Source organism: Brevibacterium otitidis (assembly GCF_042429315.1).
GTDB lineage: Bacteria > Actinomycetota > Actinomycetes > Actinomycetales > Brevibacteriaceae > Brevibacterium > Brevibacterium otitidis.
The window spans coordinates 1-47,814 of the sequence record NZ_JBHMAU010000129.1 but is presented as its reverse complement, the minus strand read 5'-3'; the positions used below and the strand labels follow the sequence as shown (position 1 = coordinate 47,814).

Sequence of the window (47,814 nt, the reverse complement as noted above, 5' to 3'; positions counted from 1 at the left end):
GGCGGATCGCTCGCGGATTCCGCAACCTCGAGAACTACCGACTCCGCATGCTGCTCATCGCTGGCGGCCTGGACGCATCAACCCACACTCAACTCTGAAGAGCCATATAAGGCGACAGGCAGAAGATCTGCGGATGTCGACTGCGAATCAGTGGGGAACCGCTCCCTATCACTACAGGGCCACTGATTATCAATCCATTGCAGACGAAATTGTGAACTCAATCGAAATGAAGAAGGGTGGTTTTCTGTGACTGATCAGAGAATCCCAGTCATGGTCGTATATGGAACTCGGCCGGAAGCCATCAAAGTTGCTCCGGTCATCCGGGCGCTGGAAGCCTCTGAGAAGCTGCGTCCGATCTCCGTCGTCACTGCACAGCACCGTGAAATGCTCGACCAGGTGAACAGCGTCTTCGGCATCACCCCTGATGTTGATCTGAACCTCATGCGTGCCGGCCAGACGCTGAATGAGATCGCTGCTGGTGTTATTGCGAAGATGGATGCCGTCTATGCTGAGCATCGACCTGCCGCTGTCCTGGTGCAGGGTGATACCACAACGGTGATGGGCGCGGCCGTTGCAGCATTCAACCGCGAGATACCTGTGGTTCACCTGGAGGCGGGTCTGCGCAGCGGTAACATCATGTCTCCGTTCCCAGAGGAGGCGAATAGGAAGCTTGTATCGCAGATCGCTCGACTGCACCTTGCGCCTACCGAAAAGTCGAAGAACAACCTGCTGGCTGAGGGAATCGCTTCCGACAGCATCGTCATGACGGGCAACACCGTGATCGATGCGCTGCAGTGGGCAGTCCAACAGCCAGCTGAGTTCTCTGAGGCAGCGGTGACCGAGCTCTACAACTCGTCCCGCCGTGTTGTGCTCCTGACCGCTCACCGCAGAGAGAACCTCGGAGAGGGAGTCAACAACATCGGAGCGGCTGTCAGCGCAATCGCCCGTAAGCACCCAGGCGTGTCCATTGTGTGGCCAGCGCATCGGAATCCGGCAGTTCGCGGCGCCATCGAACCTCATATCCGAGGCCTCGACAACGTTCTCATGATCGAGCCCGTGGGTTACGGCGAGTTCTCGCACCTGATCGCCCGCTCGCATGTCGTCTTGACCGATTCGGGTGGTCTTCAGGAAGAAGCCCCGACCCTGGGCAAACCGGTTCTCGTGATGCGCGAGAATACGGAACGTCCCGAAGCCGTCGAGGCGGGCACGGCGCGGCTCATCGGCACACAGCCTGACCGGATTGAATCCGAGGTCGACCGCCTGCTCGAAGATCCCGATGCCTACCGCGAGATGTCGGAGGCGATCAATCCCTTCGGAGACGGTCACGCGGCTGAGTACAGCGTCTCAGCAATCGCAGCACTCTTGTCGCCTCGCAAAGCTCTGGGCGATCCGTCCGCGCCTGCTGGAGCTTCTGCTGATTCGCGTAAGGGGGAGTAACATGTGCGATGAGGGTAGGGGCTCAGCGGCAACTGAAGCTGTTGTGACTGAACACGGTGCTGTCGTCCACAGCAGCAGCGAACCGGTTAAGTCGTCGTGCGATGTCACCTTAGTAATTCCAAGCTATCTGGGCGCGGAGTGGATCAGGCCTTGCCTGGAATCGGTGAAAGCGCAGATTCTCGATCGCGGTCGCTTCGAAGTGCTCGTCGTCGTCAACGGTCCAGTGGATTCCGTTCCGGAGCTCGTGGCCGAGACCTTCGATGAGCCCGGGGGCGTGAACTACCGCATCATCTTTCAGGAAAAGGCCACGCTTTCGGGAGCGAGAAATACCGGCATCCGAGAAGCGCGGGGACGTGGTGTCACCTTTCTCGACGTAGACGATTGGATCTCACCGAACTTTCTTGAGGCTCTCGTTGCTGCGGCAGAGCCGGGCGTAGTGCCGTTGGCAACGGTAGAAGACGTGGAGGAGAACACAGGTCGTCACCTCGGTTCGGCCATCGCAGACAGTATTCGTGAGGCGCCCCGCGGCATCAACGATCCGGTAGACCTTCATCGGCCTCTCGGCTTTGCAGTGTGCAAGCTGTTGCCGATCGATGTTGCGCGCAGACTGGAGTTCGATGAAGATCTTCGCAGCGGTGAAGATGTGGCTTATTACCCGGTGCTCTTCCACGACTTCGACCTAAAGCTCTCGACAGACCCCGCCCACGCCGGTGCCACGTACTTCCGTATGATGCGAGAGGGGTCGATGTCCCGCCAAGCGATGTCGTTCGATTTCGCTGTCGACCAGCGGCTCAAAGTTATACGGCACCTGGACCGGACATTACAGGGCAGTAACAAGCCAATGGCCGCGGTTGTGCGCACGATGCTCCATTCGCAAGCACTCTTCACGAAGCGATACCTGGCTCAGAACCCTGAGGAGATCCAGCGCGTCATCGATGCGGTAGAAGCGGCCGACCTCAGCTACTACCCATGGCACTTGCTCAATACTGGCTCAGACCGGCTCGCCGTCTGCTTCAACTTCGTACCTTATGCGGATGCGAGCTCAGTCGTAGCTCTCAAACGGATCATCGAATCTGGTGCTCGCTGGAACGTGATCTCCAACGACATGTCTTCCGTTCGCAGTGCCGACCATGATCTCTACCAGCGGGCCCGCATCTTCTTCGGCCACCATGAAACTGTTGACGCGCCGAATGTTTTCACGTCGTGGGCGGCTATCGAAGAATTCTGTGAGAAGGGCTGGGCGGCCTTTCTGAAGCTGGAGGAAGAAAACGGTCCGCAGAAGCGGCTGTACAGTCGTTCGATGTGGCCGGCATCGCATTTCCTGGCCGCTCTCATCAAGCTGCGGAGGCCGGATTGCGAATGGGAGGCCGAGTTTTCCGATCCGATCGCGTTCGATGTTGCGGGTGTGCTGCGGCCAGGTGCCGTCACAGACGGTGCCGCCAGCGCCGAGCTGAAGAGGGCTCTCAGGGAGCGGGGGTTCCCAGCCGAACCGGTGACGCTGTTCAAGTTTGCTGAAGATGTCGTCTTTTCCCTGGCCGATTCAGTGATGTTCACCAATGTCCATCAGATGAACTACATGCTCGACTACGGTGTCGAGCCCCGCCACCGTGAGGCCGTCGAAGACAAGGCGGTCGTAGCAGCGCACCCGCGCACGCCGCGCTGGTTGCTGAGTGCGGAATCTGCTGCGGCTGAGCCTCGGACTCGAAAGGCCGGCATGCCAGTGACGATCGGGTACTTCGGTTCTTTCTATGCGAACCGCGGAGCGGGCACAGTGCTGAAACAGTTTGCCGCGTTGCCAAAGACGGCGAAGAATTGTCTGCGATTCTCCTTCTACACCGATCAGAAGGACGACCTTCTGCGGGCGATCCGCGAGCTGAGGCTTGAGGACTGGGTAGAGGTGCACGGGACAGTCCCGTATCTGCAGTATCTCGGGCAGATTGCTCGCCACGATGTTCTGCTTGTCATCGATGCCGACTCGCGCTCTCATGGTCTCTTGCTCAATCCGTTCCTGCCGTCAAAGTATGCTGAGTACGCATCTGCCGGAAAACTGATCTGGGGTGTTGTCGAGCGGGGTAGCATCCTGTCTGGAAGCCGGCTCGACTTCGCCTCCGATCTGCACGACGACTCGTCTGTCCGGGCCGTTCTCACCAGACTCGCTGAGGTTTCCCTATGAACACGCGTAAGTGCTACCAGCTCTCGCTGCTCGGCTCCACAGGCGGAGCCCTCATAGCTGGGTTCCTGCTTGCCGCTGGCATAGCCGCGGGCAGCACTCTCTTGTCGGCATTCGGTGTTGGTATCGGCGGTCTGGCATTCGCAGCCGGCCAAATCGCCAATCACCAGCGAGTGCGAATGTCCAATGACCTGCACCGGAAGCTGACGAACGCCCATCAGGCGATGCGCGGAGCAGTGTCAGCGGATCTGGAGCGGATGAAGAGCGTTGTTGAGAGCCTCCACCTGGCTCTCGAAGGCGTGGCGGCGGAGAATCGGTCCCAATCTAGTACTGCCCGTGCGGACGCGATCGCTATTCGGCAGCGGATCAACAGGCGATGCGACGAGGTTTCTCAGGTGGTTACAGAGCTCAGAGACGCGGCTACAGCCCAGTTTGTGGATTTTAATGCGTCATTCGTTCTACTTGAGGCGTCCCTCCAGCAGCTTGGTGCAGGTCTCGGAGAGCAGTCTGAAAACTTCACCCAGCTCCATCGGAGAACCGAGAGGGCAAGAAGGAAAGAGTTCCGGGCTGCCGAAGATCTTCTTAACCGGGCAATGACGGCTCTGCAGGCATTAGAGCATGGAGAACAGTCTCGCGCCAACGAGATCGAAGAACTTCTCAAGGCAGAATCTGCACGGCTCCAGACGGCCGTGGATCGGTTGGCCGCTGGCGGCGAATCACAGTCCCACGCGATGTCTGCTGTCCTCCGGGAGTCGATTGATTCTGCAGCCCGGACTATCCGTAAGGACATCGCAGCAGCGCGAGAATCAGGCGATGAGACTGCTGCTTCGACCCGAGAAGCGCTCCATAACCTGCTATCGACTTGCGAATCGGATAGAGCCGTTCTGTCCGAGGTGCAAACCGCTGCTGCAGGGGCTCGTGAAGCTGCCGTTAACGTGCACAGTGCGGTGTGGGAGTCTCATGAAGCGGCAACGGCCGGATACTCCAATATCCGAAGCGAACTGCTCGAAACCTCACGGATTGTGAAAGCCGCTCATCAGAGAGTGACCGATCAGTTGGCTGAGCTGGTTTCCAAGACCGCAAGTGCCTGCCGTGCTGCAGACATTGCGCGCAGCGAGGCCGATGCAATTCGGTCAGAAGTCCATACGGTCTCGACAGCTCTGAGATCACTCCAACAGAGTGTTGGAGATGCGTCAGGACGCCTGGAACAGCTGGGAGAGATCGAAGGCGAGCACTTCTCCGCTCTCCAGAGCATGAGTACGCAGCTGCGGGTTGCCCTCGAGGCCATCCCCCAGGAGACGCGCGATTACCAGCAGCTGACGCGAACCGTCGGTATCGATACCGTGGCAACGCCCGTGACCGGTGGATGGTCGGCGACCCCCGGGCTTCTCGTCGCGCTCTGCGGCGAGATTCTCGATTCTGGACGCGCTGGCAGGATTCTGGACTTGGGCAGCGGGCTGACCTCGCTGTGGGCAGCGCTGTCTTTGAAGAAGCGCGGCAGCGGCAGCTGCATTTCGGTCGACCACATCTCTCATTTCGCCGATCAGACAGCAGCACTCGCTGCCGAAGCCGGTGCAAGTGATTATGTCGACATCCACTGCGCAGAGTTGAAACCGTGGTCTGCGACCGCTGTTCCTGACTGTCTCGACTCCAGCCAGCTGCCCACCGACTACTACGATCTGTCCGGGATCTCTCTAGGCACGCTTGACGTTGTCGTTGTCGACGGGCCACCCGGGGCCTCCGGGGTGCTTTCGCGCTATCCGGCTCTCCCTGCTGTCGCAGACCACCTCGCTGAAGGCGCGCTGATTCTGGTGGACGACACTATACGCGCAGAAGAACGGCTCATGATCCAGGCATGGAAGGAAGCGCTCCGCGGCGTTGGCACTCTGACCGAGACGGTACACGGAGCGAAGTTCACTGGTCTGCGATTCACGCGCAGGTAACGGCTGTGATCGTTTAGTGGTCATACCGTTGGGAATTGGGAAACAACTGATGCACGTAGGCTCGCGGGCATGCGGTGTCGCTCCCGGTTACCGAAGATGATAGATGATTCTCTCCAAGGAGATCTGTTGACGAAAACACAACCTCAACCGCCCAGCGGTGTTAAGGACGACAGCCGTCGACCCCGGCGCAGGCGGGGCAGCCCTGCTCGCAAGATCCTTTTCGGGTTCCTGGTTCTCGCTCTCGTGCTTGTCGCCGGTGTTGGCGGATATGCGTGGTACCTTGGCCGGACCTTTGACAAGAACTCGAACACGATCCCTGACGAGCATGTTTTCGGTGACAAGACACCGCCGCCGGTCGACGGCGGTGCGATGAACGTCCTCGTGCTCGGCGCAGACGAGCCCATGGACCAGGTGGACTTCTCGAACTCGCGCGGACTCCGCTCTGACACCATCATGGTTGCCCACGTCCCGGAGGATCGTTCGAGCATCCAGTTCATGTCGATCCCGCGTGACTCCTGGGTCGATATCGAAGGTCACGGCAAGGCGAAGATCAACGCGGCCTTGTCGTATGGAGGCTTGCCGCTCGCCGTCAGCACTATTGAGGACTTCATCGGGGCGCCGATCAACCACGTGGCGATGATCGACTTCGAGGGCTTCCAGCTACTCACCGACTCGGTAGGCGGTGTCGATGTCGAATCCTCGCAGGCGTTCTCGAGCGGCGGTCACAGCTTCAAGGCTGGGACGAACCACCTCGACGGTGAAGCAGCGCTGGCTTTCGTTCGCGCACGAAAGCAGTTCGCCGACGGAGACCTACAGCGTGCCCGCAACCAGCAGGAGTTCATGTCCTCTCTCTTCGGCAAGATCGTCGACGCCGATACCTTGTCCAACCCGAACAAGGTGACCGGCATGGTCCGGGACTTCTCGCCGTACATGTACCTGGACTCGGGACTGCATTCCTCAGCGATCTCCCGGTATGCGCTGGCGATGCGCGATATCCGCAGCGACGACATCGACTTCTTCACCGCTCCGATCGCAGGCGTCGGCCGATCATCCGATGGCCAGTCATACGTGAAGGTCGACGAAGATGAACTCGAGAGCGTCCGCAAGGCCTTCAAGGACGACACCGTGAAGGACTACGCGGCGAACGCCGACCAGCAGCACCTGTGACAACCTCACCCAGATCCCGATTCTTCAGAACCGGAGCGGCATCGGCGCTTGCCGTCACCTTCCTCGTCTCGGGTTGCACCAACGGGAAGGAACGCGGTGGCACAGACGAGGCATCGGGCCTGGAAGATGCCGGCGACGCAGTCGTGCCCTTTGTGCAGGATCTCGGCTCTGATGCGCCCAGCCCCGATCCAGTGGACGTGGACGTCAGCGCGAATCCCTCCAGTACTGCGCTGTCAGCTGACAACATCGGCATCTCCTTCGAGGCCACGGACCTGACCGATCCGCGCTGGGACCCTGACGCCGGGAACCTCGACGAAGTGCTGGCCGAACTCGGCAGCCCTGGCCTGCGGTTCGGGGGCAACCAGCTCGACCGGGGCATGTTCTGGACTTCGTCGGGGGAGCTGCCGCCGGCTGGCAAGGTTGCAGTGACCCCGGACGATCTCAGCCGCGTTGCCCGTACGGTTGAGAAGGTCAATGCCAGTGTGACTCTCGGCATCCCACTGGGAGACTACGACCCGGAGCGCGGGGCCGACATGGTCGCTCATGCGAAGCAGGCCTTCGGATCCCACCTGCTGGCGGTGTCGATCGGCAATGAACCCAACGGGTTCACCGCCGACCACCGCGAGGGGCTCAAGATCCGCGACACCGCAGAATGGGATGAGGACGCCTACCTCACTCAGGTCGAGGCCTACCGCTCAGCGATCGAACAGCGCGTCGGCAACGACGTCAGCCTCGTCGGCCCCGGCGTGGCCGAAGGTTCATGGATGACCGCGTTCCTCGATGCCGGATTCGACGAGACCGTCGCCTTGAGCCAGCACTGGTATGCCACCTACGAATGCACCTCGGACGTAGTCCCCGGGCGCGGGCCCGAATGGGAGAACCTCGTCAACCCGCTCGCACACGACAGCGCCGAACGCCTCCTGTCGATCGGGCTCGACAAGGCCACGGCCGCCGACATCCCCCTATGGGTCGAGGAGACCGGGCCGACCAGCTGCCCGGGCACCAACGACACCTCCCGCACCCACGCCTCGGCGCTGTGGACCGTCGACTACGTGCTGCATGCTGCTGAGATGGGCGTCGAGCGGATGAACATGCACTCGATGCTCGGCGCCTGCCGCGGCGGAGCACCGATGTCGGTCGTCTGCTCCGCCGAGGGCACCGCCGAGGACGGCGACGGTGAGGTGCTGACCCAGCCGAACTTCCAGGGCCTACGGCTCGCCCAGATCGGCGTGGGCGGGACCTTCCATGATGTCGCCGTCTCCGGCAGCGAAGCCTCCGGCCGCGACGCGTACGCCTACGCCGTGCGCACTGAGGGCTCCTACATCGTCACCATCGTCAACAGCGCCGACGCCGCCCAGTACGGCAACCGCGAGGTGACCGTGACCGTCCCAGAGGGCTTCACCGCCGAACGCGCCGCGCAGATCCACGCGCCGTCGAATGCCGCGCAGAGCGAGACCGGCTACCGGGAACTCGCCGAGTTCGCCGACTCCGGCAGCGGCGTGAAGTCCGCTGAAGACGGGCGGCTCGTCATCGACCTCGCGCCGAGTACGGCGACGACGATCGAGTTCGTTCACGCTTGAAGGGTTGAGCGTGACGCAGAGATCGCGGCACCGACCTCGGGCAGGGCAGCTGTCCGCTGTCTCAGCTGCCGGCGGACCGGCCGGTGACGCACAGTGCAGCGAGCGCACTGCTGCCCGGCAGGATCGGCAGATCTGCGATCACGGTGCCGGCAGGGGCGCCGGCCGGGATGCGGGGCACCGGCCGGGTGCCGATGCAGTCACGAGAGGGGTCACGCAGCAGCCCGGTGCCCAGCGCCTTGAGATACGCCTCCTTGCGAGTCCAGAGCCGGGTTGCTGCGCGTGCGAATGCGGAGCCGCGCAGTCTGCTCAGTTCGGCCTGCTCGGCAGGAGTGAAGGCGCTGCCGAGCTCGACTGCGGTCGATGGCGCCACCAGCAGCTCTGCGTCCACGCCGATCTCGCAGTGCCTCCCGCGCATCACCGCAATGACGATCCACTCACCGGAGTGGGCAAGTGAGAACGTCGCTGACCCGGTGAAAGGCCCGCCGAGCACCGGTTTGCCGGCAGTGGTGCGCGTGAAGCTCAGCTCGCCTGGTGAGGCGTTCAGGTGCGCTGCGATGGTCCACCGGAGCAGCACATGGGCTGCCTCCCAGCGGCGGGTGAGGGAGGCCGTCGCCAATCGTGCTGCGCGGGCGCGCTCATCCCGCGACAGCACGAAAGCCTGGGCTGCCGCCCAGTCGCCGATCGCCTGCGACGAGGCGAGGGCCAGTTCCGGCGCGGCTAACGACGATGCGTCCGGCCATGAAGCACCCGACGCTGACGCAGCTGTCTCTGATTCGTCAGGCGCTGATATGTCCGGCTCCGATGCGGCTGGCCGCAGTCGCCAGACCGGCACGGCCGTCCCCGGCAGGCACCCTGGCTGCCAGCGGAGCGAATCGAGCATCACCGGATCAGCGCCCCTTCGGCCGCTGGGTGCGCAGCAGCAGCCACAGCAGCACCGGGATGCCGATGAACGAGGTGATGACACCCACTGGCAGTGCTGAGGAGAACAGACGCACGGCAGCGAAGTCGGCGGTGAGCATCATGACCGCGCCCACCAGCGCCCCGCCGGCCACCGGCGGACCTTCGGTGCGCGTCGCCGCGAGCGCGATCTGTGGGGCGGCGAAGGCGACGAAGGGCACAGGCCCGGCGACCGCCGTGACGACCGCGGCTAAGCCGATCGCTGCGATGAGCAGCATGAGCTGACCGCGCGGCACATGAATGCCCAGCCCGCCGGCGATCCGCACGTCATAGCGCAGCAGCGCGAGTGTGCGGCCGAGCAGCACGAGCAGCACGAGGATGATCGCGATTATGAGCGCGACCGAGGCGAAGATCTCGGTGCGCACCTGATTCAGGCTACCGGTCAGCCACGTGAGGCTGGAGGCCAGTCCGGGCAGGTCGGCGTGCAGCAGCACCCATGAGGTTGCCGCTCCGAAACCGGCGTTGACCCCCAGGCCGACGAGCACCGCCCGGTGTGGTGCCAGGCCGCGCCGCCACGCCAGCGCGAGGACGAGGCTGCCGGCGATGAGTCCGCCAGCGAGCGCGGCCAAGGGGACCGGCAGGCCGGCGATCCAGGATTGGACGCTCAGCAGCGCACTCGAACTGGCCAAAGCGAGGACAGCAGCGGTGCTGGCGCCGGCAGTGACGCCGATGATGTCGGGGCTGGCGAGCGGATTGCGCAGCAGCGACTGGGTGATCGCCCCAGCAGCCCCGAGCCCCACCCCGACGATGATCGCCCCGATGACCCGCGGCGCCCGCAGCTGCGTGACGACGAAACTGCCGGCACCGGCGTCGAGGCCGAGGACGGCGCGCACCACCTCGGGAATCGGCACATCGACGTCCCCGGTCGACAGCGACAGCAGCGCGAACACGATGCCGACGCAGCCGAACACACAGGCGACGAGGACACGCCGGGTGAGCCCGCCTCGGGCGCGGATGCCCTCGCGGCTGCCCGGGGTCATCGGGTCACCGCCCGGGCGATGACGACGAAGACCGGCGCGCCGATGAGCGCGATCGCCACCCCAACCGGCAGCTCGCCGTGGGCGACGGCCACCCGGCCCAGCACGTCGGCGGTCAGCAGGAGGATCGCCCCGACCGGCGCGGTCAGCAGCACCGCGGCGATCGGCGCATCGGGCACCAGACGCCGGGCGGCATGGGGGCTCAGCAGCCCGATGAATGCCAGCGGCCCGGTGATCGCCGTTGCCGCGGCAGCCAGCACGACGATCGCGCTGATGCCGATGGTCCGGTCGGCCGCGACATTGCGGCCGAGCCCGGCTGCCAGCTCATCGCCGAGCGCCAGGCCCGGCCAGGCCGGCAGATTCACAAGAGTCAGCACGATCCCTGCGGCCAGCAGCGGGGCAACCGCCGGCAGCAGATCGAGCTGCCGGTTGACCAGCGCGCCGGTCGACCAGCCCTGGAAGGAGCGCATGATCTCCTCATGGGTCAGCACGATCGCCGTCGATGCCGCCCCGAGCAGTGCACTCGTGATCGCCCCGGTCAGCACGATCGTCGTGATCGGGCCGAAGGCGCGGATCCGTCCGGCGATGAGCAGGACGAGCGCCCCACTGAGCACGGCACCGACGAGGGCGCACCACACGTACTGCAGCGGCGCGTCGAGGCCGAAGAACGCCATCCCGGCGATGACCGCGAACCCCGCTCCCGAGGTGACGCCGAGCAGCCCGGGGTCGGCGAGGGGATTGCGGGTGTGCACCTGGGCGAGCGCGCCTGCGAGACCGAGTGCGGCGCCGGCGATGAGTCCGACGATGGTGCGCGGGATCCTCAGCCCCCACACGACGGCGGCGGCGTCAGGTCCGGCAGCGGCGGGTTCGCGCAGCACTGTGAGGACCTGGTTGAGCGGCAGCGGCTGCGAGCCGAAGGCCACACTGGCTGCCGCGGCGAGCAGGACGCACACGGCGGCCGTGGCCGTGATGAGCGTCAGGCGAAGACGCCGGCGGCGGAGAGCCGCCGGGGCAGAGGCGGCGGCTGGGGCGGCGGTGCCGGTTCCCGAGGTGCCGGCTGGGATGCAGGACGGAGCCGTCATGGCCGCCTCGTTCCGGCAGACACCGCGCCGTCACCGGTGGGGAGCCGGTCGAGCCAGGCAGCTGCGGTGTGCTGCCAGCTGACATCGCGCAGCAGCCCATGATGACCGCCGTGCAGACTTGCCCGCGTCACGCCGGCGCGTGTGCGCGCTGCCCAGTAGTCCATCGCCGCCGGCGGGACCAGCGGGTCATCGTCTGCGCTGAGCAGCAGCAGCGGCACATCGAGCACGGCTGCGGCCGGGGCTGCGGGAGCTTCGGCGGCGATGAGGTCGGCGCGCAGCGCAGCTTCGGTGAGAGCGAGGAGCTCGTCGCATGCGAGGAGCGCGGCGGGCAGGCCGCCGAGCTCACGCACCCAGGTGAGCAGCGCCTCGGCGGTGGAGGTGTGCGGGTCCGGATGCAGGCGGTGACCCGGCGCGGGAACCTGCGCGGCACACCCGGAGAGGATGAGCCCGGCCACCGGGAATCCTTCCGTTGTCAGCTGGTGCGCCGTGTCGAAGGCGACGTGCGCGCCGAAACTGTGCCCAAGCAGCACCACACCGGCACTGCCGCTCAGCTGCGCCCGGATGGCGGCGGCGGCCTCACCGGAGCGCTCAGAGCAGGTGAACGTGTGCGGTTCGCGCTGGCGGGATTCGCGTCCCGGATACTGCACGGCCCACACCGCGGAGAACAGCTGCCCGCCCTCCGGCCCGGGCAGCCGGGCCGTGAGGGACCGGCAGAACGAAGCGCCCGCACCGGCCGGTGGGAAGCACATGAGTGCCGGGGCGGCGGCAGGCCCGGTGCCGGGCAGCGAGATGAGCACGCGTGTCATCGGTTCGTCCATGGTGCCGGCTCAGCCGTCGGCCGGTTCTGTGTGGTGGTCGTGGTTGACAGTGCCGCGGCGCCAGTAGCCGTCGACGTCCCAGTGGTCGCGGGAGAAGCCGGCTTCCTTGACGAAGCGCCGCGCCGCGCGGATCGACAGGGCCTCACCGGCCACCCACACGAATCCCTCACGGTCGGGATAGTCGTGGGCGATGATCGCTTCGCTCAGCAGCTCGGTGCTGCCGGCAGGAGCTCCGTTGCGGTGGCACCAGACGGTGGTGAGGTCAGCGCGCGTCGGCAGGGCGATATGCGACTGCGGGCCGTCGACTTCGATGTAGGCGCACACCGGCACCCCGTCGCGTAGCCCCTCCACCCAGCGGGCCAGCGCCGGCAGAGCGGTCTCATCCGCGGCGAGGACATACCACGGGTAGACGTCCTTGATGAGGAACGCCCCGCGCGGTCCGAGCGCACCGAGCCGGTCACCGGGGGCGGCGCTGGCAGCCCAGCGGCCGGCGACACCGTGATCGTGGAGGACGAAATCGACGTCGAGCAGACCCGCCTCGGCGTCGAACCAGCGGACCGTGTAGTCACGGTACGTCAGTCCGCGCGGTGACCAGCGTCCCTCGGTCAGGGTCGGCAGCACCGGTGAACCGTCCTCGGCGGTGTCGAAGAACAGCTTGAAGTGGTCCTCCGGTGCCACTGCCGGGAAGCCGGCGAACCCGTCATCGGCGGTGAAGCGGATCCGTGCGAGCGTGGCGGAGAGCTCGGCGCGGGCGACGACGGTGAGGGTGCGCGGCCGCAGGTCGAAGGAGTAGCCGGCGGTCAGCTCGTCCTCCTCGGCAGGTTCCGGGTTGGTGGTGCACCAGCCGCGCGGTTCGCGCGGCACAAGACCGGTGGTCAGCTGGGGGTTCTCCGGGTGCGATTCGGTGGTCATGCGTGTTCTTTCTCTCGATTCGAATGGACGTGTCCGCGCACCGCAGACCGGGTCAGCAGTGCGCATGTGAGGACAGCGGCGATGACACCGCCGATGCTGATCGCAGCCCCGGCGCCGAGGACGCGGGCTGCCAGCGACAGCAGGGGACCGCCGAGGGTATCGCCGACGGTGGCCTGCGCCTGCCACAGACCGGTGATGCGCCCGCGCAGCCGGTCGGGGGTGCGGGAGCTGATGATCGTGAAGCGCAGGATCTCCCCGATGACATCGCCGGCGCCGACGACGGCGAGGAAGGCGAACGCCGGCCACAGCGATGTGCTCTGACCGAACGCCGCGACTCCGAGCGCCGAGGCGGTGAAGACGACAACGACGATGACCGACAGGCGGGACCGCCGGGCGATCCACCCGCTGCTCAGCCCTGCCAGCAGCGCACCGCAGGCTGGGGCGCTGTAGAGCAGACCGACCTCAGCGCTGCCGCCGCCGAGTGCGGTGGCGACGAATTCGGGAATGAGGACGAACGGCGAGGCGAACAGGATCTGGATGAAACCGATGAGCAGCACCGTGCCGACGACGCGGTCACGGCGGGAGAATGCCCACGCCTCAGCGGTGTGAGTGCGCAGCTGCCGCAGTTGCCCGCGCAGCCAGCCGATCATCGGTGCGGTGCTGCCTGCCGGTGAGGCGTCCGGCTGCTGAGCGTCCGTCAGCGGCGACGCGGCCGGTACCGCTGCGCCGGAGCCGGCTGGTGTGGGCGGGGCGGGCTCGTCTGCTGGTTCGGGCGACAGTGCGGGGATCCGGCAGATCGTCAGCCACGACACGATCCCGAGGCCGACGACGATCCACAGCACGAGCGCCGGATCGAAGCGGGCGATGAGCACACCGGCCAGTGCCGGAGCCGCTGCCGCCCCGAGGTCGATGCTCAGTGCCATGATCGCTCCGGTGGCCGGCAGCTCCTCAGCCCGCACCACCGCAGGAATCGCCGCCCCGAAGGCAGCCGCCCCGGCCGAGCCGATCGCCGCATCGAAAGCGGTGATGACGTAGATGGCTGCAAGGGAGGCCTCCGGCAGCATCGCGTTGAGCGCCAGGGCTGCGAATCCGAAGACCGCCAGCCCACGGGTGACGAGGATGACGATGCGCCTGTCCACCCGGTCGGCGATCGACCCGCCGATGAACGACCCGGCCACCGAGCAGACTCCGAGCACAGAGTTGACCAAGGCGATGTGCAGTGATGAACCGGTCAGCGCATAGATCTGCACATTGACGGTGACGACCAGCATGGACAGGCCGAACACCGTGAGCATTCGGCCGATGAACAGCGCCCGGAAGATCCGATTGCTGCGCAGCAGAGTGACGTCGATCCCCCAGCGGAGGAAGAAGCTCATCATGCCTGCGGGGTGCGCGGAGTGATGTCAGGCCAGTGCTCATCAGTCCAGACGAGCGCGTCATGGCGGTCGGTGGGACCGTAGACGGGAGTCCAGCCGTCGGGCACCGCCGCGAACGTCGGCCACAGACTGTGCTGGCCGGCCGCGTTGGTGAGGACGAGGAAGGTGCCGGAGTCGTCATCGAAGGGATTCATAAGCTCCTCTTTCAGTGGTTCTGTCAGGGGTCACGGTGCTGCGTGGTGCGGGTGCGGACACCGGGATTCTCACGTGTCGGGGTCGTTCAGCAGCGTCATGAGCTGCTCAGCATTCGACGGAGTGGTGAACGATTCGTGGTCGATGTCCATCCGCAGCGTCCGCAACCGGGTGCCGGCTGCCGCGGCCAGCTGCTGCCAGGCCTGTTCGACAGCAGACAGGCGGTCAGGCGTGCTGTCGAGAGCCGCCGACACCAGGGTGGTGTCGGCACGCGGCACGAGCGCCGGCAGCTCGCAGAGCAGCCGGCTGTTGACCGTCCAGCAGTCGAGCATGGCGTCGAATTCAGCGGCGGTGAAGTGGGAGAACACCCCGGCTGAGGTCGCGAGATGGGCAAGGACGTCCTCACGGTCGTACGGCGGCTGCAGCCAGGCCGGAGCCTCCGTGCCGGATGCTCGGAGCACGAATGCCAAAGCCTCCTGCTCAGGATCGGCAGTTGCACGGTCAGGCGCGTCGACGGCCTGGCCGCTGGGTGGATTGGGATCGGCAGCCGCACGGTCAGGTTCGTCACCGGCCTGGCCGCTGGGCGGGCCGGGGTCGAGCAGCACTGCCGAGCTGACCGTGATCCCGTGCGCGGAAAGAGCCGCCTCGAGATGGCCGGTGAGGTGAGCGCCGAACGACCAGCCGATCAGCCGGACCCCGCGCAGCGGCGCAGTCCCACCGGCGGCGAGGAGTTCGGCGATGATGGCATCGACGAGCATCTCCACCAGCCCCTGCGGATCCGTCGGACGCCCTGCTGGCCAACCGGCCAGGCCAGGTGACTGCACCGCCCACGCCCGCTGACCTGCCGGCAGATGGGCGGCCAGAGTGCTGAACGACCAGCCGAGGCCGAGCGCCCCGTGGATGAACAGCACCGGCTCCGCCACGTCACCGGCAGCATCGTGACCGGTGGCAGCATCACCGCCCAACGCCAGCATCACCGCATGTGCATCGGCCGCGGTGCCGAGCCGCTGCGCCAGCCCGCGCGGGGTCGGCGCGGCGATGACAGCGGCGACCGACACGCGCCTGTCGAGACGAGCAGACAGCAGCGTGGCGGCCCGCATGGCAGTCAGCGAATGCCCGCCGAGGGCGAACAGGTCATGTTCGGCACCACATTCGCCGATGCCGAGTGCGGTGGCGAAGACCTCGCAGATCTGCTCTTCGAGTTCGGTGCGCGGCGGTGTGTACTCCGGCTGAGCGAAATCCGGTTGTGGCAGAGCGGCGACGTCGAGCTTCGAGTTCACCGTCAGCGGCAGCTGCGGCAGCGTCATCACCGCAGCCGGCACCAGATGCTCCGGCAGCCGGGCCCGCAGTTCGCGGCGCAGCCGCTCCCCGAGCTCCGCACCGCTCGGATCCTCGGCATCGGCCGGACCCTCTGCATCCGGCCGGTCTTCGGCGCTCGCCAGACCTTCTGCATCCGCCAGGCCCTCGGCACCGTGGCCGGCTCCGGTGGGCACGACATAGGCGACAAGTGCGTGGGAGCCTGCCGGGGTGCGCACCGGAAGCACCGCGCAGGTGCGCACGAGCGCAGACCGCGCGAGGGCGGCCTGCACCTCTCCCGGTTCGACCCGGTGACCGCGGATCTTGACCTGACCATCGCCTCGGCCGTGGAATCGCAGTTGCCCGTCAGCACCGCGGCTGACAATGTCGCCGGTGCGGTACATGCGCTGACCGGGCGCCCCGAACGGGCAGGCGGTGAACCGTTCGGCGGTGAGCGCCGGCTGCCGGTGGTAGCCCTCAGCCAGACCGACCCCGGTGACCCACAGCTCCCCGGGCACATCATCGGGCACCGGTTCGAGGGAGGAGTCGAGGACGAAGACATCGGTCGCCGCGATCGGAGAGCCGACGGTCGGTTCGGCGGCATCATCGGTGCCGCCGCCGAGCGTGTTGATCGTGTACTCAGTGGGACCGTAGAGGTTGTAGCCGAGCACCCCGGGGGTGTCCCGCAGCCGCGCCCACAGCCCGCTCGTCACCGCCTCCCCGCCGAGAAGCACGAGGCGCGGGCGATGGTCGGCCAGCAGGCCCGCCTCGACGAGCGCCTCACCCAGCGACGGCGTCACGTTGATGACATCGACCTGCGCGGTGTTGAGCATGCTCACCATCTGCTGCGGATCATGCCGGGTCTCGTCATCACAGATGAGGACCGTGTGCCCGTCGATGAGCCACAGCAGCTCCTCCCAGGACATATCGAAGGCGAAGCTCACCGCGTGGGCGACCGTGAACGGGTGCTGCCGGTCAGCGCCGGCAGGCGCGAAGATCTTCGCGCGGTGATTGTGCAGCATGTTGACAAGACCGGCATGGTCGATCCGCACCCCCTTCGGCTCACCTGTCGAACCGCTTGTGTGGATGACATAGGCGAGATCGGAGTGCTGATATCCCGGATGCAGCTGCCGGGCGGACGACGCCTGCGCTGAGGACGAACAGCCGTCAGGGAGGACGACCGGCAGCGCCGGCACATCCGTCGGGGCAGCAGCACCGCCTGCGAGCACAGCCGTCACACCGCTGCGGGCGAAGATGCTGCTGCGGTGGGCAGGCGGGTGCGCCTGGTCGACTGGAACATAGGCGGCTCCAGCGGCGAGCACCGCGAAGATCCCGACGACCGCGCTGATGCCGCGGGGCACATCGACGCCGACGAGATCACCCGGCTGGACTCCGGCCTGCCGGAGCTCACCGGCAGTCGCGGCGATGCTCGACCACAGCTGCTCATAGCTCAGCGTCTCCTCCCCGCAGATGAGGGCGGTGCGGGCTCCGTGCGCCCTGGCGGTGTGCTCGAGCAGCTCGCACAGCGAGGCGCCTCCAGCCTGGACAGCGCCGCCCCCAGCCTGAGCACCGTCACTGCCCCCGCAGCGGGTGCGGGCCAGCCAACGTTGATGCGCGGCCTCAGGCCACAGCCGCAGCATGCCCACCTGTCCCTGCGGGTCAGCGGTCAGCTGCTCCAACAGCCGACGGGCGGCCTCGAGGATCGTGCTCGCCTGCTGATCGCTGACGGTGTCCTCCCGGTAGGACAGGATCAGCTGGGTCGACTCACCGGGATGGACGATGAAGGTGAGCGGATAGTGCGTCGCATCCCCGCCTTCGAGCTCCGTCAGACCGGTGGCAGTCGAGAGCTCGGTGAGCCCGTCGTCATCCTGCGGGGTGTTGCGCATGACGTAGAGCGTGTCGAACAGCGGGCCGAGCGCTGCCGCCCGCTGGATCGCACTCAGACCCACATGGTGGGCATCGAGCACCGCCGTCTGCGCACGGTGGGAGGCGGCCATGAGTTCGGCGACGGTCTCATGCGGGTGGACGGTGACCCGCTGCGGAACGGTGTTGAGAAACAACCCGACCATCGCCTCGGCTCCGGCAAGCTCAGCGGGCCGCCCCGAGACCGTCGTACCGAACACCACGTCGTCACGGCCGGTGAGCCCGCGCAGCACCAAACCCCACACGGTCGAGAACACCGTCGACACCGACACCGCGCAGCTGCGGGCGAAAGCCTCGATGCCGGCAGTCAGTTCGGCACCGAGATCGCATTCGACGACGGCAGGCAGCACGGTCTGACCGGTCTGCGCCTCGGCGACGAACGTGCCGGCATCGAGACCGTCGAGCGCATCCGCCCAGCGGCGCAGACCCGCCGCCTCATCCTGGGCTGCCAGCCAGGCGAGGTAGCTGCCGAAGGACGGCGGTTCCGGCAGCGTGTCATCGCTGCCGCCGGCGGCCAGATGGGCGAGCAGCTCGGTCACGATGAGCGCATCCGACCAGCCGTCGAACAGAATGTGGTGATTGGTCACGACCAGCGCCGACCGCGCCTGGCCGTTGAGTGCTGGCAGCCGCACATCGACGAATCGGATGAGCGGTGGACGGTCCATGACGAAACGGGTTTCGCGCTCCCGGCGCTGGATTCGCTCCAACCCGGCCTCCGCCTCGGCGGCGGGCAGGGCGGTGAGGTCTTCAACGGTGAGCGGAACCGGCACCTCGGGGGCGATGAACTGGACCGGCCGCTCGCCGACCGCGGTGGTGAACCCGGCACGCAGCACCTCATGCCGACGCAGCAGCGCGGCACAGGCCGCGGACGTCTGAGCGGGGCTGGGGGCCGGGCAGAAGAGGTAGGTCGACTGCATCGAGTAGACGTCGAGAGCGGAGTCGTCGCCGAGGGCATGGAACAGCAGTCCCTCCTGCAGCGGGGCCAGCGGCCATACGCGCACATCAGGCGTCACGGTGGAAGTCATCGGTTCCTTTCACAGTCAGAGCTGTCGGGGCGGGGTACTCGGGTTCGGGGCACCCAGGTTCGGGGCCCAGGTCGTCGGGTCAGGGAGTATCGGGTCATGGGATCTCGATCTTGGCGAGCAGCGCCGCGAGCGCATCGTGTCCAGCCGCGTCAAGGGCGGCGTCCGGGACGGCTGGGCTGGCTTCGCGGGACGGTTCCGGGGTCTCCAGCGGCGCGGCGGCCGAAGCCATCGCCCGGGGCGTCGGGTGGGTGAACACCTGGGCAGCGGTGAGCTTCCACCCCGCGGCCCGGAGCGCGGTGATGACGGCCATCGCGGTGAGCGAATCCCCGCCGAGGGAGAAGAAGTCGTCCTCAGGCTCGGGCCGGCGCCCGAGCGCATCGGTCAGTGCCTCGGTAACGGCGGCGAAGGCATCGGCGGAGGTCTGTGAACCCGCCGGTCCCGAGGCGGTGGCTGGGTCTGGTCCCGAGGCTGGCCCCGTTCCCGAAGCGGTGGCCGTGAGTGCCCTCGCGGTGGGGGCGAGGACGGCACGGACGGCGGCGATGAGCTCGCCGCTCGGCGCCTCGGCGGGTGCTGTGTGCAGGAACTGCAGCGCAGCACTGACGCCGGCGAGCAGGGACTCAGCTGTCTGCGCGTCGATGAGCTCACTCGGATAGTCCAGCCGCAGCACACCGGCCCGGTCAGCCTGGTCGCGCGGGTCGTCGGTGTCGAACTCGACGGTGAGTGCAAGCGGATAGTGGGTGTCGTCAGAGCCGTCGACGGCACCGAGCTGCACTCCGGGTGCCACCTGTGTGCGGTGCGGGGTGGGATAGTTCTCGACCACGATGAGCGTGTCGAACAGGGTGGGCGCCGACCGCCGGCGGGCCAGTTCCGTCAGCGGAGCCTCCGGAGTGGTCAGCGCCAAGCGCGTCGCAGCCGTCAGGCCGGTCAGCGTCGAGCCGAGGTTCTGCCCACCGAAGCACGCTCCGACCGGCACCGTCTGCAGCAGCATGCCGATGGTCTCAGCGTCAGTGTGGGACCGCCCGGAGACGACCATGCCGGTGATGACCTCATCTGCATCGGCCACAGCGGCCAGCAGCGCTGTCCATGCTGCCGTCACCGCTTCGGCCTGCGAAAGCTGAAGGCGTCGCGCCGCCGAGGCGATGCAGGCCGGAAGCGGTGCGCTGAGCGTGGCATGTGCTGAATCGACGGCGGAGATGAGAGCACCTGCACGGCGCGGCAGCGCTGCGTCCCACCGCTGCAGCTCGTGGTGGTTCTGCCCACGTGCCTGCCTGATGAGGATGTGGCGGGTCAGCGGATGTGCGCTCAGAGCGCTGCGGCCAGTGCCTCTGTTGCGGTCAGTGGATGAGCTGCGACTAGTGGGCCGGTGGTGCTGGGGCCCGCCTGCGCGTTCGCGCCCGTGAGGTGCGGACTCCAGCTCGGCGCGGTAGCAGGTGAAGAGTGCATCGACGAGGAGCGGCACTGACCACCCGTCGAGGACAAGGTGGTGGTCGAGCAGGGCAAGCCGGTGCGGGGTGCCGGCACTGCCGTGGACGAAGGCCCACCGGGTGAGCGGATCGGAGGTGACGTCGAACGGCTCGGCGAGCCACGCCTCGGCGGCGGCATGGGAGGTGAAGACACGGAAGTCCGGAGTCGCCTGGGCGAGGGAGGCGAGGACGTGCCGGTTGCCCAGCTGGGTCAGGCGCATCCGCAGCGCCGGTTCGCCGGCTGCCACCGCGGTGGCGGCGCGCTGAAGGGCGGCGATGTCGATCGGGCCGGTGAGCTCGAGATCGGTGCGGGCCAGATAGCGGCCGTGCTCATCGCCCAGACTCTCCAAGGCAATGCCGGTCTGCGCGGCAGTCAGCGGCCACAGGCCGTCGACGCCTTCAGCTTGCAGGCGTGCCAGCTGGGGCGCGGTGGCGCCGACGAGGTCGAGCACCGGGTTGCCGAAGCCGAGGTCTGGGTCGCCGTCGCAGGTCGGGTCGCCCACGGTGCGGCCTGGGTCAGGGCCGTGGCCTGCGCAGATGCCGGGGTTCGCGCTGTCCTCGAGGGCGGCGGCGACTGCTGCGATCCGTGCGTCGACGGCGGCATCATCGAGCGCAGGGTCCGCGCACTGCCAGCGCAGCACCAGCTGCTCACCGTCCAGCCCGGCGTTGAGCTCCCACGGATGGGAGGCCGGCAGCGACCGGCCCGAACCGAGGGCGTCCTCGCAGTCGGCGGCACCGTCGGCGATAGTCCAGTCCGCGCTGGCCTCGCCGGCAGGGGAGGTGTCTGCACTGCCTTCCCTGCCGAGGAAGTTGACGAGCAGATCAGCACGGATGTCCTCGGCCGCACCGGTGAGTGCGAGGGCATCGGCGAATGCTGTGAGGGTGGCGCAGCGGGAGGCGCAGCTGCGCAGATGCGCGGCCGGGTTCAGCTGAGCAGCCGGCGGCAGCGGCACCGGCCAGGTCTGGGTGAACCAGCCGACGACCGAGGCGAAGTCGATGTGATCGCGTGGATCCCCGGTGGAGGCCAGTGGGCGGCCATGGCCTTCGAACTCGACGACCAGCCCGGTGTCGGCAGTGCGCGCGACGGCGGCGGCAAGCTGCACATCGACGGGGGTGCCTGCTGCAGCCAGGTGCAGCAGCGCTGCGGTAGCTGCCCGGCTCAGCCGGACGGTGCGCTGCCGGGCTGCCCCGACCGCACTCAGCTGTTGGGGCGCGTTTGCTTCCGGTGCAGGTGCGCCGTCGGCGGCCTGCATCCGGTCGAACAGGGCGCGAACCCCGTGGGCCTGAGGGCGCAGTTGGTCGGCGGCGGCATCAAGTGCGAGCGCCGCAGCACAGAAGCTCTCAGCTGGGGGCAGCTGTTCGCCGTGAGCGACCGCGCGCAGCTCCGCGATGAGCACCGGCCAGGACACCGCATCGACGCCCAGATGGTGGGCAATGAGGACGAGGCGGTCGGCCCGGGTGCGCACCGCGGTCAGCAGCCGACCGGCCGCCGGGTCGAGGGCTGCGGCAGCGGCACGCAGTGCGCTCAGGTCATCGTCCGGTGCAGCCACGGCCGTGCTGAACAGCGGTCCGTCCTCGAGCCTTTCGGCGGGGAGGACGCAGGCTTCCGTTCCACGCAGCCGGAGGCGCAGCGCCTCATGGCGGGACACGAGGGTGTGCAGTGCGCGGCGCAGCTGGCTGTCGGTGAGATCGGCCGGGATGCGCAGCGTCCGCAGCTGCAGGAAGTGGTCAGCGCTGTCACCGATATGGGCGGCATACCACCGCAGCGCCGGTGTCAACGGCACCGGTTGCACGGCTTCGGCCACCGCCTCGGCTGCGGTCGCCGGGGTGCCGAAAGAGATCCGAGCTGCCAGCGCCGCTGGGGTGCGGGCGTCGAAGATGTCGGAGATCTCGACGGTGCAGCCGGCACGCCGGAGCGCACCGACGACGCTCATCACGAGGATCGAGTCACCGCCGCTGGCGAAGAAGTCGTCGTCGGCTGCGAGGGCATCAGCACTTGCACCGAGTGCTGCTGCCATCACACGGCGCGCCTGTTCGACGTGTTCGCGCTGAACTCTCGCGGTGGTGCCGGACGGGTCGACATCGCGATCGGCGGGGACTGGGTCGGCCGCGCTCGGGCCGGCCGCGACCCGCTCAGCGCTGACCAGGTCACCTGCGACCAGGCCGGCCGGTGACTCCTGAGTCGAGGAGAACTCGGAGTCTCCGGCCTCGGAGGGGAGACCGAGCACGGCTGTCAGCTGTCGGGCGAACCGGGCGAGCAGCGCCTCGGCTGCCGCGGCTGCTGCACCGGGAGCGTCGAGTTCGAGTTCGAAGGCTGGCCCGTCGGGGCTTTCGAATCGGGTCAGGGTCACCGGGTAGCCTGAGGCGTCCGCACCGCGCACCGGGACCACCCGGGGCAGCCCCGCCTGAGACTCCTGACCTGGGGCGCGGCCGGCGATGGAGGCATGGGCTGCTTCGATGACGAGGAGTGAGTCGGAAGCGGTGCCGGTCAGTCCCGCAATAGCACCGGAGCCGAGGTGGGCGGCACGTTCGGTGCGTGCGGTCTGACGCATGAGCGTCGTGCACAGCCGGTCGGCGGGAATGCTCGCATCGGCGAGCACCGGACGGGTGGTGAGAAAAGCGCCGACGGCCCGTTCGATGCCGTCGATAGGCACATCGCGGCCTGCCGAGGTCAGGTCGAACACCACCTGCTGTGCGCCGGTGGTCTCTGACAGTGCGCGAGCCCACGCGGCTTGGATCGCCGCTGCCTGCGTGATGTCCATGCGCTGTGCGGCAGTCTGCATGGCCGCGGTGAAGCAGGCGTCTGGCTGCCATACTGCGCGCGCCCGGGTTCGGCGACGAGCCTGTTCAGATATCCCCGCCTCTTCAGGCGCACCTGGCTGTTCAGACGCGCCCTCCTGCTCAGATGCCCCTACCTGGCCCGTCGCGCTCGCCTGCCCCGACGCCTCCGTCCCGGCGGCGGGCATGACGATGGTGCGCACGACCGGCCCGCGGAACAGCTCCCGCCATTCGGCCTCCCACTCGCTGGTATCCTGCGCTGCACACCAGCGCAGGTACTGCGCCCAGCCGGTGTCCACCGGCAGCGGCTCACCGCGCAGCGCCTTCTCAAACGACTCCGCCAGCAGCGGTGTCGTCCAGCCGTCAGCGAGCAGATGATGCACTCCGAGGGCGAGTTCGACGGCCACCGGATCAGCGGCGCTTCGCTGCGGCAGACGCAGCCACACCGCACAGATGAGGTGGCCGTCGGCCAGCGACTGCTCGCTGATGGCCCGCTCGACAGCTGTGGTGCGCAGCGCATCGAGATCGGCAGGCTCAGTCGCAGCATCTGCCGCATCTATGACGTGATGGACCATACGTCCGGGATCAGTCGTGAAGGCGGCCGGCACCGCATCACTGCCCTGCGCGATGACGCTGCGCAGCGCAGGATGGGCGGCGAGCACCGCATCCCAGGCCGCCTCCACCCGCGGCTGGGTGAGCTGGTCAGCAGTGTCGGCCTCCACCCGCAGCAGCGTGGCGGTGCGGTACGGGTCTGCGGCACCGGCCCGCATGCTCATCGCAAACATTCCCGTCAGGGTTCCGCTCAGCGGCAGCTTCTCGCTCACCTGCACCCCGGCAGGAAGCACTGCCCGCAGTTCGGCAGGAATCTCGATGGCAGCAGGAACCTCGCCGCCGGCAGGGGCGATGTCAGCTGTCGAGTCGGGCGCATCGCTGACGACTGGGACGGCTGCGGCAGCGGCCTCGGCGAGTGTGTCGGCGCTGAGCAGAGCCCCAGCTTCGAGCGCCCAGCCGCTGCGCCGCAGCCAGGCACTGACCCGGATGGCGGAGATCGAATCCCCGCCCAGGCTACGCAGAGACAGGCGCGCATCGGCCCGCCCGATCACCTGCGCGGTCGCTTCGCACACAGCGGCCGCCGCCGAGGCGGTGGCTGAGCCGGCATCAGCGGCATTCGTGTTGCCGGGTCGCGCCCAGACAGGCAGGGGCAGCGCCCGGACATCGATTTTGGCGCTGCTGGTGAGCGGGAACGCATCAACAGACAGCACTGCCGAGGGGATGAGCGGGGGCGGCAACAGCTCGCGCAGTCCCCGGCGCACCGCCTCGGGATCGGAGAACGGCTCCTGGGGTTCCGGCTGCACCCAGGCGACCAGTCGCCTCCCCCCGCTCGGATGGTCAACCGCAGCCGCATGCGCGTGGCGGATGCCCGGCAGGCGGGTGAGCGCGGCGGTGATCTCCCCGGGCTCGATCCGGAAGCCGTTGATCGACAGCTGGTCGTCAGCCCGGCCCAGCAGCGCGAGGCTGCCAGCCGGGTCGATCCACGCCCGATCCCCGGTGCGGTAGAGCCGCGCCCCGCCGGGGGCTGCTGTGAACCGTTCAGCCGTGAGCGCCGGTCTGCCGAGATAGCCGTGGGCCAGCTGAGTGCCGCCCAGATACAGTTCGCCTTCGCAGCCGACGGCCACCGGCCGCAGCCAGGGGTCGAGCACGGCCGCGGTGGTTCCGCCGACGACTCTGCCGACGCGCGGCTGCGCGCTGTCGCGCACGTCGGCGATGAACGCATCGACGGTGTTTTCAGTGGGGCCGTAGGCGTTGAGCACGCGTGGCGCTGATGGCCGCGCCTCACCGGCGGCGGACAGATGTGCGCCGGCGGCGGGCAGGGGCGCATCGGCGGCTGCTGGTGGGGGAGTGTCGCCGGGGGCTGCTGCCGCGGCTGAGCCCGCTGAGTCTGCCGTCTCTGCTGTCGTGTCACAGCCGGTCAGCTGCCGCATCTGGGTCCACAGCTGCGGAGGGAAGGCCTCACCTCCGGCAACGCAGACAGCCGGGAGGGTGGTGAGCAGGCCGGCGGCGAGGTGGGAGGCCCACAGCGCCGGCCCGAGATCGAGGTAGTCGATGCGCTCACGGTTGAGCAGTGCGGCCAGCGCATGAGGATCGAGCAGAGTCTGCGTATCGAGCAGGCGCACAGTGCGTGCCTCGAAGAGGCCGAGCAGGGCATCCCAGTGGGCGTCGAAGTGCAGCGCGTTGGTGTGGGCGATGACCTCGACGTCCTCAGTCCACAGTTGCCGGCGATGGTGGGCGAGCAGCGCAGCCATGGCGTCATGCGGCACCGCAACCGGCTTGGGCCGGCCGGTCGACCCGGAGGTCAGCACCACGAACGCAGTGTCCGTCCCGGTCACCGGCCGGTCCGCGGGTGTGCCGGGAGCTGAGCCTGCTGTGCTGTTCGGGTCCGCTGCCGCCCGCAGCACCAGCCCGGTGGGATCGAGCAGGAGGTCGGCTGCAAGCTCGTCGAGCACCTCCTCGCGGCGTCGCGCAGGTGTCTGCGGGTCGAGGACCAGGGTGGTGAATCCGGCGGTGAGCGACGCCAGCAGGGCGGTGATCGCCTCGACGCTGCGGGGCAGCTGCAGCGCACACAGCGGCCGGCGCCGGCCGGCGCGGACCGGCACAGCGGTCTGCAGCTGTGCACGGCGGGCTGTGACTTGAGCTGCCAGCTCGGAGAACGTCAGGGTCTGGTCATCGGAGATGAGCGCTGGCTTCTCCGGATGGGCCGCGCACGCAGCGAAGAAGGCCTCGGGCAGCAGAGACGGCGCAGGCGGCGCACCGGAGATCTCAGCGCCTGCCTGACCGGATCCGGCAGAACCGCGCGGGAGCGGCTCGCGCTCTGCCGGGCCGGGCCCGATGAGGGCTGATCCGGCCTCGCCGGGCTCGGCTGTGCAGCCGCTGAGGGCGCTGGCCTGGATGCGCCGGTCCTCGTCGGTGCGCAGGTCGATCGAACTGAGCGGCCGATGCGGATCCTCGAGCAGTGTGCTCAGCAGCGTCTCGACAGCGGTGAGGAGGCGCCTTTCGCTTCCAGCGGCACAATGGGAAGCGACTTCGACCCGGATGCTGAGCGCAGAGGCGGCATCGCTGGGCTCATCACCGGCATCGCTGGGTCCTTCACCGCCAGCGCTGGATCCCTCGCCGGCATCGCAGGCGGCTGCAGAGAGCACGCTCGTGACCTCCACCGGATAGTGAGTGGCATCGACGACATCCACGAGCGTGAGTTCGATGTCACCGCTGTCGGCGTCGCGCAGCTGTGCCTGCGCACGTGCACCGGCTGTCTCATGGGTGTAGAGGACCCCGGCGGGATCGGCGATCCCCAGCGTGCGCAGAATCCCCGACAGACCGATGTGGTGGTGGGGCAGACCGGCATTCCACGCGGTTTCGAGTGAGCTGAGCACCTCGGCCAGCGGCCCAGGAGCCGCACAGTGCGCAGCCAGGACAGAATCGGTGAACAGACCCGGCGTATTCTCCACCCCGGCCAGCCCGGAGCCGCGACCGTGCACGGGTATGACGATGGGTGTGCCGACAGCGCCCGACAGCCAGTCGACTGCCAGGCTCACACAGCCGCGGAGCAGGGCCGCAGGGGTGGTGCCCATGTCGCGGGCGCGCGCGGCGAGTGCGGCTGTGCGGCCGGGTGAGAAGGTGCTCTCACAGCTGAGCCGAGCGGCACCTGCGCCCTCGCCAGCTGCGCTTTCGCTGCCGAGCCACTGGGGGCGCGGCATCTCCGGCAGATGCGCGAGCTCATCTGCCCAGAACGCGGCGGCAGCGCTGCGATCGGCGCGGTGCAGCTGTGCCAGATGCTCGCTGTAGTCGCAGGTCTGCGGAGCTGGACCCGGCGTGCTGGATCCCAGGCGGGCGAACTCACTGAGCAGCAGCGGCATCGACCAGGCGTCGAGCACCGCATGATGCGCAGTGAGAAGCAGCACCGAACGACACCCGGCGGCGATGAGATGCCAGCGCAGCAGCGGCGGATCCGACAGGTCGAAGCCCTCACCGGCCTCTGCTGCGGCGATCGCAGCGACCTGGGCCTGCGCCTCGGCGGCGGTCACCTCACCGAGGGAGGTGGACCGGATGCGCGGGTCGACGGCGGTGATGAACTGGGTCGGCTCGACATCGGCGTCGACGATGAACCCGGCACCCAGCTGCGGATAGTGCCGCAGCAGCGCTGCAGCGGCGCGTGCGAGCGTGGCCGGGGCGAGGGGAGCTGACAGTGCGATGCGCGCCTGGCCGACGTACGGGGCCGGGGTGCTCAGCAGGCCGCGCTGCAGGGGAGTCGTCGGCCAGATGATCGGGGCGGTCATGAGCGGTGGGATCCTTTCGGGGGATGCAGACGGGACTTCAGCAGCGCGGTGACCGCGTCAACGGCCGCCGGGTCAGCGACCGGGAGGCTGCCAGGGGATTCGGCCGGGAGGCTGCCGGGGGATTCGGCCGGGAGGCTGCCGGGTGATCCGGGCTGCGGGCCGTCAGCTGCGCGGGCCGGCACACAGTTCGCGGCGATGCGGGCGAGTGTGCGCTGGGCGAAGACCTCCGAGACCGAGGTGGTGAATCCCGCGTCCCGGAGCGCTGCGACGAGCCGGATCGCTGTGATCGAATCCCCGCCGAGGCGGAAGAAGTCAGCATCGGCGCCCAGTTCGCCGGTGTGCAGCACTGTGCGGAATGCAGCGGCGAGAGCTGTTTCGGCCGGGCCGTCGGGCCGGCGCCCGACGGCGGCTGCCTGCGGTGCCGGCAGACCGGCCGGATCGATCTTTCCGGTTGCGGTGCGCGGGAAGGCAGTGACCGGCACCACGGCAGCAGGCAGCAGGTGCTCGGGCAGGATGGCTGCGGCGGCTTCGCGCAGCTGCGCGGCCTCGGGCTCCGGGGAATCGGTGAGGACCCAGGCGATGAGCTGTGCGCCGACCAGCCTGACCAGCGCCTGCCGGACCGCCGGCAGACGTTCGAGGCCGGCCTCCACTTCGCGAGGCTCGATGCGGTAGCCGCGCACCTTGATCTGGTCATCGGCCCGGCCGTCGTAGAGCAGATGCCCGCCAGGCAGCATTCGCACGAGGTCACCGGTGCGGTACATGCGCGAACCCGCCGGCCCGAAGGGATCGGCGACGAACCGTTCGGCACTGAGTCCGGGCAGCCCCAGATAGCCGTGCGCCAGCTGCTCACCGGCAAGCCACAGCTCTCCCTGCACACCATGCGGCACCGGGCGCAGCCATGCGTCGAGAACATAGGTGCTCGTGCCCTCGACCCCGCGCCCGATGAGTGAGCCGGCAGACTGCCGCACAGCGTCAGCGGCCGCGCAGTCCTGCAGGTCTGTCGAGCACAGCCGTGTGGCATCGACTGTCGATTCGGTGGGGCCGTAGAAGTTCGTCGCCTGGACCGGCCTGCCGTCTATGGTGCGCGCGGCTGCGATCCGCTCCCACACGGGTGCCGGGCAGGCTTCACCGCCGACGTTGATGTGCGTGAGGCTGTGGCCGTCGGCCAGCAGCCCCTCGTCGAGCAGCGCAGCGAGCATCGTCGGGGTCGTATCGACAGCAGTCGCACGGTGAGTCTGCACAGCGGCGACGCAGGCACGCGGATCAAGGGCGGTGTCATGGTCGATGAGCACTGCGGTGTGGCCCCACACGACTGCCGAGAGCAGATCCCAGGAGCCGTCGAACATGAGCGGCAGCGTCAGGGCTGCCGTGTGCCGCTGCCCGGAGGACCACAGCGCAGTTCCGACGGTGTGCAGGTGCCGTCCCAGCGCAGCCTGGCCGATGAGCACCGGCTTCGGCCGTCCGGTCGAACCGGAGGTGTGGATGATGTAGGCCGGAGCTGTGGGGCGCACGCGGCTCCATTCGGCGGCGGCGCTCGCCTCCCAGCCGTTGAGGTCGGCAGATGCTGTGCCGGTGACCGTGCCCGAGGCGGTGGCCGCAGATCCCGCGACGGCGGGCGTCTCCGACGTGGCGGGGCTTCCAACCGCGCCCGAGGCGGTGGACGCCGATCGGACTTCTTCGCGCCAGGCCTGCGCCAGTTGTGGTGTCAGCCGCACTGGTGGTGGGGTGCCGGCGGTCTGCGCTGCTGCGGTGAGGCCAGCGGTGAGCTCCTGGCGGCGTGTCTCCGGCCAGGCGTGGTCGATGGGAGCTGCCGGCCGTCCGGCAGCTGCGGCGGCGAGATACCAGGCGACAGCATCGTGGCTGCGCGGCAGATCGAGGATGAGCGGCTGTGCCGCAGCAGTGTGGACGGCCAGGGCGGCGGTCCGCTGGAGCACTTCGGCGTAGAGCTGTGCATGTGTCCAGCTGCTGTCTCCATGGATGAGCGCAGGCCGCTGCGGATGCTGCCGGGCGGCTGTGCGAAGACGGTCGTGCAGCAACGGCACCGGGCTGACCCGGCTGGCAGCCGCAATGGACCGCTCTGCCGCAGTAGTCTGCGCTGTCACAGCGGACTGCACTGCCGTCGAGGTCTGCTCTGCCGCCGGGGTCTGCTCTGCCTCAGCGCCCGGCCCGGGCGCCTCCGCAGCCTCAGCCCCCAGTGCTCCCAGCAGCCGGTCGCCGGCGGTCGCGAAGGATGCGAGTACGCGGGTGAATTCCGCCGCCAGAGCGGCCACCGCCTCGCCGGCGGTGCCGGCCGGTGCGGTGAATGACAGGACTGGACCGGCATCGTCGAACAGCACCGCGATCGAGACGTCGTCGAGCGGACCTTCGGCCAACGGTGTGATGGAGGTTCGCAGGCCAGGGCTGTGCGGTAGCGGGCCGAAGAGCTTGACATTGAGCTCGGTGCCGGTCGGCTGAGTGCCGGCAGCCAGATGCCCGTGGAGGCTGAGCAGCTCCGCAGAGCGGAATCGGCTGTGGGCGCGCAGCTGCCGGAGCTGGGCGCCCACCTCCTGCAGCAGAGACGCGAGGGTGGCAGCCGGGCTGATGTGCACGGCTGCCGGGAGCACATTGACAGTGCAGGTCGGTGCCTGGGCGGCGGGGCTGCCGAGGCGGTTCATGAGCGGAACACCGATGACGACGTCGCGGTTGCCGGACCAGCGGGCGAGCACAACGGCCTGTGCGGCCAGCAGGAGATCGAGGGGTGAGCAGCTGTGGGAGTCGGCGAGTGCGTCGAGATCGACATCGGGTCGGCAGCGGACCGGCTCGGATGTGCGGCCGCCGGCAGCGTCGGACGGGTGTGCGCCGGCTGAGCGCGGCAGGCGGAAGGAATGGGCTGCCCCGGGACGCGGCGGACGAGCAGCCCAGTACGCGCGGTCGGCTGCGGCGGCCGCTGAGCGCTCATAGGCCTGCTCCTCTGCGGCAGCTTCGGCAGGATCAGCCCACGGGCGGGGAGCAGCGGCCTGCCCGGTGAGATGCAGATAGGTGCGCAGGATGCGCCGGAGGACGAGGTGGACACCGTAGCCGTCGAGGAGCAGATGATGGACGGCCAGAGAGACCGCCGCCTCGGTGTCGGACAGCGCGAACACCCGCACTGTGGTGAGCCTGTCGCGGCTGGGATCCAGCGGTGCGGTGACGTCTGTGCGGGCGAGCCTGAGGGCAGCGGCCCAGCGCTGTGATTCGTCGGAGCCGGGCAGGCTGTCGTGCGGATGCCTCATCACCGCGGCCGGGCGGCCCGGCTGCAGCGTGCCGGTGGCCGCGTCACCGTGCAGGTGCAGGCTCAGCCACGGAGTCTCATGCAGCACCCGCTCGCAGGCTGCGTGGAGCTGGCCGTGGTCGATCGCTGCGGCAGTCTGACCGGAGGCACCGGAACAGGTGCCGTCCGCCTCGCGCGCGGTGCCGCCGGCTGCGCTGATGCGCAGGATGTCGCCGGCGACGTAGTCGCTGGAGGAGGGGTCGACAAGGCACGCTGCGGCGATGCCGCGCTGGGCAGCGGTGAGCGGCAGACCCGCTGCGGGCAGCCCGGGGCCGCGGTGATGAGGCATGGGTCTCAGACCTTCTTGAGGATGTCCTCGAGCTGATCGAGAACGATGTTGGCGGTTTCGTAGCGGTCCGGGAAGAAGTGCTTGACGCCGAAGGCATGGCCGGCCTTGACCGCAGGCAGCTGCTGGTAGGTGGGCACGTCTGCGAGCTCGGCCGCACCGGCGCCGGGCTCGCCGTCAACGCCCATCTCGGTGAGGATGATGCTCGTGTCGCTGAGCTTCGTCAGCTGCTCGGTCGACAGATCCGTGCCGTTGCGGTCCGTGACCTCAGCAGACACCGGATCGAGTGTGCCGCCGATATCGGTGATGATGCCGCCGAGCCACGAGATCGGCGTGTAGACCGAGACATTGCCCTCGAAGTGATCGATCGGAGCGAAGGTGTACTCTTCGAGCTTGTCGCCGTAGGTCGTCTTGATGTGGTCGACCTTCTTCTCGTACTCCTCCTTGGCCTCCTCGGCCTTGTCGCCGGATCCGACGATCTCGGCGATCTGCAGAGTGGCGTCCTTGGCCTGGGTGGCGCCTTCGGCGCGGATGAGGACCGTCGGTGCGATGCCCTTGAGGCGCTTGTACTCCTCCTGGGCCTGCGGCGAGATCTCCTCATCCTTGCCGGCGCGCACCGTGCCGATGAGCAGATCCGGTTTCTGTGCGGCGATCTTCTCGTACTCCCAGCCGTCGGGGCCGAGCACTGCCGGCAGGTCCTTGACCTGCTCGAACTCCTCGGGCAGCAATCCATCCGGCATGTCGCCGGTGGCCGTGGCCTTCGGTGTGATCCCAGCGGAGAGCAGCGGGCCGATCGCGCCCTCCAAGGCGACGACCGATGTCGGCTCCGTGGGGATCTCCACTTCGCCGAAAGCGGTTTCGACCGTCTTCGTCGCCCCGTCTCCCTCGCCGTCGTCCTGCCCTCCGGCTTGGCTCCCGGCCCCGCCGGAGCAGGCTGACAGGACGAGCGCAGCCGCTGCTGCCAGCAGCGCGATGCCCTTGCGTGTTGTGACCTTCATTGCGTTCTCCCTCTGTGTGTTGTGCGGTGTGATGGAAGGGTCTGTCATAGTGAATCGGCGTCGAGGACCTCCAGCAGGTCGTCCACCGTGCGTGCGGCGACGATGTCGCCGAAATCGAGGTCCGGGCGGGCGGCGCGCCAGCGATCTGCCAGACGCATGAGCCGGATCGAGTCGATGCCGAGGTCGAAGATCTCGTCGGCACCCGCGACGGGTTCGCCGTCGGCGGCTTCGCTCAGCTGGGTGAGGATCGTTTTTCGGTCGAGGTGTGTGGCGCTCACGGCTGCTCCTCTGCGGCTGTCACGGGGTGGGTGGTCTCTGGGCACTGTGCGGATGACGTGCTGTGTCCGGCAGCGCCGGTGCGCGGCAACACGACGGGAGCGCCGGTGCGCGGGTCGGCGATGACCTCGGCGCTGAGCCCGTAGGCGTCGGCGAGCAGCTCGGCGGTGAGCACCTCGTGTGGTGAGCCGAAGGCCGATGTGCGGCCGTGCTCGATCACGAGGAGATCATCAGCGAAGGCGGCCGCGAGGTTGAGGTCGTGCAGAACCGCGACGACGGTGCGTCCCTCCGCTGCCAGGGAGCGGCCCAGGCACAGCAGATCGGCCTGGTGGGCCAGATCGAGGAAGGCGGTCGGTTCGTCGAGCAGCAGCACGGGGGCGTCCTGGGCGAGCACGAGGGCGAGCCAGGCCCGCTGCCGCTGCCCACCGGACAGATCGGTCAGCGAGCGCTCCGCGAGGTTGGTAAGCGACAGCCTCTCGATCGCAGCGTCGACGGCTGCATGATCACTCCGGCTCAGCGGCGCGAACGGCCGGCGGTGCGGTGTCCGACCGCGTTCGACGAGCCCGCGCACACTCACCCCTTCGGGTGCGAACGGTGACTGGGGCAGAAACGCCACCTGCTGGGCGTAGGACCGCCGCGACATGCGTCGCACATCGGCTTCGTCGAGCGCGATCCGGCCCTGGCAGGACAGCTGGCGGGCCAGGCAAGACAGCAGCGTCGACTTCCCGCTGCCGTTGGGGCCGATGACAGCGGTGAACCTGCCGGGCTCAAAGCATGCGTCGATGTCGTGTAGCACCGGCACTTTCGGGTCGTATGCGGCAGAGATCCCAGCGCAACTGAGCGTCGGTGCGGTGGCCTGCAGAACGTTCATGAGGTGAGATGGGCAGCAGCCACCGGGGCGGCATCCGGCAGTGCGGTGTGGTGGGCTGGCAGGTGCGCGCCCACGGTCCGCTCGGCAACTGATTCAGCCGGTGTATCCAGCAGCGCTGCGGTGATCTCACCGGCGCGCAGCGCCACGTCCGACAGCAGCGTCGCAGCGATCCCATGCTGGTGGCCGGTGACGCCGAGGGCGAAGAGCCGACCGGTGTCCGGCCGATCCCACTGCAACCGGTAGTCCCGGGTGGCCAGCACCCGCCCGGCCTCGTCGCGCAGCAGCTGATCGCCGGCCGGTCCGAGGAGTTCGGCAGGGTCGAGCGGCCGGTAGCCGGTGGCTGAGACCACCGCATCGGCGGTGATGACGGTGCGGCTGCCGTCGAGGTCGTGGCCGATGGCGACGGTGAGCCGGGGCGGGCGCCCCTCCGGCTGCGAGACCGAACCCGCTCCCGCGGTGCTGGCTGCCTCCTCGGCGGTGCCCGTTCCCGCGGTGCTGGCCGCCTCCTCGGCGGTGCCGGTCTCCTCGGTGATCGATTCGATGCGGGAGGCATCGTGGATGACGATCCGCTCGTCACCGGCCCACCGGTCGGCGTACTGCGCGTCGTAGAGCGCCTGAATGGTGTTCTCATGCACGACCGAGTAATTGGTGTTCCGGTGGACGGCGCTGAGCCTGTCGCGCACCTCGGCCGGGGCGTAGTAGAGCCGGTCGACGGACGCATGGTCGAAGATGCGGTTGGCGTAGGGCGTGGCATCAGACGGGATGAGGCCGAAGCGCGAATGGACCAGGTGCACACGTGCGGCCGGGAAGCGCTCCCGCAGGTCAAGGCAGACTTCGGCGGCTGACTGCCCGCCGCCGATGACGACGAGTTCAGTCCTGACTGCGCGCTCTGCCTCAGTCGCGTCGCAGCCCTGCGCGTCGCCGGGCTGTGCCCTGCTGTCCGAAGCCCTGCTGCCCTGGGCTCCGATCGGCAATGTGCCGATCCGGTGCAGATAGTCAGCGGAGTGGATGAGCCGCTCATGGCTGCCGAACTCAGCTGGAGTGCAGGGCTGCAGCCCGCAGGCGAGCACTACGTCGCGGGCGCGGTAGGTGCGGGGTCCGTCGGGGGTCTCGGCGCGGACGATGTAGCCGATGATCTCCGAGCCGTCGAAGCCGGCACCGTCCCCGGCCACCGCCTCGGCGCCGGTTCCGTTGACAGCGGTGATCGGCTCGACGGAGGTGACCCGGTGGGAGTAGTGCACCCAGTCTCCCAGCTGCTGGGCGGCCCACTGCAGATAGGCGGCGAACTCGACGCGCAGCGGTTCGGAGGAGCCGCGGTTGAAGAAGTCCTGGATGCGGTCGTGCGCGGCGAGGAAGTTGAGGAACGACAACTGAGAGCAGGGATTGCGCAGGGTCACGAGGTCCTTGACATAGCTGATCTGCAGGCTGGCATCGGGCAGCAGCATGCCGGCATGCCACTGCGGGCCGGCAGCCGCGTCGAGGAACACCGCAGTGGGAGTGTCGGCGGACGGCAGCTCGGACAGCGCGGCGGCGAGAGCCATATTCGCCGGCCCGAATCCGATGCCGAGGACATCGGTGGTGGTGGTGTCGTCTTCGCAGGCGGCTGCAGCGGTGCGGCTGATCTTTCCGACGGGGGTCTGGGGCAGTTCGGTCACGAGGGTGAAGGTCTCCGGAATCTTGTAGTCGGCCAATGAGATGTCGCGCAGATGTCTGCGCAGCACACGTGAGCTGAGCGCATCCTCCCAGCCGGGCCGCGGCACGATGTGGGCTTCGACGCGTTCGCCGAGCACCGGGTCTTTAGCTCCGCGCACCCGTGCATCGGACACTCCCGGGTGGCGCATGAGCAGGGATTCGACCTCGGCGGGGGCGATCTTCTCGCCGCCGCGATTGATCTGCTCCTTGACCCGGCCGACGACGCTGATGTCGCCGTCGGGTGAACAGCGCACGAGGTCGCCGGTGCGGAAGAACCCGTCGGCGGTGAATGATGCGGCATTGACCTGCGGGGCCGCATAGTAGCCGGGGATCGTGTAGGGCCCGCGCACGAGCAGCTCCCCGGTCTCACCGGTCGGCACCGCGCAGCCGTCGGCGTCGACGACGCGGACCTCATCGGCCGGCGACATCGGCCGGCCCTGGGTGGTGGCGATGAGTTCGGCAGATCCGTCCAGCGGTGTGTAGCACACAAGGCCCTCGGCCATCCCGTAGACCTGCTGGAGGGGTGCGAGTTCGGCGCTGACCCGCCGGGCGGTCGACTCCGCCAGCCGCGCCCCGCCGATGAGGATCCGCTGCAGACCGGCCGGCGGCCTCACCCCGGAGTCGAGCCAGCTGTGCACCAGCGGTGGGACAGCCTGGATGTGGGTGACACGATGTGCGCCGACGGCGGCGAAGACGCTGCGCGCATCGGCAGCCGGAGGGATGACGACGTGCCCACCGGCGGCCAGCGCGCCCATCCACCCAGGCGAGGACATGGGGAAGTTGTGGGCCAGCGGCACAGCGGGCAGCAGCACGGTCGCGGCGTCGAATCCGCACACGGTGTTCGAGCGCAGGAACGAGTAGATGTACTCCCGGTGGGCGCGCGGAATGAGCTTCGAGGCCCCGGTCGTGCCCCCGGAGAGCTGGAAGAACGCGAGATCGGCAGCGCTGGCGGCCGGTCGCGTGTTCGCCGCGCCCGAGGCGGTGGCCGGGGTGGCGGCCGGGGACAGATGATCGTCTCCCCAGGCGATGGTGCGCAGTCCCGGTACGGCGGATTCGACGGCATCGGTGAGCTCGGCAGCGGCAGCAGACGACAGCCCCGGCAACGCTCCGAGCAGATGCACGCGGGCACGTGCGACGGTGGCGAAGTGCACGATCTCCTGCACCCGGTGGGCCGGCAGCGCGAAGACCGGGATGGCACTGATCTGCAGCAGCGCGATGGCGGTGACGATGAGGTTGAGGCCGTCGGGCAGGTGCAGCACGACGCGGGTGCCGGATCCGATGCCGTGCGCGCGCAGCTGGGCGGCGGTGGCTGCGACGAGGCCGGGCAGCTGGCCGTGCGTGATGCTCATCGTCACGTCGGTGATCGCCGGGCGGGCAGCTGTGCTCGGGTCTGCTGCCGCGGCGAGCAGCACCTCGTCCAGCCGCTGGTCTCCCCACAGTCCGGCTGCGATGTAGGCCTCTGCCTGTGCGGCGGGGTGGCGCGGGTAGTCCGGATCGAGCGGGTCCGGTGTCGGTGGGCCGAGGGGCGTCGGCAGGGTGGGCCGCCTACTGTCGGTCTGCTGTGCGTGCTGGGTCATTGCAGTCCTTCCGCCGCGGCGAGCATGGTGCCGAACTTCGCGGCCGTCTCGGCATGTTCAGCAGCCGGATCCGAGCCGGCGACGATCCCGGCGCCGGCTTGGAGGGTCAGACGGGTCGGGCTCAGCTGAGCCGAGCGCAGCACCAGCGACCAGCGGCCGTTGCCGTGGGCGTCCGTCCACCCGACCAGCCCGGAGTAGAACCCGCGCCGGTGCTGTTCGAGCTCGGTGATGAGATCGACCGCCGCAGCTGCCGGGGATCCGCAGACAGCCGGAGTCGGGTGCAAGGCCAGCGCTGCGGCCAGAGCGGACACACTGGGGGTGAGCCTGCCGGTGATGCGCGTGCCCAGATGCCACATGCAGTCGGTGGCGAACAGCTCTGGAGCGGCAGGGCTGGAGAGATGTTCGGTCAGGTCGGCCAGCGCCGCACGGATGTGATCGACGACGTAGGCGTGTTCGCGCAGATCCTTCCCAGCGGTGCAGAACTCCGGTCCCGGTGCCCGCTGACCGGCCAGCCGGGGCCGCGATCCCGCCAGCGGATGGGTCATGAGGGTCCCGTTGTGGACATCGGCGACGACCTCCGGGCTCGCACCGATCCAGTACTGCTCATGCGGCAGGCGGACGTGGAAGACGTCAGCGGTGGGATTGGCGGCATTGAGGCGGTGCAGCAGCGTAGTGACGGCCTGCACCGGGGTCAGCTGCTCAGCCAGGGGTATGCGCATCCTGCGGGCGAGGACGACCTTCTCGACCCGACCGGCGGCGATGTGCTCCAACGCCTGGCTGACCGCCGTCCGGTAGTGCGGTGAGTCCGGCACTGCTGTCTGGTCGCGCGGGGGGCCGGAACTGTCAGCTGGTCGGCGGGTCTGCGCGGGCAGCGGTATGCGGCGCGGGGTCAGGGTGACATCGTCTGTCAGCCGCAGACAGGCCGGTTCAGAGGTGTCGAACGGGATGAGCCCGCAGACGATGTGCGCCCGACCGGTGCGCCTCCCCGCCGCCGTCAGCATCTCCATCACGGCCTCGGCTGCCTGCGGACCGCCGCCGGCGAACACCGGGGTGAGAAGCTGCCCGCCGCGTGCCTGCAGGGTCCAGCCCTGTGCCGCGAAGGAGAAGTCCGGGACGGTGGTGTCGGCGGCGTTCTCGTCTGCTCGGGTTTCTGCCGGGGCCGGCAGCGTGCCGGAAGTGGCTGGGGAGGTGGTGCCCGCAACGGCTGGGGAGGCTGTGGCGGGTCCGGCCGTTCCCGAGGCGGTGGTCGGGGAGGCCGTGGACGCCGGGGAGATGGTGGTCGTGGTCATGGGGTTGTCGCACCTCCGTCGACGGTGAGCTCAGCGGCAGTGACATGGCAGGCGGCATCGCTGAGCAGGAAGGCTGCGACCCGGGCGATGTCGTCAGGTTCGGCGATGCGTCCGAGCGGGATTCCGGTGCGGAACCGGCTGGGGTCGCCTGCGATCGCCTCGGCGCTGCGGTCGTGACCGTCCCACATCCGTGCGACCATGTCGGTCCGGGTGGTGCCCGGGTTGACGACATTGCAGCGGATGCCGGCGTGGCCGAGCTCCAAGCCGAGGCTGCGCGTGAAGTGAGCGGCAGCGGCTTTCGTTGCGCCGTAGGCGGCGAAGCCGGCGCGCGGCACGCTGCCGGCGTTCGACGCAATGGTGAGGATCGAGCGGTCGGTGTCGGCGCCGGTGCTGGTGCCGGTGGCGTCCCCATCCGGTGCGGGCTGCTGGGCGAGCATCGTGCGGGCAGCCGCCGTGGACATCTCGATGACACCGGTGAGGTTGACGCTGACGAGCCGGTCGATGTCGGCGCGGCTCAGATCCACCGCCTCACCGGTGACGAGCACTCCGGCCACATTGGCCAGCGCTCGCAGGCGGTGTGCTGCGGCCAGTTGCGTGAAGAACTCAGCGACTGCCTCTGCAACAGTGACGTCGAGACGGTGACGCTCTGCCTTGCTCGGGACGGCGAGGTCGGCTGCGGTCCAGGCGGAGTCGACGGCGAGGACAGCGGTGTCCGGGTGGAAGTCAGGGGCGGTGGTGAGCAGCTCGGTCAGTGCTCGACCGATCCCTCCTGCCGCACCGGTCACGACGATGGCAGAGGTGGGGGACGTGGCGGGGTGGACGGTCATACCGTCACAGCGCCTGACACCGGGCGGATGACGGCGAGAGCGTCAAGCACCTCGGCGCTCGCTGTCACCTGCCCGCAGCGGGATCCCACGTAGTCGAGTGCCATCTGGTGGTCGGCGGCACTGAAGTCTGCCTGGGCGTCGGCGACGAAGAACACCTTGATGTCGTGCATGAAGGCGTTGAGCGCTGTCGTCAGACAGCCGATGTGGGAATAGACGCCGGTGATGATGAGCTGGTCGCGGTCGTGGTTGCGCAGACGATCGAGCAGATCCGAACGGTGGAAGGCCGAGTACCGCCATTTCGTCAGCACGATGTCGGCCGGTTCGGGTGCGAGCTCGTCGATGATCGCGGCAGCGGCCGGGGTCTCGAGTCCGGTGCCCCAGAAGTCGGTCAGCAGTCTCCTGTCAGCTGCATGCTGGGCAGGCGGCTGAGCGGTGTAGACGACCGGCACCTCGGCTGCGCGGCACGCGCTCGCCAGCTTCGCTGTCGCTGCGATGGCGCGTGTGATCTGGGAGGACGGGGTCCGGTCGAAGGCGTCGACGAAGTGGTTCTGCAGGTCGTGGATGAGCAGCATGGCGCGAGCCGGTTCGAGAGTCCACGCGGTCCGATTGGCGGTGGCAGGGTGTGCATCGAGTGCATAGGCCGGGATGGAGGGGAGCGGCATAGGGCGGGGAAACCTCGGAAACGTAGCGGTCGATGAGTCTCAGGTCAGGTTCGGCTGGCCTTAGTGAGAACAGGCTAACATTTAACGAGATGGTGAAGCCTGTGTGAAGAGTCACATGCGCTGCCAGGGTGATCGGTCCCACTCACGACCGATCCCTCCAGCGATCGCGTCGGCTCCGCGCACACGAACGGCCCGGGTGATCGATGATCACTACCGGGCCGTCGCTTGCTTTCGCTGCGACCGTCGTCAGCCATCGTTGGGGCCGCCGTCAGCTCTCGTTGGGGCCGTCGTCAGCCTCTGTCGAGGAGGTTCAGCCTGGGGCCGTCACTGGTCTTTTCGCTGTCACTGCGCTCAGCCGCGGTGTGAGCCGGCCGCCTCGCTGCCGCGGCGGTCGATCTTCTGGCCGGTGGCCTCCTCGTGGGCCTCGATGTGCAGACCCGACTCCCAGTGCTCAGCACCCGGGATCGGGCACGTCTCCGGAATGTAGACCGGATCCTTGCCGGCCTTGCGCTGGGCCTCGAAGTCCTTGAGGATCTTGAACGCCGGGCCCTGGATGAGCAGGATGCCGATGATGTTGAGCCACGCCATGAGACCGACGCCGATGTCGCCGAGCGTCCAGGCATCGCCGGCACCGCCGACGGCGCCGATGACGACGGCCACGAGGATCGCCAGCTGCAGCAGACGCATGAGGACGTTGCGCAGCAGCGCGTTGCGCGAGTTGCGCAGCAGGTAGGAGAGGTTCGTCTCGGCCATGTAGTAGTAGGCCACGATCGTCGTGAAGGCGAAGAACGCCAGCGAGATCGCGATGAAGCTTGCACCCAGGCCCGGCACGATCGTGTCGAAGCTGTTCTGCACATAGCCCGGACCGGCCTCGACACCCTCGGGCAGGTGACCGCCTTCGCCGACGAGCGGGCCGCCGTCCTCACCCTCGTAGACGCGGTACATGCCGGTCGAGAGGATCATGAACGCCGTAGCCGAGCACACCAGCAGAGTGTCGATGTAGACCGCACCGGCCTGCACCAGGCCCTGCTTGGCCGGGTGGGAGACCTCGGAGGCGGCAGCGGCGTGCGGACCGGTGCCCTGACCGGCCTCATTGGAGTAGATGCCGCGCTTGACACCCCAGGCCACAGCCTCACCCACGACCGCGCCGAAGGCGGCATCCTGGCCGAAGGCCGAGGACACGATGAGTGAGACGACCTCGGGGATGGCGCTGGCGTTGATGATGACGACGATGATCGCGCCGATGATGTAGATGACGGCCATGAACGGCACGACGATCGAGGCGAAGTTCGCGATGCGCTTGATGCCGCCGATGATGATGAAGCCGAGCACGATGACGATGCCGACCGCCGGGATCCACGGCTCCAGGCCCCACGCATTGGCCATCGCCGAGGAGATGCCGTTGGCCTGCACGCCGGGCAGCAGCGAGCTCATCGCGAAGATCGTGACACAGGCGAAGACCGCTCCGTAGAGCTGGAACAGGCCCTTGGCCTTCGTGTGCGCGTACGCCTTCGCCAGGTAGTAGGCCGGGCCGCCGCGGTACTCACCGGTATCGCGGTCGCGCTCCTTGTAGATCTGGCCGAGTGTCGACTCGACGAACGACGTCGAGGCGCCGAGCAGGGCGACCGTCCACATCCAGAACACCGCACCCGGGCCGCCGAGCGCGATCGCGGTGGCCACACCGGCGATGTTGCCGGTGCCCACGCGGCCGGACAGCGACACCGCCAGCGCCTGGAAGGACGAGACTCCCGAGGAGGAGCCCTTGCCGGTGAACATGTAGACGAAGATGTCGCCGATCCGGCGGATCTGGATCGCTTTCGTGCGAATCGTGAAGAACACGCCCACGCCGAGGCACAGGTACACGAGCACCGGCGACCAGACGAGGTCGTTGAGTGTGCCGATAAGTTCGGACATACAGGACTCCTTAGAGATGTCAGCCCAGCCGGCACCTCGGGGCCGGAGGGCAGAGCGCTCTCCGGGGTCGGCGGTGTCCGGACGGAAGAAAGGGGGAGTGGGCAGGGCGCACGAATGTGCGGCCTGCGTCACACCTAGCGATATTCATTCCACACATGGTGGGGGCGTGTCAATTCCCTGTGAAAGTACATGGGTTACCCTATACAACATGACGCCTGTCCTGGAGAGTGCGACTCTTTTTGGCCATGCGTCCGCTGCAGAGGCGGACACTGTGCCGGCAGTCACACTTTGATTGCGATCTGGGATATACATGGCACTAACCGTCCCCTGGCGACACCGCAGTCCTAAGGTGACGTCTGGTTCACTCCTGAATGACGAAAGGCGCGTTCATGTTCCGATCACGTAAGCTGCTGGCCACCGGCGCAGCACTCGGCGCGACAGCGATGGTGCTGTCAGCCTGCTCCACCTCGACCACCGGCGGCGGTGGCGAAGGCGAGTCCGGTGATGCGCTCACCATCGGCACCACCGACAAGGTCACCGTCCTTGACCCAGCCGGCTCATACGACAACGGCTCCTTCTTCGTCATGAAGCAGGTGTTCCCGTTCCTGCTCAGCTACAAGCCCGGCACCGCAGACATCGAGAACGACATCGCCGAATCGGCCGACTTCACCGACCCGACGACCTTCGAGGTCAAGCTCAAGGAGGGCCTGAAGTTCTCCAACGGCAACGAGCTGACCTCCTCGGACGTGAAGTTCTCCTTCGACCGCCAGCTCGGCATCCAGGATCCCAACGGCCCGTCCTCGCTGCTCGGCAGCCTCGAATCAGTCGAGACCCCCGATGACCTGACGGTCCAGTTCAAGCTGAACAAGGAGAACGACCAGATCTTCCCGCAGGTGCTCGCCGGCCCGGCCGGCCCGATCGTCGACGAGGACACCTTCTCCGCCGACGAGATCACCTCCGATGACGAGATCGTCGACGGCGACGCCTTCGGCGGCCCGTACAAGATCGGCTCGTACCAGTTCAACGAGCTCGTCGCCTACGAAGCCAACCCCGAATACCAGGGCGCGCTCGGCGAGGCCAGGACGTCCAACGTGCAGATGCGCTACTACTCCGACGCCAACAACATGAAGCTCGACGTCGAGAAGGGCCAGATCGATGTGGCCTGGCGCTCGCTGTCAGCCACCGACATCGAAGACCTCGAAGGCAGCGACAACGTCGACGTCCACCAGGGCCCCGGCGGCGAGATCCGCTACATCGTCTTCAACTTCGACACCATGCCCTTCGGCGCCAAGACCGACGACGCCGACGAGGACAAGGCGCTCGCCGTCCGCCAGGCTATGGCCGACTCGATCGACCGCGAGGCCGTGGCCGACCAGGTCTACAAGGGCACCTACACCCCGCTGTACTCGCACATGCCCACCGAACTGCCGGCAGCGAAGGAATCGCTCAAGGAGATGTACGGCGACGGCAACGGCGGCGCCGACGTCGAGAAGGCCAAGAAGCGCCTCGAGGACGCCGGTGTTGAGACCCCGGTCGAGCTCAAGCTCCAGTACAACCCCGACCACTACGGCCCGTCGTCTGGTGACGAGTACGCGCTCATCAAGGACCAGCTGGAGTCGACCGACCTGTTCACCGTCGACCTGCAGTCCACCGAATGGGTCAAGTACGCCGAGGACCGCACCGCCGACGTCTACCCGCTGTACCAGCTCGGCTGGTTCCCCGACTACGCCGACGGCGACAACTACCTCGTGCCGTTCTTCTACAACACCGAGGAGAACCCGTCATTCCTCGCCAACCACTACACCAACGACGAGCTCAACACGCTGCTCAAGGAGCAGGGCTCCGAGGCCGACGAGGGCAAGCGCGCTGAGGAGCTCGGCAAGGCGCAGGACATCGTCGGCGAGGAGCTGCCGACCCTGCCGCTGCTGCAGGGCAACCAGATCGCCGTCTCGGGCACGGACGTCAAGGGCGTCGACGACACCCTCGACCCGTCCTTCCAGTTCCGCCTGGCGCTGCTGGAGAAGTGACGCCCGACTGAACCGCGCACCGCAGCCGAGGCGGGGATCGCACCAGCGTCCCGCCTCGGCTCCGGTCTGCCGGGAGGCGAGTGACGCCTCGGCGGCGGAGACCAGAACCACCCAGATCCCAACCCACGAAATGTGAACCCATGACCGCAAGCGTCCAGGTGCCCGATCTCGCTGAGGATCCAGCAGCGAAGACGGCCAAACGCAGCTCCGGATCCGGCCTGGGGAGATACATCCTCATCCGGTTCCTGCTCATCATCCCGACCGTGTGGATCCTCACCACCCTCGTCTTCTTCCTCATGCGCATCACCGGCGACCCGATCACCGCCGCCCTCGGCGGGCGCCTGACCCAGGCGCAGCTGGCCGAGCGCGTCGCCGCCGCCGGCTACGATCGGCCGATCCTCGTCCAGTACGTCGAATACCTCGGAAACATGCTGCGCGGCGACTTCGGCACCACCCTGTCGGACAACCGCCCGGTCACCTCGATCCTCATGACCTACGGGGCCGCGACCCTGGAGCTCGTGTTCTTCGCGCTCATCGTCGCACTGCTGCTCGGCATCCCGCTCGGCATGATCGCCGCTCGCTTCCGCGACACCTGGCCTGATGCCACCCTGCGCGTGCTTGCGATCCTCGGCTACGCCACCCCGGTGTTCTTCGCCGGCCTCATCCTCAAGCTCATCTTCGGCGTGCTCTTCCCGATCCTGCCGATCGCCGGCCGTGCAAGCTCCTCGACTGAACTCGTTATGGGCGGCGTGGTCGCACCCACCCGCATCTACTTCATCGACGCGCTGCGGATCGGCGACATGGCCGCCTTCACCGACGTCATGAGCCACGCCGTGCTGCCGGCGATCGCACTCGGCCTGCTCACCGGCGGCACGTTCCTCCGCCTCGTGCGCACCAACCTCATCGGCACGCTCGGTCAGCAGTACATCGAATCCGGCCGCTCCCGAGGCGTATCCGAGTTCCGGCTCGTGACCCGCCACGCCTACCGCCCGGCCCTCATCCCGATCATCACCGTCATGGGCATGCAGATCGCCCTCATGCTCGCCGGTGCGGTGCTCACGGAGACGACGTTCGAGTGGAAGGGGCTGGGCTTCCAGCTCGCGAACTACCTCACCGCCCGCGACTTCGTCGCTGTGCAGGGCATCGTCATCATGCTCGCCGTCATCGTCGCGGTGACGAACTTCATCGTCGACATCATTGCCGCCCTCATCGACCCGCGAGTGAGGTACTGATGACCCAGCCAACCGATCGCACGAACGACAGCACCGGCAGCGCACACGCCGCCACCGGTGCCCGCGCAGCCGGCGCCTCGGGCGCAGGGACCGGCCAGACCGGCGCCTCGGGCGCGGGGACCGGCCAGACCGGCGGCCCGCAGCGGCACTGGACCTCGCGGGTGCCGGTCATCAGCCACCTCAAGCAGTCCGTCGGACTGCAGCGCGGCATGCTCATCGCCGGTCTCGTCATGTGCGCGATCGTGCTGCTGACCGCGCTGCTCGCACCGCTGCTCGCCCCCTACGGGTTCAACCAGCTCGCCGATGAGGCCGGGCGCTTCGGCGCCCAGCAGCCGCCGAGTGGCAAACATCCGTGGGGCACGACTGTCGGCGGTTTCGACGTGCTCTCCCGCGTCATCTGGGGTGCGCGCACGGCCGTGTTCGTCATCGTCGTCGCCGTGCTCATGTCGATCTTCCTCGGCGTCATCCTCGGGCTCATCTCCGGTTACATCGGCGGCTGGCTCGACCGGAGCCTCGTCGTCGTCGCCGACGCCATCTACGCCTTCCCGTCGCTGCTGCTGGCGATCGTCATGACGATCGTCATCTCCGGCGGGCAGTCCAACGTGGTCGGCGGTGTGCTCGCCGCGGCGATCTCGATCACCGTCGTGTTCATCCCGCAGTACTTCCGGGTGGTGCGCGCCGAGACCGTCCGCCTCAAGGCCGAACCCTTCGTCGAGGCCGCCCAGGTGATCGGCGTGTCGAAGACACGGATCGTGGCCCGCCACATCTACCGCAACGCCACCCGCAACCTGCCGCTCATCTTCACGCTCAACGCCTCTGAGGCGATCCTCACCCTGGCGGCCCTTGGCTTCCTCGGCTTCGGCATCGAGCCGACGTCCGCCTCCGAATGGGGATACGACCTGAACAAGGCACTGGCCGACGTCACCTCCGGCATCTGGTGGACCTCCGTGTTCCCCGGCACCGCCATCGTCATGACGGTGCTGGGCATCACGCTCGTCGGCGAGTCCATCAACGACCTCAACGACCCCCGGCTGCGCGTGCGCCGGAAGAAGGCCCGCGCGAAGAAGGTGGAGAACGCATGACAGACGAGACCCGCAACCCAGCTGCGTCCTCAGGCGGGGGCACCGGAACCGGCGCCGGCCGCGCTCACGGGGCCACCGCCTCGGGCGCGGGGGCAGGACAGGCGAGGACCGCCTCGGGCACGGGACGCGAGCCGCTGCTTAGCATCGAGGACCTTGACATCACCTTCGCCACCGACGGCGGCGACGTGCACGCCGTCAACGACCTCTCGCTTGCCGTCGCGCCCGGCGAAGTGCTCGCGATCGTCGGCGAATCCGGATCCGGCAAGACCGTGACCGCCAAGTCGATCCTGCGCCTGCTTCCGGAGACCGCGACCGTCGGCGGGACGATCGTCGTCTCCGGCGCCGACGTCGTGACCGCCAGTCGCGAGCAGCTGCGCGAACTGCGCGGCAGCTCCGCCTCGATGGTGTTCCAGGAGCCTTCGACCGCCCTCAACCCCGTGTTCACCGTCGGCTGGCAGATCGCCGAGGGCCTGCGCGTGCACAATCCCAAGATGAGCCGCAAGGAGCTGCGCACCCGCGTCGTCGAGGCGATGGAGAAGGTCGGCATCCCCAACGCGTCTGAGCGCTGCGACTACTACCCGCACCAGTTCTCCGGCGGGCAGAAGCAGCGCATCGTCATCGCGATGGCGCTCGCACTCGGCGCGAAGCTCATCATCGCCGACGAGCCCACCACCGCCCTCGACGTCACCGTGCAGGCCGAGATCCTCGACCTGCTGCGCGACCTGCGCGATGAGATGGACACCGCGATCGTGCTCATCACCCACAACATGGGTGTTGTCGCCGACCTCGCCGACCGGGTCGCCGTCATGTACCGCGGCGACCTCGTCGAGACCGCCGATGTGCAGACGCTGTTCGCCGAACCGCGCGAGGAGTACACCCGCAGCCTGCTCGCCGCCGTGCCGCGCCTGACCTCGGTGTCCGAGCGCGACGCCGGGGCGCTGGATGCCGAGGCTGGGGCTGGTGCGGCTGAGGCGCGCGGGGCCGCGGCGGGTGCTTCGGTACGCGACCCGGCCGGCGCCTCGGGAGCGGGTGCCTCGGCGCGCGACCGGGCCGGTGCCTCGGGAGCGGGGCAGGCCACCACCTCGGGAGCGGCCACCGCCTTGGGAACGGCCACCGGCGCCGAGGCGGGGCGGGCCCGGCCGGACGCCGAGCCGATCGTCGTGGCCAAGGACCTGGAGATCGTCTACTCCGGCGGAATCGGCAAGCCCGACTTCACCGCCGTCGACGGCGTCAGCTTCGAGATCCGGCCCGGCGAAGTGTTCGGCATGGTCGGCGAGTCCGGCTCCGGCAAGACGACGATCGGGCGCGCGATCGCGGGCCTGACGAAGGCCACCGGCGGGTCGCTGCGCGTGTTCGACCACGAGATGGTCGGGTTCAAGGAGCGGAGGTTCAAGCCGCTGCGCAAGCGGATCGGGTTCGTGTTCCAGGACCCGGCGGCCTCGTTCAACCCGCACCTGAGCATCGGCGAATGCGTGGCCGAGCCGCTGGCCGTCCACCAACCCGACATGTCCGCCAGCGACCGCCGGCAGCGTACGCGCGAGCTGCTCGAGGCCGTGCAGCTGCCGGAGGTCTACGCCGACAGGTTCCCGCACGAGCTCTCCGGCGGTCAGCGTCAGCGTGCCTCGCTGGCCCGCGGCATCGCGCTCAACCCGGAGCTGCTCATTGCCGACGAGCCGACAAGTGCCCTTGACGTCTCGGTGCAGGCGCGCGTGCTGGAGCTGTTCGCTGAGCTGCAGGAGCGCTTCAACTATGCGGCACTCTTCATCAGCCATGATCTGGCCGTCGTCGATATGCTCTCGGATCGCATCGGCGTGCTCTTCCACGGCCGCCTGCTCGAAGAGGGCACCGGCGCGCAGGTGCTCGGCAGCCCGCAGCACGACTACACCCGCAAGCTCATCGCCTCGCTGCCCGTGCCCGACCCCGTCGAGCAGGCCAAGCGCCGCGAACTCGCCCGCGAGATCCGCGCCCGGGTGTAGGGGGCTGGTGGTTGGTCTTTCGGAAGTGCGGGCGGCCGGCTGCCTGGAGTGCTCGGCTTGAGCCTGGGTGGCCCGCCATCACCGTAGGCAGCCGCTGATCGCCACCTCCTCCTGAACGTGACCGGCTCCGTTGTTTCGACGGGGCCGGTTGCGTTTATTCAGGGGGCGGGGAGTGGGGTGGGTTGTCCGTGCCTCATGGGAGGGTGGACGTATAGCTGAGACCCGGTGCTGCGGGAGCGCAGACGGCGCGAGGGAAGCCGCGTCGACGACGCTACGGGTAGCGATGATGCTCCTATAGGTTGTCAAGCGATTTGGAGGAGATATCGGCGGTATTCGTGGGTGAAGTCGTCGTCTCGGGATTTGCCTCGTTCGATGTTTGAGACCTTTGC

At 68.1% G+C, this 47,814-nt stretch carries 27 protein-coding genes; 9 read left to right on the top strand and 18 right to left on the bottom strand.

The features are described 5' to 3' along the window. The first annotated feature begins 270 nt into the window (after positions 1-270). From wecB to ACFFN1_RS15255, 5 genes are all read left to right on the top strand, one after another. Positions 271-1,437: a non-hydrolyzing UDP-N-acetylglucosamine 2-epimerase gene (gene wecB / locus ACFFN1_RS15275; protein ID WP_376841719.1), complete on the top strand. Its 1,167-nt coding sequence runs from the start codon at positions 271-273 to the stop codon at positions 1,435-1,437. Position 1,438: 1 nt separating this feature from the next. After that, positions 1,439-3,610: a glycosyltransferase gene (locus tag ACFFN1_RS15270; protein ID WP_376841718.1), complete on the top strand. Its 2,172-nt coding sequence runs from the start codon at positions 1,439-1,441 to the stop codon at positions 3,608-3,610. After that, positions 3,607-5,550 (top strand): class I SAM-dependent methyltransferase, encoded by a 1,944-nt coding sequence (locus ACFFN1_RS15265; protein WP_376841717.1) that lies wholly within the window; start codon positions 3,607-3,609, stop codon positions 5,548-5,550. Before ACFFN1_RS15270 ends, ACFFN1_RS15265 begins: the two co-directional genes overlap by 4 nt. A gap of 126 nt (positions 5,551-5,676) precedes the next feature. Next, the gene (locus ACFFN1_RS15260) at positions 5,677-6,717 is read left to right on the top strand and encodes an LCP family protein (RefSeq protein WP_376841716.1); all 1,041 of its coding nucleotides are present in this window, start codon (positions 5,677-5,679) and stop codon (positions 6,715-6,717) included. Beyond that, positions 6,714-8,297, top strand: coding sequence for a hypothetical protein (locus ACFFN1_RS15255; protein WP_376841715.1), 1,584 nt, complete (start codon positions 6,714-6,716; stop codon positions 8,295-8,297). Before ACFFN1_RS15260 ends, ACFFN1_RS15255 begins: the two co-directional genes overlap by 4 nt. 61 nt (positions 8,298-8,358) lie before the next feature. Here the strand turns inward: ACFFN1_RS15255 and ACFFN1_RS15250 are convergent, their stop codons facing one another. The 18 genes from ACFFN1_RS15250 to ACFFN1_RS15165 all read right to left on the bottom strand — a co-directional run bounded on the left by ACFFN1_RS15250 (position 8,359) and on the right by ACFFN1_RS15165 (position 41,108). After that, positions 8,359-9,177, bottom strand: a complete 819-nt coding sequence (locus ACFFN1_RS15250) for a 4'-phosphopantetheinyl transferase family protein (protein ID WP_376841714.1) — start codon at positions 9,175-9,177, stop codon at positions 8,359-8,361. A gap of 7 nt (positions 9,178-9,184) precedes the next feature. Further along, positions 9,185-10,234, bottom strand: coding sequence for a FecCD family ABC transporter permease (locus ACFFN1_RS15245; protein WP_376841713.1), 1,050 nt, complete (start codon positions 10,232-10,234; stop codon positions 9,185-9,187). Continuing rightward, entirely contained in the window at positions 10,231-11,313 is a 1,083-nt protein-coding gene (locus tag ACFFN1_RS15240) for a FecCD family ABC transporter permease (protein ID WP_376841712.1), read from the bottom strand. Before ACFFN1_RS15240 ends, ACFFN1_RS15245 begins: the two co-directional genes overlap by 4 nt. Continuing rightward, complete coding sequence (locus ACFFN1_RS15235) at positions 11,310-12,119, bottom strand: thioesterase II family protein (protein WP_376841711.1); 810 nt, start codon at positions 12,117-12,119, stop codon at positions 11,310-11,312. Before ACFFN1_RS15235 ends, ACFFN1_RS15240 begins: the two co-directional genes overlap by 4 nt. A 21-nt stretch (positions 12,120-12,140) precedes the next feature. Then, the gene (locus tag ACFFN1_RS15230) at positions 12,141-13,043 is read right to left on the bottom strand and encodes a siderophore-interacting protein (protein ID WP_376841710.1); all 903 of its coding nucleotides are present in this window, start codon (positions 13,041-13,043) and stop codon (positions 12,141-12,143) included. Next, positions 13,040-14,422: an MFS transporter gene (locus ACFFN1_RS15225; RefSeq protein WP_376841709.1), complete on the bottom strand. Its 1,383-nt coding sequence runs from the start codon at positions 14,420-14,422 to the stop codon at positions 13,040-13,042. Before ACFFN1_RS15225 ends, ACFFN1_RS15230 begins: the two co-directional genes overlap by 4 nt. After that, the gene (locus ACFFN1_RS15220) at positions 14,419-14,613 is read right to left on the bottom strand and encodes an MbtH family protein (RefSeq protein ID WP_376841707.1); all 195 of its coding nucleotides are present in this window, start codon (positions 14,611-14,613) and stop codon (positions 14,419-14,421) included. The genes ACFFN1_RS15225 and ACFFN1_RS15220 overlap by 4 nt, the downstream gene beginning before the upstream one ends. Positions 14,614-14,682: 69 nt before the next feature. Beyond that, positions 14,683-18,855, bottom strand: coding sequence for a non-ribosomal peptide synthetase (locus ACFFN1_RS15215; protein WP_376841706.1), 4,173 nt, complete (start codon positions 18,853-18,855; stop codon positions 14,683-14,685). Between the two features lie 94 nt (positions 18,856-18,949). Further along, positions 18,950-27,427 (bottom strand): condensation domain-containing protein, encoded by an 8,478-nt coding sequence (locus tag ACFFN1_RS15210; protein WP_376841705.1) that lies wholly within the window; start codon positions 27,425-27,427, stop codon positions 18,950-18,952. After that, entirely contained in the window at positions 27,424-31,005 is a 3,582-nt protein-coding gene (locus ACFFN1_RS15205) for an AMP-binding protein (protein ID WP_376841704.1), read from the bottom strand. Before ACFFN1_RS15205 ends, ACFFN1_RS15210 begins: the two co-directional genes overlap by 4 nt. 5 nt (positions 31,006-31,010) lie before the next feature. Then, positions 31,011-32,000 (bottom strand): ABC transporter substrate-binding protein, encoded by a 990-nt coding sequence (locus ACFFN1_RS15200; RefSeq protein ID WP_376841703.1) that lies wholly within the window; start codon positions 31,998-32,000, stop codon positions 31,011-31,013. Between the two features lie 44 nt (positions 32,001-32,044). Beyond that, positions 32,045-32,278: a phosphopantetheine-binding protein gene (locus tag ACFFN1_RS15195; protein WP_376841702.1), complete on the bottom strand. Its 234-nt coding sequence runs from the start codon at positions 32,276-32,278 to the stop codon at positions 32,045-32,047. Beyond that, entirely contained in the window at positions 32,275-33,147 is an 873-nt protein-coding gene (locus tag ACFFN1_RS15190) for an ABC transporter ATP-binding protein (RefSeq protein ID WP_376841701.1), read from the bottom strand. Before ACFFN1_RS15190 ends, ACFFN1_RS15195 begins: the two co-directional genes overlap by 4 nt. Next, positions 33,144-36,416 carry a SidA/IucD/PvdA family monooxygenase gene (locus ACFFN1_RS15185; protein WP_376841700.1) on the bottom strand — a complete coding sequence of 1,091 codons (3,273 nt, stop codon included), beginning with the start codon at positions 36,414-36,416 and terminating at the stop codon, positions 33,144-33,146. Before ACFFN1_RS15185 ends, ACFFN1_RS15190 begins: the two co-directional genes overlap by 4 nt. Beyond that, the gene (locus ACFFN1_RS15180) at positions 36,413-37,705 is read right to left on the bottom strand and encodes an isochorismate synthase (protein ID WP_376841699.1); all 1,293 of its coding nucleotides are present in this window, start codon (positions 37,703-37,705) and stop codon (positions 36,413-36,415) included. The genes ACFFN1_RS15185 and ACFFN1_RS15180 overlap by 4 nt, the downstream gene beginning before the upstream one ends. Beyond that, the gene (locus ACFFN1_RS15175) at positions 37,702-38,532 is read right to left on the bottom strand and encodes an SDR family oxidoreductase (protein WP_376841698.1); all 831 of its coding nucleotides are present in this window, start codon (positions 38,530-38,532) and stop codon (positions 37,702-37,704) included. Before ACFFN1_RS15175 ends, ACFFN1_RS15180 begins: the two co-directional genes overlap by 4 nt. Continuing rightward, the gene (locus ACFFN1_RS15170; protein WP_376841697.1) at positions 38,529-39,194 is read right to left on the bottom strand and encodes an isochorismatase family protein; all 666 of its coding nucleotides are present in this window, start codon (positions 39,192-39,194) and stop codon (positions 38,529-38,531) included. Before ACFFN1_RS15170 ends, ACFFN1_RS15175 begins: the two co-directional genes overlap by 4 nt. A 351-nt stretch (positions 39,195-39,545) precedes the next feature. Further along, positions 39,546-41,108 (bottom strand): alanine/glycine:cation symporter family protein, encoded by a 1,563-nt coding sequence (locus ACFFN1_RS15165; RefSeq protein ID WP_376841696.1) that lies wholly within the window; start codon positions 41,106-41,108, stop codon positions 39,546-39,548. 389 nt (positions 41,109-41,497) lie between these two features. On the opposite strand from ACFFN1_RS15165, the gene ACFFN1_RS15160 reads away from it, so the two are divergent. From ACFFN1_RS15160 to ACFFN1_RS15145, 4 genes are all read left to right on the top strand, one after another. Further along, the gene (locus ACFFN1_RS15160; RefSeq protein WP_376841695.1) at positions 41,498-43,135 is read left to right on the top strand and encodes an ABC transporter substrate-binding protein; all 1,638 of its coding nucleotides are present in this window, start codon (positions 41,498-41,500) and stop codon (positions 43,133-43,135) included. Between the two features lie 140 nt (positions 43,136-43,275). Next, entirely contained in the window at positions 43,276-44,367 is a 1,092-nt protein-coding gene (locus tag ACFFN1_RS15155) for an ABC transporter permease (protein ID WP_376841694.1), read from the top strand. Then, entirely contained in the window at positions 44,367-45,449 is a 1,083-nt protein-coding gene (locus ACFFN1_RS15150; protein WP_376841693.1) for an ABC transporter permease, read from the top strand. Before ACFFN1_RS15155 ends, ACFFN1_RS15150 begins: the two co-directional genes overlap by 1 nt. Further along, a complete protein-coding gene (locus tag ACFFN1_RS15145; RefSeq protein WP_376841692.1) occupies positions 45,446-47,425 on the top strand; it encodes a dipeptide ABC transporter ATP-binding protein in 1,980 nt (659 codons plus the stop codon). Before ACFFN1_RS15150 ends, ACFFN1_RS15145 begins: the two co-directional genes overlap by 4 nt. The last annotated feature ends 389 nt before the right edge of the window (positions 47,426-47,814 follow it).

Coding starts and splice junctions, on each gene's coding strand:
- wecB (WP_376841719.1), top strand. CDS start 271: ATGGTCGTATATGGAACTCGGCCGGAAGCCATCAAAGTTGCTCCGGTC.
- ACFFN1_RS15270 (WP_376841718.1), top strand. CDS start 1,439: ATGTGCGATGAGGGTAGGGGCTCAGCGGCAACTGAAGCTGTTGTGACT.
- ACFFN1_RS15265 (WP_376841717.1), top strand. CDS start 3,607: ATGAACACGCGTAAGTGCTACCAGCTCTCGCTGCTCGGCTCCACAGGC.
- ACFFN1_RS15250 (WP_376841714.1), bottom strand. CDS start 9,177: ATGCTCGATTCGCTCCGCTGGCAGCCAGGGTGCCTGCCGGGGACGGCC.
- ACFFN1_RS15245 (WP_376841713.1), bottom strand. CDS start 10,234: ATGACCCCGGGCAGCCGCGAGGGCATCCGCGCCCGAGGCGGGCTCACC.
- ACFFN1_RS15240 (WP_376841712.1), bottom strand. CDS start 11,313: ATGACGGCTCCGTCCTGCATCCCAGCCGGCACCTCGGGAACCGGCACC.
- ACFFN1_RS15235 (WP_376841711.1), bottom strand. CDS start 12,119: ATGACACGCGTGCTCATCTCGCTGCCCGGCACCGGGCCTGCCGCCGCC.
- ACFFN1_RS15230 (WP_376841710.1), bottom strand. CDS start 13,043: ATGACCACCGAATCGCACCCGGAGAACCCCCAGCTGACCACCGGTCTT.
- ACFFN1_RS15225 (WP_376841709.1), bottom strand. CDS start 14,422: ATGATGAGCTTCTTCCTCCGCTGGGGGATCGACGTCACTCTGCTGCGC.
- ACFFN1_RS15220 (WP_376841707.1), bottom strand. CDS start 14,613: ATGAATCCCTTCGATGACGACTCCGGCACCTTCCTCGTCCTCACCAAC.
- ACFFN1_RS15215 (WP_376841706.1), bottom strand. CDS start 18,855: ATGACTTCCACCGTGACGCCTGATGTGCGCGTATGGCCGCTGGCCCCG.
- ACFFN1_RS15210 (WP_376841705.1), bottom strand. CDS start 27,427: ATGACCGCCCCGATCATCTGGCCGACGACTCCCCTGCAGCGCGGCCTG.
- ACFFN1_RS15205 (WP_376841704.1), bottom strand. CDS start 31,005: ATGCCTCATCACCGCGGCCCCGGGCTGCCCGCAGCGGGTCTGCCGCTC.
- ACFFN1_RS15200 (WP_376841703.1), bottom strand. CDS start 32,000: ATGAAGGTCACAACACGCAAGGGCATCGCGCTGCTGGCAGCAGCGGCT.
- ACFFN1_RS15190 (WP_376841701.1), bottom strand. CDS start 33,147: ATGAACGTTCTGCAGGCCACCGCACCGACGCTCAGTTGCGCTGGGATC.
- ACFFN1_RS15185 (WP_376841700.1), bottom strand. CDS start 36,416: ATGACCCAGCACGCACAGCAGACCGACAGTAGGCGGCCCACCCTGCCG.
- ACFFN1_RS15180 (WP_376841699.1), bottom strand. CDS start 37,705: ATGACCACGACCACCATCTCCCCGGCGTCCACGGCCTCCCCGACCACC.
- ACFFN1_RS15175 (WP_376841698.1), bottom strand. CDS start 38,532: ATGACCGTCCACCCCGCCACGTCCCCCACCTCTGCCATCGTCGTGACC.
- ACFFN1_RS15170 (WP_376841697.1), bottom strand. CDS start 39,194: ATGCCGCTCCCCTCCATCCCGGCCTATGCACTCGATGCACACCCTGCC.
- ACFFN1_RS15165 (WP_376841696.1), bottom strand. CDS start 41,108: ATGTCCGAACTTATCGGCACACTCAACGACCTCGTCTGGTCGCCGGTG.
- ACFFN1_RS15160 (WP_376841695.1), top strand. CDS start 41,498: ATGTTCCGATCACGTAAGCTGCTGGCCACCGGCGCAGCACTCGGCGCG.
- ACFFN1_RS15155 (WP_376841694.1), top strand. CDS start 43,276: ATGACCGCAAGCGTCCAGGTGCCCGATCTCGCTGAGGATCCAGCAGCG.
- ACFFN1_RS15150 (WP_376841693.1), top strand. CDS start 44,367: ATGACCCAGCCAACCGATCGCACGAACGACAGCACCGGCAGCGCACAC.
- ACFFN1_RS15145 (WP_376841692.1), top strand. CDS start 45,446: ATGACAGACGAGACCCGCAACCCAGCTGCGTCCTCAGGCGGGGGCACC.